Origin of the sequence: uncultured Cetobacterium sp. (assembly GCF_945952365.1) — a bacterium.
Classification (GTDB): Bacteria; Fusobacteriota; Fusobacteriia; order Fusobacteriales; family Fusobacteriaceae; genus Cetobacterium_A.
This window is the reverse complement of the sequence record NZ_CAMFHX010000008.1, coordinates 1-57,671: the sequence shown is the minus strand read 5'-3', so window position 1 is coordinate 57,671 and position 57,671 is coordinate 1. Positions and strand designations below refer to the sequence as shown.

Genomic DNA, 57,671 nt, shown 5'->3' with positions numbered 1-57,671 from the left:
AGATTAAAGGTTCGAATCTAGAAGCGATGAAGGAGTGCCAAGATATTTTAGATACTAGAATGAAGCCACAAAAAAGTTTAGGTATTTTGGAAGAGTTAGCAATTAAAGTAGCTGGTATGACGAGCAAGCCTTTGAACACTTTAGAAAAAGGATGTCATTTTATAGCTTCTGCTGATAATGGTGTGATAGAAGAGGGGGTTTCATCGTGCCCCTTAGAATATACAAGAATTGTTTCTGAGGCAATGTTAAGTTCATTTGCAGCGATAGGTATTTTATGTGAAAGCTTAAATATCTCTTTGAATCTTATTGATGTAGGAATAAAAGGTGATATTCCAAGAGAGTATGGAAATCTATATTTAAAGAAAGTAGCTTATGGAACAAAGAACTTTACTCAAGAGCCAGCTATGAGTTTAGATGAGGTTATTTGTGCAATTGAAGTTGGTATAGAGATGATAAAAGATAAAAAAGAGTATGACTTCTTCTCGAATGGTGAGATGGGAATTGCTAATACTACAACAAGCTCTGCAATTTTATATGCTTTAACAAAAGAGAGTATTGAAAAAGTAGTGGGATGTGGAGCTGGACTTTCTGATGAAGGATTAAAAAGAAAAAAAACCGTAATAAAAAATTCAGTAGAAAAATATGATTTATTTAATAAAGAGCCTTTAGAAGTTTTAAGATGTGTTGGTGGATTAGATATAGCTTGTATGGTGGGATTATATTTAGGAGCAGCATTAGAGAAAAAGCCAATGCTAATAGATGGGTTCATATCAGCAGTTGCAGCTTTAGTAGCTACCCGAATCGAACCAAAAGTAAAAGGTTATATAATAGCAACACATATGAGTGAAGAACCAGGTATGAAAGTTGTTATGAACGCTTTAGAGTTAAAACCATTTTTAGATATGCAGATGCGTTTAGGAGAAGGAACAGGAGCAGTTTTGGCGTACCCAATTTTAAAAGCAGCAATGAATATTCCAAAAGTAATGAAGACAAAAGATGAGGTTTATAATCTATTTCAATAATTTCAATAAGGGGTGGTTATCTTGGAAAAAGAACAGATGCAAGGACACCGAAAGAGATTACGAGAAAAGTATTTGAGAGTTGGATATAAAGGACTAGAAGACTATGAGATACTTGAGCTAATTTTGACATATTCGATTAAATTGAAAGATTGTAAAGGAATAGCTAAAAATCTATTGGCAAAATTTAAAACAATAGATATGGTTATAAAAGCTGAGATTAATGATTTAAAAGAGATTGAAGGAGTAGGAGGAGAAACGGCTCTATATTTAAAGGTAATTGGAGATATAATGTCAAACCACTACTTTAAAAATATAAAATCTGCAGATTTAAAAACTTTAAAAGGAAAAACTGATCTTATAAACTATTTAAAAGATGATGTCGGTTCACTTAAAAGTGAAGAGTTTAAAGTTATATATCTGAGTAGTGATAATAAAATTGTTGCAGATGAGATTTTATTTAAAGGAACAATAGATCGAAGTGTTGTATATCCGAGAAAAATTGTAGAAAGAGCAATACATAATAGAGCTAAGGGAGTTATATTTGCACATAATCATCCAAGTGGAAATTTGACACCATCAAAAAAAGATATTGAACTGACTTTAGAGATGCAAGAGCTATTGGAGAAAGTGGACATAAAATTGCTAGATCATATTATAGTGAGTGATGAATCCTATTTTAGTTTTTATGATAATGGATTAATTGAATATTATTAAATTCGACCCTCTTAAGTTTTTAAGAGGGTTTTTTCAAAGGAGGAATAAATGTTAGATAAGATTATTATAAAAGGTGCTAGAGAACATAATTTGAAAAATTTTGATATAGAGATACCAAAGTATAAGTTTGTTGTTGTGACAGGGGTTAGTGGAAGTGGAAAGTCATCATTAGCTTTTGATACAATTTATTCAGAGGGACAAAGAAGATATGTAGAAAGTTTATCGGCTTATGCAAGACAATTTATAGGACAGATGAAAAAACCAGAGGTAGACAGTATAGAGGGATTAGCTCCTGCAATCTCTATTGAACAAAAAACAACAAATAAAAATCCAAGATCAACAGTGGGGACTGTTACAGAGATATATGATTATATGAGATTGCTATTTGCTCATATAGGAAAAGCTCATTGTCCTGTATGTAATAAATTAGTAGAAAGACAAAGTGTAGATGAAATTGTTGAAAATATCTATGAGAAATTTTCAAATGGTGAAAGATTAATGCTTTTAAGTCCTGTTATAAAGGATAAAAAAGGTACTCATAAAAATATCTTCTTAAATTTAGTCAAAAAAGGATTTGTAAGAGCTAGAGTAAATGGAGAGATTCTTTATATTGAAGAGGAGATAAATTTAGATAAAAATAAAAAACACAATATAGAAGTAGTCGTGGATAGATTAGTCGTAGATAAAGATGATAAAGATTTTAAATCACGTTTGACTGAAAGTATCGAGCAAGCGATAGAGTTATCAGAGGGAAAGATTATTATCAATTGGTCTGAGGGAGAGCAACTTTACAGTGAGAATTTTTCGTGTCCAGATCACGAGGATGTAAGCATACCTGATTTGAATCCTAGATTATTCTCTTTTAATGCTCCATTTGGTGCTTGTCCAGAGTGTAAAGGAATTGGAAAAAAGTTAGAGATAGATGAGAGCAGATTGATAGAAGATGAAAATCTTTCTATTTTAAAAGGTGGAATATATATACCTGGAGCAGCCTCGGCAAAAAAAGGTTATACTTGGACAATTTTTGAGTCAATGGCAAGAAAATATAAAATTGATTTGGAAAAACCAGTAAAAGAGTTATCGAAAGAGGATATAGATATAATATTCTATGGAACTGGTGGAGAGAAATTTAGAGTTGATTACGATTCAAAAGAGTTTAGTTTTCATGGAGAGAAAGATTTTGAAGGGATTGTAAAAAATTTAGAGAGAAGATATAAAGAATCATTTTCTGAAAGCGCAAGAGAAGAGATTGAAAATAGATTTATGATTGATAAGATATGCAAAGTTTGTAATGGTAAAAGATTAAAGCCAGAAGTTTTAGCTGTTACGGTTTATAAAAAAAATATAATAGAGATAACAGAGTTAAGTATAAAAGAGGCTTTGAAATTTTTTGAAACAATTGAGTTAACAGAAAAAGAGAGACAAATTGCAGCGGAAATTTTAAAAGAGATAAAAGAGAGATTGTCATTTATGATAAATGTAGGATTAGATTATTTGAGTTTAGCAAGGGAAACAAAGACATTATCGGGTGGAGAATCTCAAAGAATCAGATTAGCAACTCAGATTGGATCAGGTCTTACAGGGGTTTTATATGTTTTAGATGAACCGAGTATTGGATTACATCAAAGAGATAATGATAAACTTTTAGCTACCCTAAATAGATTGAAAGAACTTGGAAATACATTGATTGTTGTAGAGCATGATGAGGACACAATGTATCAAGCTGACTATATATTAGATATGGGACCAGGAGCTGGAGTTTTTGGCGGAGAGATTGTAGCAGCTGGAACACCAGATGAAGTTATGAATAATGAAAAATCTATGACTGGAAAGTTTTTGAAAGGAGAGATTGGGATTGCTGTTCCTTCAACAAGAAGAGATGGAAAAGAGTTTATAAAGTTAAAGGGTGCAAAGGGAAACAATCTTAAAAATGTAGATGTGGATATTCCTTTAGGAGTTTTAACTGTTGTAACAGGTGTAAGTGGAAGTGGAAAGTCGACATTGATAAACCAAACTTTATATCCAGTGTTATTTAATAAATTGAACAAAGGTAAGCTTTATCCATTAGAATATGATTCTATAGAGGGAATAGAGAAACTTGAAAAAGTTATTGATATAGATCAGAGTCCGATAGGAAGAACTCCACGTTCTAATCCAGCTACATATACAAAAGTTTTTGATGATATAAGAGATATATTCTCTCAAACGAAAGACGCTAAGTCTAAAGGGTATAGCAAGGGACGTTTTTCATTTAATGTGAAAGGTGGAAGGTGTGAAGCTTGTCAAGGTGCAGGAATTATAAAGATAGAGATGAACTTCTTACCAGATGTTTATGTTGAATGTGAAGTGTGTAGAGGAAAAAGATATAACAGAGAAACTTTAGAGGTTTATTATAAAGGGAAAAATATATCTGATGTTTTAGATATGAGTGTTGGGGAAGCAGCAGAGTTTTTCCAAAATATTCCCACATTAGAAAGAAAGTTAAAAGTATTAGTGGATGTAGGTTTAGATTATATAAAATTGGGTCAACCAGCTACAACTTTATCAGGAGGGGAGGCTCAAAGAATAAAGTTAGCAAGTGAGTTGGCAAAAGTATCAAAAGGAAAGACTATCTATATTTTAGATGAGCCAACGACAGGATTACATTTTGAAGATATAAGAAAGTTATTAGAGGTAATAAATAGACTTGTTGAAAGAGGAAACACTGTAATTATAATTGAGCATAACTTAGATGTTATAAAAAATGCAGATTATATAATAGATATAGGTCCTGAAGGTGGAGATGGTGGAGGAAAAGTTATCTTAACGGGAACTCCAGAAAAAGTTGCGACATCAAGAAAAGGATACACAAGTAAATACTTAAAAAAAGCACTAAAGGGAGAGAGATAAAATGTTTGAATACTTAAACGGAATCGTAAAAATAAAAAAACCAGAATATTTAGGAATAGATGTAAATGGAGTTGGATATAGAGTTTATATAACTTTAAAAACATATGATCAAGTTCAAGTTGGAGATAAAAGAGAGTTACATATTTATAATGTTATAAAAGAGGATACATTTAAATTGGTTGGGTTTTTAGAGGAGAGAGAGAGAACTTTATTTGAGATGCTAATTGGAATAAGTGGAATAGGGCTATCACTAGCTCTTTCTATAATGTCTACATTCTCGATAGATAATATAAGAGAGATTGTGTTGACAGAGGATTTTAAAACTTTAAAAAGAGTTCCAAAGTTAGGAGAGAAAAAATCAAAACAGATAATAATAGATTTAAATAATAAAATCAAGACATTAAACTTAATGGCTATGGAAGACCCATCAGGAGCGGTACTGAACAGTGCTATAGAAGAGGAGCTTTATATGGCTTTAGAGTCTTTAGGTTATAGTAAAAAGGAAATAGATTCGCTGGTGAGTAAAGATGAGTTAAATAGCTACTCGACTTTAGAAGATGCAATTAAAGGAGTTCTTAAAAAAATTCAATTAAGGGGATGATTTTATGAGGAAAATCTATATTCTAGACACAAATGTTTTAATACACGACCACAGAAGTATCTATAGTTTTGAAGATAATGAGGTGATTGTACCAATTTTTGTTATTGAAGAGATTGATCATCTGAAAAGAAATACAACAACTGCTATTCAAGCAAGGTTAGCTGCTAGAGAGTTAGATGGTATAAGGAAAAAGGGATGTATAGCAAAGGGTGTCGAATTAGAAAAAGGGATTTTTTTCAAAGTAGAAATTGAAAATGATTTAGAACTACTACCTCCAGCTTTGAAAAGAGATTCAGTAGATAATATGATAATATCTGCAACTTTAGGAATTAAAAAGAAAAATCCAGATATGAAGGTTGTTTTGATAACAAAAGATATAAATATGAGAATCAAAGCTGATTCTTTAGGAATTGAAGTCCAAGATTATGAAAGTGATAAAACTGATTATACAACTTTAGATGATGGGTATGTAGAGATTGAAGTTGATAAAGATATATATAATAAATTTGATAAAGCTGGAAAAATAAATGTATGGGAGTTAGGAAAAGAGTATCACTTCACTGAAAATATGTTTGTAAGATTTAAGTGTGGAGATAATAAAACTTCGGGAAGATATATTGGTGGTAAAATTAGAAGAAACTTAGAAGGACAGATTTCAGCTTGGGGAGCAAGAGCTAGAAATGACGAACAAGAGTACGCTATGGAACTCTTAATGGATGAAAATATAAAAGTTGTAACTCTTGTTGGAAAAGCTGGAACTGGAAAAACTCTTTTGGCTATAGCAGCAGGACTTGAACAAGTGGTTGAAAGAGGTAAGTATAAAAAGTTGTTGATAGCGAGACCTATAATTCCGATGGGGAAAGATTTAGGATATCTTCCTGGAAGTGAAGAGGAAAAATTAAGACCTTGGATGCAACCAATCTATGATAATATCGATTATTTAGCCACTGAAAAAGGAGAAAAAACAGGTGAAAAAGTAATTTTAGGGCTTCAAACTATGGGGCTTTTAAAGATAGAAGCATTAACATATATAAGAGGAAGAAGTATTCCAAACGGATATATAATAATAGATGAAGCTCAGAATTTGACACCGTTAGAAGTGAAAACAATAATTACTAGAGCAGGAGAAAATACAAAAATTGTTTTAACAGGAGATCCTGACCAAATAGATAGTCCTTATTTAGATGCAGATACGAATGGGTTAACATATCTAGCAGATAAACTTAAAAATGAAGGGATTGTAGGACATGTAACTCTAAAAAAAGGTGAACGTTCAGCTCTAGCTGAATTAGCTGCAAAACTTCTATAATTTTTTCTTTTATTTTATGAATATATATATTATAATATTGTATGAGATAGAAGACGAAACTTGGGAGGAGTAAAGTTATGGAAGCAGTTTTAACAATATTTTTATTCATATTTGCTGTAGCTTTAATAGTACTAGTTCTTGTACAGCCAGATAGAAGTCATGGGATGTCAGGAAGCATGGGAATGGGAGGTTCAAATACAGTATTTGGGGTTTCAAAAGACGGAGGACCACTAGCCAGAGCAACTGAAGTAGTCGCATTTTTATTCATACTTTCAGCACTTCTTCTGTATCTAGTAAAATAGTTAAAAGAATTAAAGGCGTGTTGGGGTACACAATACGCTTTTTTATTTTAAAAAATAGGTTGTGATTATATGCAAAGTATATTTGGTGGAAACTTTGAAAAAGCAAAACCTCTATCAGCTCGTTTAAGACCCAAGAAATTGAATGAATTTCAAGGTCAAGAAAAAATATTAGGTCAGAATGGTGTTCTTAGAAAAATAATAGAGGGTAAAAATCTTTCTAATATGATTTTATATGGTCCGTCTGGTTGTGGAAAAAGCTCTTTAGGTGAGATAATCTCAAGAGAGCTAGATTATAATTTCGAAACTTTGAATGCAACGATAGCAAGTTTAAATGACTTGAGAGGAATAGTTGATGTAGCAAAAAGAAATCTAGAGCTATATGGGAAGAGAACGATTCTATTTTTAGATGAGATACATAGATTTAATAAAACTCAGCAGGATGCCTTACTTTCTTATACAGAGTCGGGAATATTAATTTTAGTAGGTGCTACAACAGAAAATCCTTATCATAGTTTGAACAATGCACTACTATCTAGATGCTTATTATTTGAATTTAAACCTTTAACAAGAGAAAATATAAATAATATTTTAATTAAAGGAGAGGAACTTTTAGAAGTTCAACTTCCAAAAGAGATAAGAGAGGTTATTTTAGATATCTCTCAAGGCGATAGTAGAATAGCTTTGAACTATTTAGAGCTTTATAAAAGTAGTTGTTCAGGTTATACTGAAAAAGAGATTATAGATCTTTTTAGAGAGAGAAAAGCTTCTTATCATAAACAGGAAGATAAATATAATCTTATTTCTGCCATGATAAAAAGCATAAGAGGTAGTGATCCAGATTCAGCTGTCTACTGGCTGGCACGACTTCTTCACGGCGGAGAAGATCCAAGATATATTGCAAGAAGAATTTCGATTCATGCAAGTGAAGATATAGGAATGGCTAATCCAGAAGCTATGTTAATAGCAAATAGTGCTATGAATATGAGTGAAAAAATAGGGATGCCAGAAATAAGAATAATTTTATCTCAAGCAGTAATCTATTTAGCTATATCTACAAAAAGTAATAGTAGTTACTTAGCTATAGATAAAGCTTTAAAAGATATTGAAAATGGTGATTTAGAACCAGTGCCTATCCATATAGGAGATAAAGCAGTTGGCTATAAATATCCACATGATTATAGTAATAATTTTGTAGAGCAAAAGTATAGAGAGCAGAAAAAGAGATACTATATTCCAGGAAACAATAGAAATGAAAAGCTAATTGAAGAAAAATTAGAGAAATTATGGAAATTAAAATAATTGAGGTGATAAAATGAAACTGATTAAAGCAGTTAGAGGAACTAAAGATATATATGGAGATAATGGAATAAAGTATGATTATATAACAAGAACAGCTCAGCAATTCTTTGAAAATTATGGGTATTCAATGATAAAAACTCCAATATTTGAAGAGACAGATCTTTTTAAAAGAGGAGTAGGAGAGGGAACTGATATCGTTGAAAAGGAGATGTATACTTTCCAAGATAGAGGAGAAAGAAGTATAACATTAAGACCTGAAGGAACAGCAGCAGTTGTTAGATGTTATTTAGAGAATAAAATCTACGCAAAAGAGGATGTTTCAAGATACTTCTATGCTGGTTCTATGTTTAGATATGAAAGACCACAAGCTGGAAGACAAAGAGAGTTCAACCAAATAGGTGTTGAAGTATTAGGAGAGAGTTCACCAATTTTAGATGCTGAAGTAATAGCAATGGGATACTCATTCTTAAGTAAAATAGGTGTAACTGATTTAGAAGTTACAATAAACTCAGTTGGAGAAAAAGAGAGTAGAGTTAAATATAGAGAAACTTTATTAAACTTCTTAGAGCCGATGAGAGAAGAGTTATGTGACGATTGTAGAATGAGAATGGAAAAAAATCCATTGAGAGTTTTAGATTGCAAAGTGGATAAGTGTAAAGAGTTAACAGCTGATGCACCAATCATAACAGATTCATTAACAGAGGAAGAGAAAAATCACTATGAAACAGTAAAAAAATATTTAACAATTTTTGGTGTTAACTACAAAGAGGATCCAAGATTAGTTAGAGGACTAGATTACTATTCAAGTACAGTTTATGAGATTGTAACAAATAAGTTAGGATCACAAGGAACTGTTTTAGGTGGAGGAAGATACGATAATCTTTTAAAGCAACTTGGAGATAAGGAGATTCCAGCTTTTGGTTTTGCTGCTGGTGTTGAAAGAATAATGATGCTTTTAGGAGAGGATTTCCCAAGAAGAGATTTAGATGTATATATCGCTTGGTTAGGAGAAAGCACGATGGACTGTGCTTTTAAAATAGCTAATGATTTAAGACTTTCTGGAAAATCTGTTGTAATCGATTACAACTCAAAAGGAATGAAAGCTCATATGAAAAAAGCTGATAAAGTAGGAGCAAAAAATGTTATCATAATTGGTGAAGATGAGATGAATAAAGGTGTTGTAATGCTAAAAGATTTCATCAATAGAACTCAAGAGGAAGTTAGCATAGAAAATATAAAAAATATATTAAAATAATAAAAGGAGAAAAAGAGATGACGTATTATAGAACTCATAACTTAGGGGAATTAAGAGCTTCAAATATTGGTGAAACAGTTACTTTATCTGGATGGGTTGATACAAAAAGAGACCTAGGTGGGTTAACTTTTATCGATTTAAGAGATAGAGAGGGAAAAACTCAAATAATATTCCATACAGATGTAGCTGAGGTTGCTGTTGTAGAAAGAGCACAAAAATTGAAAAATGAATCAGTTATAAAAGTAGTTGGAGTTGTAAGAGAGAGACAAAGTAAGAATGCAAATATTCCAACAGGAGATATCGAAGTATTCGTAACAGAATTAGAAGTTTTAAACAACTGTGATGTATTACCGTTCCAAATTTCTGGAGACGATAATTTAAGTGAAAATATAAGATTAAAATATAGATACTTAGATTTAAGAAGAAATCATATGGCTAGAAATTTAAAGATGAGACATAAAATGATTATGTCTATAAGAAACTATATGGATGAAAAAGGATTCTTAGATGTAGATACTCCAATCTTAACTAAGTCAACTCCAGAAGGAGCAAGAGATTTCTTAGTTCCAAGTAGAACAAACCCTGGTGATTTCTATGCATTACCTCAATCACCTCAATTATTCAAGCAATTATTGATGATTTCAGGAGTAGAAAAGTACTTCCAAATAGCTAAATGTTTCAGAGATGAGGATTTAAGAGCTGACAGACAACCTGAATTTACTCAATTAGATATCGAGATGTCATTCATTGAGCAAAAAGATATAATGAATGAGATTGAAGGATTAGCAAAAAGAGTATTCAAAAATGTAACAGGAGAATCAGCTGAGTATGACTTCCCAAGAATGCCTTATGCAGAAGCTATGGAAAGATTTGGTTCAGACAAGCCTGATACAAGATTTGGTGTAGAGTTAAAAGATTTAACGGATATAATGGCAACTTGTGGATTCAAAGGATTCCAAAGTGCAGTAGAAGCTGGAGGAGTAGTTAAAGCTGTAGTAGCTCCAGGTGTAGCTGAGCAATTCTCAAGAAAAATTTTAACTGAGTATGAAGACTATGCAAAAACATACTTTGGTGCAAAAGGAATGGCTTGGATAAAGATAACTGAAGAGGGAGTAAACTCTCCAATCGCTAAGTTCTTCACAGAGGAAGAGATGGCAGCAATTATATCTAGAACTGAAGCAAAAGTTGGAGATGTAATTATGATAGTTGCAGATAGAGCAAAAGTTGTTTACGGAGCTTTAGGTGCAGTTAGATTAAAATTAGGAAAAGAGTTAGGGTTAATTGATAACGATGAATTCAAATTCTTATGGATAGTAGACTTCCCAATGTTCGAATATGATGAGGAAGAGCAAAGATATAAGGCTCAACATCACCCGTTCACGTCAATAAAAGAAGAGGATATGCAACTGTTCTTAGATGGAGAGATGGATGCAGTGAGAACAAACTCTTATGACTTAGTATTAAATGGTTCAGAAATTGGTGGAGGATCAATTAGAATATTCAATCCAGAAATCCAAAGTAAAGTATTTGAGAAGTTAGGATTATCTAAAGAGGAAGCTCAAGATAAATTCGGATTCTTCGTAGATGCATTTAAATATGGAGCACCACCTCATGGAGGATTAGCATTCGGAATTGATAGATGGTTAATGGTTATGTTAAAAGAGCAATCTATAAGAGACGTAATACCATTCCCTAAAACAAATAAAGGTCAATGCTTGATGACTGAAGCACCAAGCAAAGTTGATGACAAACAATTAGAAGAACTTTATTTAGATTCAACATATAATTCAGAAATAGTTTAGGTATAAAAAATATACCATTCAAAAGGATTTTTTAATTGAAAAAATAATATAGAAGTGATATAATTGTCTTAAGAGTAAATATTTCTGGTCTACTCGCTGTTATCTGGAGGTTTTGGGCCTAAGGTCGCTATTGGGATTGGCTCTGTTGCTTATAACTCAGATACGTCACGGAAACCCTTGTTTCACGGACCCTGTATATAGGCATTATCTGGTTACCACGTATATGAAACGGCGACCAAAACCGTAAGGAAGGCGGTAGACTGGAGTTATTCTTTTTTAGGACTTTCGGGTCCTTTTTTTATTTCACAACAAAAGGAGTAAATTATGTTAACTATTGAAAAACAAATAGAGTTAATTTTATTAGATACAGTAAAAAATTTATATTCAGATAAAGAGCTAAAACCAGTAGAGATAACTGTTGCAACAAATGAAAAGTTTGGAGATTTTCAATCAAACTTTGCTATGATGAACTCTAAAATAATTGGAGGGAATCCAAGAGCAATTGCTGAAAATGTAGTAAATAACTTAGTTGTAAATGATGTTATTGAAAAAATTGAGATTGCGGGACCAGGATTCTTAAATATATTTTTAAAAGATTCATACTTAGCAGATTTAGTAAAAAAAATATCTAAAGAAAATTATGAGTTTAAGGGATTGAATACAGAGGGAGATGTAATAATTGATTACTCTTCACCAAACATAGCTAAGAGAATGCATATAGGTCATTTAAGATCAACTATAATAGGTGATTCTATAAAAAGAATGTATAAGTATTTAGGATTTAATGTTGTTGCAGACAATCACATTGGAGATTGGGGAACACAGTTTGGAAAATTAATTATAGGATATAGAAACTGGTTAAATGCAGAAGCTTATAAAGAAAATGCAATTGAAGAGCTAGAAAGAGTATATGTTGAATTCACTAGACAAAGTGAGGAGCATCCAGAACTTGAAGATCAAGCTAGAGAAGAGTTAAAGAAACTTCAAGATGGAGATGAAGAGAACTACAGATTATGGCAAGAGTTTATAAAGGTATCTTTAGATGAGTATGGAAAGTTATACACTAGAATGGGAATTAATTTTGATACTTACTATGGAGAGTCATTCTATCACGATTTAATGCCTGGTGTTGTTAAAGAGTTAGAAGAGAAAGAGATTGCAGTAGAAGATCAAGGTGCAAAAGTTGTATTCTTCGCAGAAGAGGAGAAGTTACACCCTTGTATTATCCAAAAAAGAGATGGAGCTTTCCTATATGCAACTTCAGATATAGCTACAGTAAAGTTTAGATTAGCTAACTATAATGTAAATAAGTTAATATATGTAACTGATGAGAGACAACAAGATCACTTCAGACAATTTTTCAGAATAACTGATATGTTAGGATGGAATGTAGAAAAGCAGCATGTATGGTTTGGAATTATGAGATTTGCTGATGGTGTTTTCTCTACAAGAAAAGGAAATGTAATCAGATTAGAAGAGCTTTTAGATGAAGGGAAAAGAAGAGCTTTAGAGATTGTAAATGAAAAAAATCCTGAACTATCAGATGAGGAAAAAGATAATATAGCAGAAGTTGTTGGAACTGGAGCTATAAAATATGCTGATTTATCTCAAAATAGACAGACAGCTGTTATATTTGAATGGGATAAAATTCTGAGTTTCGAAGGAAATACAGCACCTTATTTACAATATTCTTATGCTAGAATAAAATCTATTTTAAGAAGAGCAGTAGAGAACGGAAAAGATTTAAGAGAGGATGTAGCAGTTACATTTACTGATAAAACAGAAAGAACATTAGCACATCACTTAACTCAATTCCCAGCAGTTATATTAAAAGCAGCAGATAGCTGTAGACCAAATCTAGTTGCAGATTACTTATTTGAGTTATCAAAGAAGTTCAATGGATTCTACAACGCTTGTCCAATATTAAATCAAGAAGAAGATGTTCTTTATTCAAGACTATTATTAGCTGAAAGAACAGCTGCAGTTTTAAAAGAGGGATTAAACCTTTTAGGAATTGGAACTTTAGAAAGAATGTAATAAATATTAGAGCCAGCACTTTGTGCTGGTTTTTTTATTGAAAGAATTAATAAAAAAAATAGTATAAAGATAAAGAGAGAAAATATTTATACGAGGTGATAAAATGGAATTGTTTCATATAATTTACTCGGCTGGAGTAGATGCCTTTTTTAAAGTTGGAGTTTTTGTATCGTTATCTATTTTGATTATGGGGATTATAGATTACAAATTTAATGGAGTTGTAATAAAATTATTGGAGAAAAATAGAAAAAATGGGGTGTATTTATCTGCTCTTTTGGGATTAATTCCTGGATGTGGCGGAGCTATAGTTGTAGTACCACTTTTTATTTTAGGTAAGATTACTTTTGGAGCTCTAGTTGCAGCTTTTATAACAACAATGGGTGATGCTGCTTTTGTTTTAATTGTTGGAAATATCTCAGCATACTTTAAAATATTATTGATAAGTGGAGTTGTTGGAGTAGTTTCGGGATTGTTGATAGATAGATTTAGGATTGGTGAAAATATAGTTATGAATAAAGATTTTAATCAGTCTTCTGAGAGTGGCTTTGTAAACGAAGAAAGTGGACATAAAATTCATAATCATATAGCTCACAAAAAGGGGGATATAGTAGATAAAGTTTTGCATAGAAAATCTGATATAAAAGAGATATATTTATTGACACACACAGTTTGGTATAAAATATTTTGGATTTTAGTTATAATTTCAACTCCTTTTGCAATTGAGCATCTTCTAGAAGGACACTCTCATGTAGAGCATGAAGGTAATTTAAATCTAATTGAAATTTTAGCTTTTTTAGGAACTGTTCTTTGTATACTTTATACAGTTTTGAGTAGGAAACTTGTAAAAGGAAGTGATTTTGATAAAACAGAAAGTAAATTGGGATCTTTAAAAGAGACTTTAATCCATACAGCAGAGGAAGTAGCTTTTTTAGTAAGTTGGGTTTTTGTAGCTTTTTTTAGTTATGAAATATTTTTGAGTTATATAGGTGGAGAGATTGTATTGAAAAATATTTTAGATAGTGGTGGTTTTTTAGTTGTTATTATGGCAATTTTTATAGGCTTGATTCCCGGGTGTGGTCCTCAAATTCTTTTAGCAGCACTTTATATATCAGGAGCGATACCATTTTCAGCTTTAGCAGCCAATGCAATCTGTAATGATGGAGATGCACTGTTTCCACTTCTGGCATTGAGTAAAAAATCAGCAGCTATGGTCACTATTTATAATATTATTCCAGCTCTATTAGTTGGAGGCGTTTTATATCTTTTAGAAATATAGAATAAAAAAGACGGAAAATAAAATCCGTCTTTTTTATTTGTTTATTTTTTAAAATAGTCTTGAAGTAGATTATCTAAAAGGGGTTTAACTCCTAAAAATTGGATATATCTATTATATTCCTCTCTTTTTTGAGCTAATTTCTCTTCTGTTGGATTACCTTTAATAGCTTTAATAAGGATATTTTTAGGTGTGTGTTCCATATCTATAAACTCCATAACTTTTGTATTGAATCCACAAAGTTCTAAAGATAAAGCTCTTAATGCATCTGTAGCTAGAGAACTAAATCTTTCTTGTAAGATTCCGTGATTTCCGAAAGGTGAAAGCACACCTTTTATCTCTGTAGTAGAAGATTTATCAATTTTTTGATTTATTTCAGATTGGCAACATGGAACAGCAAGAATAGCTTTTGCCCCAAGTTCTAATCCTTTTAAAATAGAGTAATCAGTTGCATTGTTACAAGCATGTAAAGAGAATATCATATCAACATTATCGAACTCATGGAACTCTTTGATATCTCCTTTTAAAAATTTTAGATTGTTAAACTCTAACTCTTGAGCAATCGAGTTACAGTGAGTGATTACATCCTCTTTTAAATCTAAACCAATTACTTCAATATCTAAATTTTTAACATTTTTTAAATAGTGGTAAAGAGCAAAAGTTAAATATGATTTTCCACAACCAAAATCAACAATCTTCATACTATTTTGAATTAGATTTTTTTCTTGTAACTCTTTTAAAGTATCTTCGATAAACTCTAAATATCTATTGATCTGTCTAAATTTATTAAATCTCTCTTTAGTAACTTTACCTGACTCAGACATAACACCTAATTTTATTAAAAATGGAATTGGTGTATTATCTTGAAGAATATAGTTTTTTTGTTTGTTATGAGACAATTCAACTTTCTTACCAGTAATTGTTTTTCTTTTTAAAGAGAATCCTTTTTTATTTTGTAGAACTTGAATCTCTTCGTTAGATGTAGATATAAGGATTTGTTTAAAATCTTTTATAATATCCTTTAAAGAGTTAAAGCACTCATCTAACGAAAAGTTTTTATGAAAAGCTTTATTATCTTTAAAACTTTCAACTTGGACAAAAAGCTCACCTTTTATTTCAACAGGTTTTAAGTTTATTTTTTTATAAGGGTTTTCTTTTGTCGGATTTGAAAAGACACCTCTAATAAAATTATTAGTATTGATATTTTCGACAAAGATATTTTGAATATCATCAATATTATATTTCATGGTAGACTCCTTTTTTTCAATAATTTATATTATACTATTTAAGTTAGAAATATTCAAAAAAATTTTGACAAAAGAGATAAATTATGATATTTTTAAAGTATATATATAGGGGGTATGGGTATATACCTAAAAAAGGAGATGGAATATGAAAAGAGAGTATGAGATTGTAAACCTTCATTGTGGAGGGTGTGCTTCAAAGATTCAATATGAATTAGATAAAGTAAAAGAAATAAAAGATGTCAATGTAGATTTTTACACTAAGAAAGTGAAATTTACTTTACTTGAAGAAACGAATGAAAAAGATCTTTTTAAAAAAATAAATGAGATTGCAGATAAAGTTGAGCCAGGAACATATTTAAAAGAGGAGGATTTGGATGAGCACGAAAATGAGCATTCACATAATCATACTCATTCAGGTTCAACAGATATTTCATCAAAAATAGATTTAATTATTCTTACAGTTGGAATAACTTTATTTATAGTTGGATTGACTTTACCTAAAAGTTTACAAAAAGATATAATATTAGTTATAGCTTATGGATTATCAGGTTATGATATTCTATTGAATGCTTTTAAAAATATTAAAAGAGGAAAATTTTTAGATGAGAATTTCTTGATGAGTATTGCAACTATTGGTGCACTTGCATTAGGAGAGTTTGGAGAAGCAGCAGGAGTTATGATATTTTATAAAATAGGAGAATATTTCCAAGAAATGGCTGTAAATAACTCTAAAAAATCTATTGAAAAACTGATGAGTATAAAGCCAGAATTTGCAAACTTAAAAAATAAAAATGGTACAGTAGAAGTTGTTGATCCTTCAAAAGTTAATGTTGGAGATATTTTAATTGTTAAACCAGGAGAGAGAGTTCCTTTAGATGGTGTTATCACTTTAGGAAATACGACACTGGATAAATCTGCATTAACAGGGGAATCAGTTCCTGTAATAGGGGAGATTGGAAGTGAAGTTTTAAGTGGATCGATAAATATAAATGGAACAATAGAGTTTAAAGTAACTAAGTTATATTCTCAATCAACTGTAAGTAGAATAATTGAGATGGTAGAGAGTGCGGGAAGTAAAAAAGCACATGCAGAAAAGTTTATAACAAAGTTTGCTAGATATTATACACCGATTGTAGTTACACTATCTATTTTAATCGCAGTTTTAGTTCCTGTGATATATGATGGTAATTTTAAATTATGGTTTAGTAGAGCGTTGATATTTTTAGTTATATCTTGTCCTTGTGCTCTTGTACTTTCAGTTCCTTTAACATTTTTTAGTTCTATAGGTAAAGGATCGAAAGAGGGAATTCTGATTAAAGGTGGAAACTACCTAGAAAGATTAAAAAATATTGATACTGTTGTATTTGATAAAACTGGAACTTTAACAAAAGGAAGATTTAAGGTAACGGCAGTTGAAGTTTTCAAAGGAACAGAGAGTGAATTGTTAGAGTATGCTAAGGCTGGAGAGTTTTATTCAAATCATCCTATAGGAAAAGCTATATTAAATTATGGTAGTGTTGAAGTTTCTGAATGGGATATTCAAGGGCATAATGAAAAAGCAGGTTACGGAGTAAATGCTCTTTATTGTGGAAAAGAGATATTAGTAGGAAGTAGAAAGTTTTTAGAGAGCCATAATATAGCGATTGATTCAGCAGAAGATTTTGGAACAGTTGTGTATATAGCAGTGGATTCTGAACTTCTTGGAAGAGTAATTGTTGAGGATGAGATAAAAGAAACATCAAGAAAAACAATTGATGAGTTAAATGCTCAAGGAATAAATGTATATATGTTAACAGGGGATAATCAAAAAACAGGAAGACATATAGGGAAAGCTTTGGGAATAGATGAGGATAAAATATGTACAAATCTATTGCCGCAGGATAAAGTTTCAAAACTTGAAGAGATAAAATCAAAAAGTAAAAAAGGAACTATATTTGTTGGAGATGGAATAAATGATGCACCTGTTTTAGCAATGGCAGATATAGGAATATCTATGGGAAAAATAGGTAGTGATATAGCTATTGAAAGTTCGGATATAGTTTTAATGAATGATGATCCTTATAAAGTTTTAGAAGCTTTAAATTTAGGAAGAAAAAATCATCAAGTTGTTCTTGAAAATGTTGGATTCGCTTTGGGAGTGAAAATAGTTGTTATGGTACTAGGGGTTTTAGGGATTGCAAACTTATGGTTAGCAATTTTTGCTGATGTAGGAGTATCAGTTTTAGCAGTTTTAAATGCATCAAAAATTTTAACAAAGAAAGACTAAGAGTTTTAATGAAATAAAAGAGAGCTAGCCTCTCTTTTATTTTTTATGTTATAATATATAAAAAATTAAAAGGTGGTAGAGATGTTTTATTTTATTTATGGTGATACCCCACTTCCATTAAAATATGAAGAGTTAGTGGAAAAAATAAAGAAATCAAATCCTCATATTCCAACTAAAACTTATGATGCCTCTCAAGGTGAAGAGGAACAATTTTTAGAGAGTATATCAATTAACTCTATGTTTGTACCAAAAGAGCTGATTGTTTTAAAAAGAGCTGATAAGTCTAAAAAGTTAGATAATCTTCTTAAAATTGTTGGGGATTATGATTTGAGTAAAAAAGAGGTTGTAGTTGTTTATGAAGAGGAGTTAAATGACTATGGAAAAGCAACAAATGAGGTTGGAAAAAGAGTTATTACAAATGCAGAAAAGCTTGGTCAAACAATAGTTGCAAGAAAGGCTTTGGAAAAAAAAGGTATACACTTCTATATAGAGAAAGAGTTACAGATATCAGAGTATGAATCGGAAAAGTTAGCAGAGGTTTTAGGTGACGACTTTTTTAAAGTAAAAAATGAAGTTGAAAAGATAAAAAGTTTCTTAAATGGGAAAAATTTTATTTTAGAGGAAGTTTTACCTATATTATCGGTTAGTGATGAGTATAATTTGAAAAAATTAGTTGAAGATTTTATGATAACTGATAATATTATCATACTTATAGAGTATTTAAAGAAAACAAAAGAGTACATGCTATTTTTATACTTGATGACAGAGGAGCTTAATTTAGCATTAAAGTTAGTTGGATTAAAAAAATCAGGTGAGTTAAGGGCTAATATATCATATAATGAGTTTAAAGCATCAAACTATGAAAAAATTAAAAAGTATTTTAAAACATCAAGAGGAATGATGAGAGAATATCCTATATTTTTAAAATTGAAGTATATGTCTTTATTTAATGAAGAGTTTTTACTTAGCTCTATAGAAAATATACTAAAAATGGAGCACTCAGTAAAAAATGGTGGAATAGAAGAAAGTATTGGAATAGAGAAGTTTATAATTGAATTTAGGAGAGGGTAATTACTACCCTCTTTTTATATTGAAAAAATTTGAATCTATATTATCTATAAAAGGAGAGGAAGCAGAGAAAAGTCCGTATGAGTTATAAAAACTTAAAGGATAAGTAAGTATAAGCTCTTTTTTTGCTCTGGTAATAGCAACATAAAATAATCGTTTTTCCTCTTCTATATTAATATCTGTTCCAATAGAAGTTGGAATGATTCCATCTAAAAGAAGAGGAATAAATACATAGTCCCATTCCAATCCTTTTGAACTATGTATTGTAGATAGAGTTATTTGACTACTTTCATTTAAATCTAAATTTTTAAAAATATTTTCAAGAAAAGGATTTTGAGTGATATTAAAAATAAGATTATTTTTCTTGAAAAGCTTGATGCTGTTTTCCATATAAATATAGTTTCGAAAAAGAATGACTATATTTGCACTAGAATCTGAGGATAAAATATTTTTTATTCTAGAGATTATAAAATTTATCTCTTCAGTATGGGTTTTAAAAATATTGAGTATAGGAAAAGAGTTAGAGATATTTTGGGTTGTTAGTGTTTTTCTAAATGAGTAACGTAAACATTTTGAAAATTCGTTAGAAAGATTCAAAATATTTTTAGAGCATCTATAGTTTTCTTTTAGAATAAAAGTTTTACTGTCTTTAAAATCATTAGAAAAATTTAGAATATTTGCAGTGGAGCTTCCTTTAAAACTATATATACTTTGATAATCATCTCCTACAGCCATAATAAAGCTATTTTTTGAAAGTATCTTTAAAATTTCGATTTGTATATTATCAGTATCTTGATATTCATCAATCATAATATATTTAAAGTCTGTAGGTATTATATTTAAATGAAGATATTTATAGAATTCGTTTAGTAGGTCATCAAAAGTGTAGAAATTTGTTTGTTTTTTTCGAAGGTTTATATCATTAAAAAAATTTAATAAAATATTTTTAGAAGTTTTATTTAAGTTTTTGAAAAAAATAGATTTGGTATACCTATCTTTTATAGAAGTAGTACATTTTATAATTTCATCTTTAGTTAAAAATTTTGAAATCTGAGCATAATAAGTAGAGGAGTTAGCAAATTCGAGTGCGTTATCAGAATTTAAAATCTGAAAATTTTTATTTTGAGTATATTTTTTTAGTGATCTATAGGCTAATGAATGAAAAGTTTCAATGTTTATATTTGAATCAGGAATAAAAGCTTGGATTCTCTCTTTAATTTCATTGATAGCTTTTCTTGTAAATGTTAGAATTAAAATATTTTTGGGTGGAATTTGTAATTTAAGTAACAAAAGTGCTCTGTAAATAATAACTCTAGTTTTACCAGAACCTGCACCAGCAAGGACTAAAAAATTCCCATTTAAATTTTTTACGGCAATTAATTGCTCAAAATTTAGATTAGAAATTAGAAGATTTTCAAAATTATCAGAAAGATTCAATTCTTTTAAACATACATTTTTTAAATAGTTTTCTTTCATTTTAGATATACTCCTTCCTAGAAAAATCAAAGCTTAATATAATATACTCCAAAAAAATAAAAAAAGCTAATATAAATAAAAAAAAGTTGAATCATGGTTTGACAATTGCAAAATGGTTAAAAAATGATGGTTAAAAATTTGAAAAGTAGGCAAAAAAATATTTTTAAAAACACTAAAACACAAGTATACTAGCATTATAAAATAAAAATTCACAAAGGAGTGATGGTTTATGACACTAATAAATACAATAGAAAAAGTAAGATTAGCTCAAAAAGAGTATGCGAAATTCACACAAGAAAAAGTAGATGAAATTTTTAGAGAAGCTTCATTAGCTGCAAACAACGCTAGAATAAAATTAGCTAAAATGGCAGTAGAAGAAACTGGAATGGGAATTGTTGAAGATAAAGTTATAAAGAACCATTTTGCTTCTGAATATATATATAATGCATATAAAGATGTTAGAACTTGTGGAGTAGTAGAAGAGGATTTATCTTATGGAATCCAAAAAATTGCAGAGCCAATTGGAGTTATTGCAGGAATCGTTCCAACAACTAACCCAACATCAACAGCAATATTCAAAGCTTTATTAGCTTTAAAAACAAGAAATGCAATCATTTTTTCTCCACACCCAAGAGCAAAAAATGCAACTATAGAAGCTGCTAGAATAGTTTTAGAAGCAGCGGTAAAAGCTGGAGCTCCAAAAGATATAATTGGATGGATAGCTGAGCCTTCAGTTCAAGCTTCAAATGATTTAATGAAGATGGCAGATCTGATCTTAGCAACTGGAGGACCAGGAATGGTTAAAGCTGCTTACTCGTCAGGAACACCTGCAATTGGAGTAGGAGCTGGAAATACACCAGTAATTATCGATGAAACTGCTCATATAAAAATGGCAGTAAACTCAATCTTATTATCTAAGACATTTGATAACGGAGTTATCTGTGCGTCTGAGCAAGCAGTAATCATCCCAGCATCAATCTATGATAAAGTAAAAGAGGAGTTCGCAGCAAGAAACGCTTACATCTTAAAAGGTGAAGAAGTAGATAAAGTAAGAAAAACAATAGTTATCGATGGACACTTAAATGGAGATATCGTAGGACAATCAGCATATAAAATAGCTAAAATGGCAGGAGTTAACGTTCCTGAAAATACAAAAATAATAATCGGAGAAGTTGAATCAGTAGAGTTAGAAGAATCATTCTCTCACGAAAAGTTATCTCCAGTATTAGCAATGTATAAAGCTACTAACTTCGAAGATGCTTTAAAGAAAGCTGACAGATTAATCGAGTTAGGAGGAATGGGACATACTTCAGTTCTATACGCAGATGAATTAGTTGCTAAAGATAAAATCGATTTATTCGGACAAACAATGAAAACTGGTAGAACATTAATCAACATGCCAGCAGCTCAAGGAGCAATCGGAGATGTATTTAACTTCAAATTAGCACCTTCATTAACATTAGGATGTGGATCGTGGGGAGGAAACGCTGTTTCTGAAAACGTTGGAGTTAAGCATTTAATCAATATAAAGACTGTTGCTAAAAGGAGAGAAAATATGCTTTGGTTCAGAATCCCTGAGAGAGTTTACTTCAAATTCGGATCTCTTCCAGTAGCTTTAGAAGAGTTAAAAGGAAAGAAGAAAGCTGTTATCGTAACAGATAATCAATTAGCAAAATTAGGATATACAGATCACATAACATCTGTTTTAGATTGTATCGGAGTAGACTACAGAGTGTTCTCTGATGTTGAAGCGGATCCAACTTTAAGTGTAGTAGAAAAAGGTGCAGAGTTAATGAGAAGTTATAATCCAGATGTAGTTATAGCTCTTGGTGGAGGATCAGCAATGGACGCTGCTAAAATCATGTGGGTTATGTATGAGCATCCAACTGTAAACTTCAAAGATTTAGCTATGACATTCATGGATATTAGAAAGAGAATAGTTAAATTCCCTAAGATGGGAGAAAAAGCTGAGTTCTGGGCAGTAGCAACTTCAGCAGGAACAGGATCAGAAGTAACTCCATTCGCAGTTATAACTGATGATGCTACAGGAGTTAAATATCCTTTAGCTGACTACGAAATTACACCAAACGTAGCAATAGTAGATCCACAATTAATGTTATCAATGCCAGCTGGATTAACAGCAGCATCAGGAATAGACGTTGTAACACATGCTGTAGAAGCATATGTATCAGTATTAGCATCAGAGTTTACTAATCCATTAGCATTAGAAGCTACAAGATTAACACTTAAATACCTTCCAGAGTCTGTAAAAGGAGGAGCGACAGCAGTAAAAGCTAAAGAGAAGATGGCAAATGCATCTTGTATGGCTGGAATGGCATTCTCGAATGCATTCTTAGGAATATGTCACTCAATGGCTCATAAATTAGGAGCAGCTTTCCACTTACCACATGGAACAGCAAATGCATTATTACTTGATGAAGTAATAAGATTCAATGCAACTGATAAGCCTTTCAAAATGGCAGGATTTGCTCAATACAAGTATCCAAATGCAAAAGAGCGTTATGCTAAATTAGCAGATTACTTAGAGCTAACAAAAGGAAATGAAACTCCTGAAGAAAAAGTAAAATTATTCAGAAAGAAAATATCTGAGTTAAAAGCTGAGATTGGAATAAAAGCTACTATAGCTGAGTACGGAATTTCTGAGCAAGAGTTCTTATCTAAATTAGATACAATGGTAGACGATGCGTTTGATGACCAATGTACTGGTGCGAACCCAAGATATCCATTAATGAGCGATTTAAGAGAGATGTACTTAAGAGCTTACTACGGAGCAGAAAAGTATGTAGCTATGCAAAAAAAATCTGTAGAAAAAACTGAAAAAAAAGCCAAATAAAAATTAGCCACCTTAATTAAATTTAGTCGTATAAAAAGTAAAAACCTCCTAAGAAATTAGGAGGTTTTACTTATAATAAAGTTTATTTAAGTTTTGTCCAAGTTTGTTTTGATCCGATTAGACCAGATTTGTCTAAACTTCCTTTAACAATAATAGTATTAGCATCTTTAAATGAAATTGAGCAGTAGTATGTTTTTCCATTTTCAGGGTTGTAAATGAACCCGTTTTCAAACCTATCTTTTTCAGAGTTATATGTGAATTCACTAACAAAGTTTATACCAACTAAAGGTCTTGATTTTAAGTTTTCATCTGAATTGGCTAAATCTACTTTTATTTGTCCTTCTAATTTATGACCTTTCTCATATGTAGGGATAGTTAGCTCATTAATTTTTCCAAAGTACTTATTTTCTACCTTATAGAATTCAACGATTATCTGGTTTCCATTTTTAGCTTTCTCAGTAATCCATCTTCCAGAGATATCCTCTTCTTTTGAGAAAGATAAAGAGCTAAAAACTAAAGTTAATAGTAAAAATAATTTTTTCATTATAAATCCTCCAAAATATTTTTTTATATTATAACAGGTGTAATTAAATAAATCAATACTGAAAAAAAGAACAAAATAAAAATATTTTTTCTTTTTTTAGTAATATTGAAAAAATTTATTTTTTCAATGGAAGTCATTCATTAAATAAATTTGATTTGTACGATATAAAAGGTTATATTTTATTAAGAATATTAAAAAATAAAATCTTGAAAATAAACAAAAAAAACTATAGGGGGATAAAAATGAAGAAAAAAATACTTTTATTAAGTGCTTTAGCAATCTTTTTAGGAAATAGTTTAAATGCAGTAGCAAACAAAGACGTTTTAATTATTGCAAATGGAGCAGATGCAAAAACATTGGATATTCATGCAACAAATGATGCACCATCAGCAAAGGTTTCAGGGCAGATTTATGATACTTTAGTGAAGCAAGATATGAATATGAACATAGTTCCAGGTTTAGCTGAAAGTTGGACTCAAATAGATGATACAACAACAGAGTTTAAATTAAGAAAAGGTGTAAAGTTTCATAATGGAAATGAGTTTACAGCAAATGATGTAAAGTTCTCTCTAGATAGAATGAAATCATCACCTCAAGTAGCTCATATAATTAAAGCGGTTTCATCTGTAGAAGTTGTGGATGATTATACTGTAAGAGTAAAAACAGAGACACCATTTGGACCATTATTAAGTCACTTAGCTCATAATGCGGCGGGAATTTTAAATAAAGAAGCTGTTGAAAAAGGTGGATCAGGTTATGGTCAAAGTCCAGTAGGAACAGGACCTTATAAGTTTGTTAACTGGCAAGCAGGGGATAGAATAACTTTAACAGTTAATCCAGAATATTATTTAGGTAAGGCTCCAACTGAGAAAGTTATTTTTAGAAGTATTGTTGAAGGAACAAATAGAACTATAGGACTTGAAACAGGAGAAGTAGATATAGCATATGATATCGATCCAGTAGATAAGAATATGGTTAAAGATAACTCAGGTCTTGAATTAATAGAAGAACCATCACTATCAACAACATATATAGGATTTAATGTAGAGAAAGAATCATTAAAAGATAAAAGAGTAAGACAAGCTATAGCTTATGCAATTAATACTCAAGATATGGTAGATGCAGTGTATCAAGGTGCTGCAGAAAGAGCAAATTCATCTATCGGACCAAAAGTATTTGGATATAACCCTAACGCTAAATCTTATGATTACAATCCTGAGAAGGCTAAAGAGTTATTAAAAGAAGCTGGTTATGAAAAAGGATTAAAATTAAAGTTATGGACAAATGATAACCCAGTGAGAAGAGATATTGCTGTAATTGCTCAAGATCAACTGAAGCAAGTTGGAATAGATGTGACGATAGAGACTCTAGAATGGGGAGCATATTTAGATGGAACTGCAAGAGGAGATCATGATTTATATATATTAGGCTGGGTTTCTGTAACTGGAGATGCTGACTATGGTTTAGATCCACTATTTAACTCTGCAAATAGAGGTGGAGCAGGAAATAGATCGTTCTATTCAAATCCAAAAGTGGATGAGTTATTAGTAAAAGGAAGAAGCAGTGTTAATCCAGAAGAGAGAAAAGCTTATTACTATGAAATTCAAGATATCGTACAAGAAGATGTCCCAGTATTAACATTAGTTTATCCTACACAAAATGTAGGAGAGCAAAAAACTGTAAAAGGATTCCAAATGCATCCAGCAGGACATCATAAAGTTTATGGAACTTATAAGACAAAATAAAATATAAATAAATTTAGAAAGGAAACCAAAAGGTTTCCTTTCTAGTATAAAGCAAATAAAGGGGGACACACATGCACAAGTACATATTAAAAAGAATACTGTTGCTAATACCGGTATTGTTAGGAGTATCGTTTCTAGTATTTACAATAATGTCATTTACACCAGGAGATCCAGCGCAACTTATCTTAGGGGAAAGTGCTCCTAGAGAAGCTGTAGCTCAATTGAGAGCAGAGATGGGATTAAATGATCCATTTATAGTTCAATATATCAGATTTGTTAAAAATGCAGTAGTAGGAAACTTTGGACAGTCTTATACTACAGGAAGAGAGGTGTTTGGAGAGATATTCTCGAGATTCCCAAATACACTAATATTAGCAGTTTTAGGAATAATTATAGCTGTCTGCATTGGGATTCCTTTAGGGATAATTTCAGCAACAAGACAGTATACATTAATAGATAGCGTGAGTATGATAGGAGCCCTTTTAGGGGTTTCAATGCCAGTATTCTGGTTAGGATTAATGTTAATCTTAACATTCTCTGTAAATTTAAGATGGTTACCTTCGGGTGGATTTGATGGATTGAAGAGTTTGATTTTACCATCATTGACATTAGGAGTTGGATCAGCAGCCATAATTACTCGTATGACTCGTTCTTCTATGTTAGAAGTTATAAGACAAGATTATATTAGAACAGCAAGAGCTAAAGGAGTAGCAGAAAAAGTTGTAGTAAATAAGCATGCTTTAAAAAATGCTTTAATACCAGTTATAACAGTAGTTGGATTACAATTTGGAGGTCTTTTAGGGGGAGCTGTATTAACAGAATCAGTTTATTCATGGCCTGGTGTAGGAAGAATGATGGTTGATGCCATCAGACAAAAAGATACACCGACAGTTTTAGCATCGGTAATATTCTTGGCAGTAACATTTAGTATAGTAAACTTAGCCGTTGATATACTTTATGCTTATGTAGACCCAAGAATAAAATCGCAATACAAATAGAGGGGTGAATAAAGTGGATACTACTACAAAAAATGAAAATGTTGGGAAAAAAAGAAGTCAATGGGCTGAGTTATGGAAAAATTTAAAAAGAAATAAAATGGCTTTATTTGGTTTAGTTATATTAGTTATAATAGTTTTATTAGCACTGTTTGCAGATCAAATAGCAAATTACGATCAGGTTGTTATAAAACAAAATTTAAGAATGAGATTGAAACCACCTTCATCAGCTCACTGGCTAGGAACGGATGAGTTTGGTAGAGATATTTTTGCTAGATTAGTTCATGGTGCAAGAGTATCGCTGAAAGTTGGAATATTAGCAGTTGGAATAGCAATAGTTATTGGAGGTTTCTTAGGAGCTATTGCAGGATACTACGGTGGAAAATTAGATAATATTATAATGAGAGTAATGGATATCTTCTTAGCTGTGCCAAGTATACTTTTAGCAATTGCGATTGTATCAGCGTTAGGACCAAATTTATTAAATTTAATGATAGCTGTAAGTATCTCTTCGATACCAAGATATGCTAGAATAGTAAGAGCATCTGTTTTATCAATAAGAGATCAGGAGTTTATCGAAGCAGCAAGAGCTATTGGAGCGAGTGACGCAAGAATAATATTTAGACATATTATTCCAAACTCTTTAGCACCTGTAATTGTACAAGGAACTTTAGGGGTTGCTAATGCAATATTATCAACAGCAGGATTGAGCTTTATAGGATTAGGAATCCAACCGCCAGCACCAGAGTGGGGTTCTATGTTATCAGGAGGTAGACAATACCTAAGATATGCATGGTGGGTAACTACATTCCCAGGAGTATCAATAATGATAACAATCCTATCTCTAAACCTTTTAGGAGATGGACTGAGAGATGCATTAGATCCAAGATTAAAACAATAATTACAGTGGGGGAGATGAACGTAATGGAAAAATTACTAAATATAAAAAATTTATCTATAAACTATGAAACAAATGACGAGAAAGTTTTAGCGGTTACAGATTTAGAGATTGAATTAAACGAAGGAGAAACATTAGGATTAGTTGGAGAAACTGGAGCTGGAAAAAGTACAACAGCACTAGGAATAATGAGACTGGTTCCAAATCCACCTGGAAAAATTTTATCAGGAGAGATTTTCTTCCAAGGAAGAAATCTACTTACAGTTTCTGAAGAGGATATGAGAGCTATCAGAGGAAGACAGATAAGTATGATTTTCCAAGATCCAATGACATCTTTAAATCCAGTTTTAACTGTTGGAGATCAGATAGCTGAGGTTATTCAAATACATGAAAAATTATCGTTAAAAGATGCAATGGAAAAAGCAAGTGAAATGTTAGAATTAGTTGGAATTCCAGGGAATAGATTGAATGATTATCCACACCAATTTTCTGGTGGAATGAAGCAAAGGGTTGTAATCGCGATTGCGTTAGCATGTAATCCAAAACTTTTAATAGCGGATGAGCCGACTACTGCTTTAGATGTTACAATCCAAGCTCAAGTGTTAGACCTGATGAATGATTTAAAAGAGAAATTGAAAACTTCAATGATTCTAATAACTCATGATTTAGGGGTAGTTGCTCAAGTGTGTGATAAAGTAGCGATAATGTATGCCGGAGAGATTGTAGAATCTGGAACTTTATATGAGATATTTGAAAACCCAAAACATCCATATACTCATGGGTTATTTGATTCAATACCTAATTTAGATGAAGAGGTAACTAGATTAAGACCAATAAAAGGATTGATGCCTGATCCAACGAATTTACCAACAGGATGTAGATTCCATCCAAGATGTCCTCATGCACAAGATGAGTGCTCGAAGAGAAGTCCTAGAACTTCAGATGACAATGGACATAAAGTTAGATGTTTAGCTTACGAAGGTGTGATAAATGTACCTGAGCTACAAGGGGGAAGAAATGGCAGATAAAATACTAGAGGTAAAAAATCTAAAAAAATATTTTAATACACCAAAGGGTTTACTTCATGCTGTTGATGGAGTGACATTTTCTATCGAAAGAGGAAAAACTTTAGGAGTTGTTGGAGAGTCTGGATGTGGAAAGTCAACTACAGGAAGAGTTGTATTGAGATTACTTGAAGCTACAGATGGAGAGATTCTATTTGAAGGTAAAAATATAAGAGAGTATGGAAAAGAACAAATGGTAAAGCTAAGAGAAGAGATGCAAATAATCTTCCAAGACCCATATGCTTCGTTAAATCCAAGAATGACTGTAAGTGAAATAATAGCTGAGCCACTAATAATACATAAAAAATGTAAAAGTAAAAAAGAGTTACAAGAGAAAGTATCTGAACTTATGGAAACGGTAGGTTTAAGTGAAAGATTGACAAATACTTACCCTCATGAATTGGATGGAGGGAGAAGACAGAGAATAGGAATAGCGAGAGCACTAGCTTTAAATCCAAAATTTATAGTTTGTGATGAACCTGTTTCAGCTCTAGATGTGTCTATCCAAGCTCAAGTATTAAACTTGATGAAGGATTTACAAGAGGAGTTTGGGCTTACATATATGTTTATAACTCATGATTTATCAGTTGTAAAACATTTCTCGGATGATATAGCTGTAATGTATCTAGGAGAGCTAGTGGAAAAAGCACCAGCTAAGGAGCTATTTAAAAATCCAGTACATCCATATACAAAAGCTTTACTGTCAGCAATACCTGTTCCAAGTTTAAAACATAAGATGAATAGAGAAAGATTGAAAGGGGAGATAACATCACCAATTAATCCAGGTGTAGGGTGTAGATTTAGAAAAAGATGTCCTATGGCTGTTCCAGAGTGTGGAAACTCAACACCAATGTTAAGAGAGATTTCACCAGGGCATTTCTATGCTTGTCATTTGATTGAAAAAAATTAAAAATATAAAAAGGATAACTCTAGATTTAGTTAAATACTAATTTAGAGTTATTTTTATTTTAATAGGGTTAGAAGGAGGGAGTTATGCAGAGATTTGAAAGTAGAAAGTACCATTTAACGTCTAAACTGGTGTTGTTAAAAGCTATAAATGATATTTATCCTGAAGATGAATTAACTTTTAGAAACTCTTTAAATAATGGAGTATATATAACTATTAATGGAAAAGAGCATGTTTCAGAGGAGAAATTAAAAAAAATTGAAGATAGAATGAATGAGATTGTATTAGAAGGGAAAGAGATAAAAAAATCACACTTTACTTCAGAATATATAAATAAAAAAAACTTAGAAAATGTACGATCAGATTTAAGAGAGTTGTTAGAAACAACTGGGATAATTTCGTTTTTTATGTACGAATTGGATGGATATAAAAGTTACTTTATAGAAGAGCTGTATGATAATACATATTATGTAGATTTATTTGAACTATATTCATATGATGAAGGATTTATATTTAAAACTCCAAAAGAGATAAATGGAATTATACAAATACCACCAATGATTGATGATAGAAAACTTGCTAAAGTATATAAAGAGAGTTCTAAGTGGAATGATATAATGGAGGTTTCGTGTGTTGGAAGTTTAAATCGAATAAATTTAGAGGGAGATATAGTAGGTTTGATTAGAGTGAATGAAACTTTGCATGATACCAAGATTACAAAAATTGCTCAAAGAATATTAGAAGAGCGAGATATAAAAGTTATCACAATCGCAGGTCCGAGCTCTTCAGGAAAAACTACTTTTAGTAATAGATTGAAGTTACATCTTATGGCTTGTGAAGTTAAGCCACTTATGATATCTCTAGATGACTATTATGTGGATAGAGATTTCATTCCAATTGATGAAAATGGGAAAAAAGATTTTGAGACAATAAAATCATTAGATATAGAGTTGTTGAATAGAAATTTGAAAGATTTAATGTTGGGTAGAGAAGTAGAGATTCCTAAATACGATTTTAGTAGTGGAAAGAGAAAGGCGGAAGGGGAGATTGTAAAACTATCTAAGGAGAATATGATTATTTTAGAGGGGATACATGGCTTAAATGATAGTTTAATTGAAGGAATAGCTCAAAATCATATTTTTAAAATATATATAAGTTGTTTAACTCAATTAAATATAGATTCACACAATAGAATAAAAACAAGTGTTGTTAGAAAAATGAGAAGAATTGTTAGAGATAGTATTTCGAGAAACTTTGATGCAGAGGAAACTTTAGAGATGTGGGATAGAGTTCGTAAAGGAGAGAGTAAAAATATATTTCCATATCAAGAGAATGCAGATGTGATATTTGATACAAGTTTAGCATATGAGATAGGAGTTTTAAAGCCTGCTGTTGAAAGGGAGTTAATTAAAATAAAAATATCGAGTCCTCATTATGAGGAAGCGAGAAGGCTTCTTAGAATGTTGAGTTATTTTACAACTATCTCTGAGAGATATGTTCCTGATGAATCTATATTGAAGGAGTTTATAGGAGGAAGTTATTTTTATAATTATTGATAAAGAATGAGAGTAAAAATGGGAGGAAAAATCTCCCATTTTTAATTGATAAAATTATTTGGATAGATAATTTTATCAAGGATAGACAAAGCTTTATGATGCTCCAAAACATTGTGAACTCTAATGATTTTAGCTCCTTTGGTAATCCCAAGTGTATTGACTGCTATTGTTCCTTCAACTCTTTCATCAGGAGAGAGATTTAAATCTTTTCCAATAAATCCTTTTTTAGAAACACCTAATAAAATCGGAGCAATAAAAGAGATTTCGTCTAGTCGATTTAATACAATAATATTTTCGTTGTAACCTTTTCCAAAACCAATTCCAGGATCAATAATAATTTTATTTCTATCTAAGCCATTTTCCTCTGCAATTTTAAAGGTTTTTGCAAAAAATCTTTTCATAGAAAGTATTATATCACTCTCGTAAATTTTTGAATCTTGGTTGTGCATAGCAACTACAACACAATTATATTTTGCAGCAACTTTTGCCATCTCTCCGTTATCTTTTTGTAAGCCCCAAACGTCATTTATTATATGAGCTCCAGCTTTAATAGCAGCTTCCGCAACTTCGTGCCTATAAGTATCAATTGAGATAATACAATCAAGTTCTTTTGAAATCTTTTCAATGATAGGGACTATTCTGCTGATTTCAGTTTCAGAATCAACTTCGATGTGGCCTGGTCTTGTTGATTGTCCACCAATGTCTATTATATCAGCACCATCAGCTATTAGTTTTTTAGCTTGCTCGAATGCTGTGTTGATAGAATCAAACTTTCCGCCATCTGAGAATGAATCGGGAGTTACATTTAAAATACCCATAATTAATGTTTTATTTTCTAAAGAAAAAGTTTTACCTAATGATGAAAATTTCATAAAATCCTCCTATTTAGATTTATCTAAATCTCTTTTAAGTGTTGATATATATTTTCTTTCTAAAGGGTGGATGACATTAGGTGCAATTTCAGATAAAGGATCCAAAACAAAAGAACGTTCACACATCCAAGGATGAGGGATAGCTAAATTTTCATCTTGTATAACCATATCATTGAAAAGTAAGATATCTAAATCGATAACTCTAGGCCCCCACTTAATTTCTCTGACTCTACCTAATTCCAATTCTATATTTAATAATGCTTTTAAAAGTTCTTGTGGTGTAAATAGAGTTTGAACTTCTAAACAAGCGTTTAAAAAGTTATCCTGAATAACATCTCCAAAAGGTTCTGTTTCTAAAAGAGAGCTTACTTTAGTAACAGATGTATGCTCTAATTTATTGATTAGCTCTATAGCATTTTCTAAATTTTCTTTTAAGTTACCTATGTTTGTTCCAATTGAAAGGTAAGCTTTATTTCTAGAACGAGTTATCTCTACTGCAACAAAATCAAAATGTTTTTTTATAGGTGCCCAAGGCTTTTTGACAGTTACTTTAACAGTTTTGATTAAGTTGTATTTTACTAAAATCTCCTTTGCAATTGCTTCAGCAAGAGCTTCAATCAGATCAAAAGATTTAGAAAAAAATACTCTTTCAATATCCTCTGAAACAAAACCGTAGTGAGTAGAATAGTTTAAATCGTCACCTACTCCAGCTTTTCTAGTGCAAGTTTCCATTTGAACAGAAACTATGAATTTTTGTTGAAGAAATTTTTCTTCGGGAAAAACGCCGTGATTACCTATAAATTCTAAATTTTCAATATGTATTTTATCCATACTTCACTCCTGTTATTTTATTAGATTAAGAAATTCGTTTTTAAGATTGTTGTTTTCATTAAAAACTCCTTTAGATGAAGTGGTGATTGCCTTAGCTCCTAAAGCTTTTACACCTCTCATAGTCATACAAGTATGCTCTGCTTCTATAAAAACATAAACACCTTGACATTTTATTCCTGTATAGATTGTTTCAGCAATCTCTTCACAAAGTCTTTCTTGAAGTTGAGGTCTCTTAGCATAGGCTTCGATAACTTTTATAATATCTCCAAATCCTACAATCTCTCCATTTGGAATATATCCCACAGATATTTTTCCGAAAAAAGGAAGGAAGTGATGCTCGCACATAGAGTAGAAAGTGATATCTTTTTCTATAACTAAATCATTATTTTTTACAGGAAATGTTCTTTCTAAAAAATTATACGGATTAATAGAAAGCCCTGAGAAAATCTCTTTATAAAAGAGCTCTATTCTTTCAGGCGTGTTTTGAATAACCTCTTCAGAGATAACTCCTTTTCCATTATCTATATCTAAAATTATATTTTTAATATGATTTTTTAAAACCATTAAATCACCTCATAAACTTTATATTTGCTTAAATTATAGCATAGAGGGAAGTGTAAAAAAACTTAAACTTTTGTAAAGAAAAAATGCTTGACAAAAAATATAAGAATAGATATAATATGTTGGTGATATTATGGAATTGAATGAGATGTTAGAAGTCTCTATTCTGCTTGACTATTATAGTGAACTTTTAAGCGATAGACAAAAAGAATATTTGTTAGAGCACTTCGAAGGAGACCTTTCTCTTAGTGAGATTGGAAAGAAGTATAATGTAACTAGACAAGCTGTCTATGATAACATAAGAAGAGGAATAAAAATTTTAAGAGATTATGAAGAGAAGATAGGGTTTCATAAAAGAGATTTAGAACTACTATCACAGCTAAAAGAGTTGAAAAAAGATTTTAAACTTGAAAAGCTAGAAGAAATAATCGAAAAAAACTTTTAGTAGGGGTGGCCATGTTAGAAAATTTAGGAAATAGATTCCAAGACATAATGAAAAAAGTAAGAGGTCATGGAAAACTAAGCGAAAGTAATATAAAAGAGGCTTTACGTGAAGTTAGAATGTCTTTACTAGAGGCCGATGTAAACTACAAAGTTGTTAAAGAATTTGTTGCAAAAATTCAAGAGAAAGCTGTTGGAGCTGAAGTTTTAACAGGGATTAATCCTGGACAACAATTTATTAAAATAGTAAACGATGAGTTAATAGAACTTTTAGGAGGAACTAACTCAAGACTTACAAAAAGTGCTAAGAATCCAACTGTAGTTATGTTAGCTGGTCTTCAAGGAGCAGGTAAAACAACGTTTGCAGGTAAATTGGCGAAGTACTTAAAAAAACAAGGCGAAAAACCTTTCTTAATAGGAGCAGATATATATAGACCTGCAGCTATGAAGCAATTAGAGGTTTTAGCTCAACAAATAGGAGCAGATGTTTACTTTGAAATTGGAAGTAACGATGCAGTAGGTATTTGTGAAAGAGGATTAGAAAAAGCTAAAGAGTCTGGAGCAACGTATTTAATAATAGATACTGCTGGTAGATTACATATAGATGAGAAGCTGATGGAAGAGTTAAAAGAGGTTAAGAAAGTTGTTAGACCTCAAGAGATTCTTTTAGTAGTGGATGCAATGATAGGACAAGATGCAGTAAATCTTGCACAATCATTTAACAATGCACTTAGCATTGATGGAGTAGTACTTACAAAGTTTGATGGAGATACAAGAGGTGGAGCTGCGCTGTCAGTGAAATCAGTAGTTGGAAAGCCTATTAAATTTGTTGGAACTGGAGAGAAGATAGATGATTTAGAACTGTTCCATCCTGAAAGATTGGCATCAAGAATTTTAGGAATGGGAGATGTGGTTTCTTTAGTTGAAAAAGCTCAAGAAGCTATTGGAGAAGAGGATGCAAAATCTCTTGAAGAGAAAATCAGAACTCAAAAGTTTGACTTAGATGATTTTTTAAAACAACTGCAAAATATTAAAAAGCTAGGATCGCTAGGTAGTATTCTAAAGATGATACCAGGTATGGGTCAAATCGGAGATTTAGCACCAGCTGAAAAAGAGATGAAAAAAGTTGAAGCCATTATTCAATCGATGACTAAAGAGGAAAGAAAAAAGCCAGAGATATTAAAAGCTAGTCGTAAGCAAAGAATAGCTAAGGGTAGTGGAACGGATGTAGCAGATGTAAATAAATTACTGAAGCAGTTCGAACAGATGAGAGAGATGATGAAGATGTTCTCAACTGGAAAGTTCCCACAACTTCCTGGAATGGGTGGAAGAAAAGGTGGAATGAAGTTTCCATTTTAAATAGAGAAGTAGAAGTAATACCAAAAATAAAAAAAATAGAAATATAAGAAGGAGAAGTGATTTTAGATGTTAAAATTAAGATTAACTAGAATGGGAAGCAAAAAGAGACCTGTATACAGAATAGCTGCAATGGAAGCTTTATCAAGAAGAGATGGAAAGGCAGTAGCTTACTTAGGAAACTACTATCCATTAGAAGAAGGAAAAGTAACTCTTAAAGAAGAGGAGATCGTAAAGTTCCTTATGAACGGAGCACAACCTACAAGAACAGTTAAGTCTTTATTAGACAAATCTGGTGTTTGGGCAAAGTTCGAAGCTGCAAAGAAAAACTAATTGCATAAATTTAGGTGCCTGAAAAGGCACCTTTTTTTTCTGTTTGTGTTAGACATTGATTATCAAAATATGGTATAATACAAGGTAAATTCAACTATGAAAAGGAGATGGATTAATGGATACACTCTTTAATAGAATTGCAAAAGAAACAGGATTGACTGTTGAGCAAGTTACTAATACGGTAAAACTTTTAGATGAAGGAGCAACGGTTCCGTTTATTGCAAGATATAGAAAAGAAGTTACTGGAAATTTAGATGAAACAAACATTTTGAAAATATCTGAGTCAATAACTTATCTTAGAAACTTAGAAGTAAGAAAAGAAGAGGTTATCAGATTAATTGATGAGCAAGGAAAGCTGACTGATGAAATAAAATCACAGATTATATCAGCACAAAAGCTTCAAACAGTAGAGGATATTTATTTCCCTTACAAGAAGAAAAGAAAAACAAAAGCTGACGTAGCAAAAGAGCAAGGATTAGAGCCTTTATCTGAAAAGCTTTATACATTGAAATCATTAAGTGAACTAGAACAAGAGAGTCAACTTTTTATAACAGAAGAGGTTGAAAATGTAGAAAAAGCTATTGAAGGTGCAAAATTAATTGTAGCTCAAAATTTATCTGAAACTTTAGAGTACAGAGAGAGATTGAGAGAAGACATGTTAAAAAAAGCTTCTATAGTTGCTAAAAAAACTAAAAAAGCTGAAGAGTTAGATGTAAAACAGATATACAAAGATTATTATGAGTATACAGAACCTGTAACAAAGGCCTTATCTCACAGAGTTTTAGCTTTAAATAGAGGAGAAAATGAGGGTATATTGACAATATCTTTAAATTTTGAAGAGAAAGATAGAGAGAGTGTTGAAAGATACCTATTAAAAGATTTTAAAAATAAAGAGTTAAACAATCTTCATAAAGAGATTGTAATAGATGCTCTTGATAGATTAATTTTACCTTCTATTGAAAGAGAAGTTAGAAATATATTAACTGAAAAGGCAGAGGATGAAGCGATATTAGTATTTAAAGAAAATTTAAAAAACCTTTTAATGCAGCCACCTCTACATGAGAAAAATATATTAGCTTTAGATCCTGGGTATAGAACGGGATGTAAAGTAGCTATTATAGATAAGGATGGATTCTTTAGAGAAAATACAGTATTCTATCTTGTAAAAGCGATGCATCATGAGAATCAACTAAAAGATGCTGAAAGAAAAATGAAGGATTTTATTAAAAGATATAATATCGATATAATTGTTATAGGAAACGGAACAGCCTCAAGAGAAACAGAAAGTTTTGTTGCAGGTGTTCTTAAAAATATCGACTCTGATGTTAAATATTTAATTGGAAATGAAGCGGGAGCTTCTATATATTCAGCTTCAAAAATTGCAGTTGAAGAGTTTCCAGATTTAGATGTAACAGTAAGAGGAGCTATATCTATAGGAAGAAGAATTCAAGATCCATTAGCTGAACTGGTTAAGATTGATCCTAAATCTATCGGAGTAGGAATGTATCAGCATGATGTTAATCAAAAAAGATTAGATTTATCATTAGAAGAGATTATTCAGCTTGTTGTAAACAATGTTGGGGTAAATGTAAATACTGCTTCTTGGGCACTTTTATCATTTGTATCTGGAGTAAAAAAGAGTGTTGCTAAAAGTATAGTTGAGTATAGAAAGGATAATGGAAACTTTAAGAATAGAAAACAACTTTTAAAAGTTAAAGGATTGGGAGCTAAAGCTTACGAGCAGATGGCGGGATTCTTAGTTATTCTTGACGGGGAAAATCCTTTGGACAACACGATAATCCATCCAGAGTCTTATAAGATAGCTGAACAGATATTAAAATGTGTGGGCTTATCACTAGATGAATATGAAAAGGATTTAGCAAAAGCTAAAGAGATTTTATTAGGATTTGATTATGGTAAATTTGCAAAAGAGAATGAGTATGGTCATGAAACAGTAAAAGATATTTTTGAGGCTCTGATTAAAGAGAGAAGAGACCCAAGAGATAGTATTCAAAAACCTATTTTAAAATCAGATATCTTAAATATAGATAACCTTCAACCAGGAATGGAATTAGAAGGAACTGTTAGAAATGTTATTAAATTTGGTGCCTTTATAGATATAGGTTTAAAAAACGATGCTTTACTTCATATTTCTGAAATATCGGATAAATTTATAGATGATCCAAGCAAAGTTCTTGCTGTTGGGCAGATTATAAAAGTTAAGATAAAAGATATTGATAGAGAGAGGGAAAGAGTAGGACTTACTAAAAAGGGGATTTAGAGGATGAGAATAAAAAAAAATTCATTGTTGATAAAAATAATTTTTTACAATGATATAGCAATATTTTTAACCTCAATTTTAATTGCTGTAGTTGTAATATTAACATCCTTTCAAGACATGGAGCAAAGGGTAGAAGATACAACTAAAAATAAAATGAATCTTCTTATGGGAAACTATAAATCATATTTTGGAGAGATTCGAAATGATGTTTATAAAGAGATTGCAAAATATAGAATAAATGAAGGTAACCAAAAAGTTGCTGAAATGTTAAAATATAATCTTTTAAAAGAGGATTTTAGAAACTATTATAACTCTGTAATAACTATAATCTCTTCTGATGGAGAGCTTTTAGCGGAATATGGAAATAAGGGGAATCTAGGAACTCTAACTGAGGATAATATTCATATTTTACTTGAAACCTCTACTAAAAAAGAGTTTGAAGAGTTAGGATATTATCTAGCAGAAGTTCAAGGTAAAATCTATGGAAGAGTAGTAATTCCTTATGGAACTGAAGATATTACATACTACTTGGTGGTTTCAATACCAATCAATAAAGATTTTTTAACTTCATTGACAGAAGGACTAGAATTAAGCTCGAAAGATAAGGTTTATTTTGTAACCAATAGTTCTGACAAATCTGAGCTTCAAGCAAAATTCTTTTTCTCACATAGAACCTATAGAGAGATATTAAGAAAAGATTATAAAAATTATTATTTGAACAAAAAGATTAATGGTTTATCATATTATGTAGGAATTTACAATTTAATAGGTTATAATGATAGTTATTTAGGAAGTTTTGTAATATCTCTTTCAAAAGAAAAGGTGACTGAGGAAAAACTGATGACAGCTATCTATATAGGAATATTAGTTTTACTAATAATGATAATAAGTTCTACAGTTTCAAGTAAGGTATTTAGAAAATTACTGCTACCTCTTAGTCAGATAGCGGATTTAGCTGATAAAATTTCTAATGGAGAAAAGGTTGAGGATATTAAAGTCGTTGGTCAAGGTGAGATTAGAACTTTATCGATTTCGTTTAAAGAGATGATTGAGAAATTAAATGTAGCTCAAGAGGATTTAACTATTCAAAATAAAGAGTTAGTTAGAAATATTGAAAAAATAGAAGCTATAGATAAACTATTAATGGGAATGAATATAGAACAGGATACTTTCAAAACTATTAAAAAATTAGTTAATGGATTTACATCTGAAGTGGGGCTCGGTTATAGTAGAGCTATGTATTTCAGATATAGTAGAGAAAATGACTATTTAATTGGAGAGGAAATATCTATCAATAGAACTCTAAAAGAGGAGAGTAGAAAAGGATTTAAATTCCAATTGAAAAATTTAAAAGAGTTAATCCTATTTACAAAAGTTCCAATAAATAATGAAAGTTTATTGGCGAAATCGTTTAGAGAACAAAAGATTATATATAAAAACGACGATGGATATAAGTATGATTTAGGTAATGATGTTTTAAAAGCTGTTGGTTTAAAGAACTTCTTTATATTCCCTATCCACGGAGCGGGTAAGTTTTCAGGAGTTGTCCTTGTGGATAACTATACAAAAGATGTTCGTATAAATCAAGAGGAGCTAGAATTACTAAATCTGCTTTCGATGAACTTCTCGATAGGAATTAATAATAAAGAGATTGTGCTAGATACTTTAGAAAGTCAAAGAGTGATGACGATAGAGAAGTTAGCCACAAGATTTTTAAAATTGAGAGGAGAAGTTGTTGACAAACTTCTAAAGTGTGTTGACTCTGAAAATCCAGGTGAAAAGATAATAGAGGAATTAACAACAATAAAGCCATATTTAGCTAGAATTAAAGAGGATAATGAATCTTTAAAATTCTATTCTGAAGAAAAAGAAGAGAAGTATGAGCGAGTTTGTTTAGATAAAATTATAAATGAAGCTATAGAAAAATATAGTAAAAGATTTAAAAGTGAAAATATTTCTGTTTCGTTTTTCAATGCTACAAGTGGTAGTGTACTAGGAAGCAGAAAGCAACTTGAAAAGGTTATTAAGGAGCTTATAGAAAATGCCTGTAATGCTCTTTTAAATAAAAAGAATAACAGAAGAATAGATATTATTCTATCTAAAAGAAGAATTAATGAAAAAATAGAGCTGAAAATTATTGATAATGGAGAGGGAATATCAGCTAAGCAGTTAGAGGATATTTATGAACCGTTTGTAAGTTATTCTCCTCAAACATTAGGATTAGGATTATTCTTTGTTCATAAGATAATTAAAGATCATGGTGGAGTAATTAAACACTTCTCTGAAGAGGGGAATAGTACAGAAGTAAAAATAACATTAAATGCATATAAGGAGGAAGTCTAATGGAAGAAAGAGATTACGGTAAAACGTTAAACCTTCCGAAAACAAGTTTCCAAATGAGGGCGAACTTACCAACGAAGGAACCAAACATCTTAAAAAAATGGGATGATCAAAAAATTTATGAAAAGGGATTACAAAAGGGGAGTAAAACATTTATACTTCACGATGGACCTCCATACGCTAATGGTGGAATCCATATAGGACATGCTTTAAACAAAATCTTAAAAGATATTATCTTAAAGTATAAGAGATTATCTGGATATTCAGTACCTTACGTACCTGGATGGGATACTCATGGATTACCAATCGAGTTAAAAGTGAGTGAAGAGTTAGGTGCTAAAATGAAAGAGATGTCACCTCTTGAAATTAGAGAGAAGTGTACAGAGTATGCTAAGAAATGGGTAGAAGTTCAAAAAGAAGGATTCCAAAGATTAGGAATTTTAGGAGAGTGGGATAATCCATACCTAACTTTAAACCCAGAGTATGAAGCAAAGCAATTAGAAGTATTCGGAGAACTTTATGAAAATGGATATATATTCAAAGGATTAAAGCCAATTTACTGGTCTCCAGTAACAGAAACAGCTTTAGCAGAAGCAGAAATAGAGTATAAAAACCACGTTTCTCCATCAATCTACGTAAAGATGGAAGCTAACGAAGAGATTATGGAAAAGTTAGGAATGACTGAATCACTTTATTTAGTTATCTGGACAACAACTCCATGGACTTTACCAGCAAACACTGGAATAGCATTAAACGGAGAGTTTGAGTACGGAATATACAAAACAGAAAAAGGAAACTTAATCTTAGCAAAAGTTTTAGCAGATAAAGCGTTCCTTGATATGGGAGTAAAAGAAGTAGAGTTAGTAAAAGAGTTCGTAGGAGCAGACTTAGAAAACTTAACTTATAAGCACCCATTCTTAGATAGAACTGGAAAAGTTGTTTTAGGAACTCACGTAACTGCAGAAGCAGGTACAGGAGTAGTTCATACAGCACCAGGACACGGTCAAGATGACTATGTTGTAGGAGTTAGATACGGATTACCAATTATCTCTCCAATCAACAATAAAGGAGTTTTAACTGAAGAGGCTGGACAATTTGCTGGATTATTCTATAAAAAAGCAAACAAAGTTATAGCTGAGCATTTAACAGAAACAGGACATCTATTAAGTTACAAAGAGTTTGAGCACTCTTATCCACATGATTGGAGATCAAAAACTCCAGTAATCTTTAGAGCAACTGAGCAATGGTTCATTAGATGTGAAGGGTCTGATTTAAGAGAGAAGGCTTTAAGAGCATTAGATGACGTTAAGTTTGTTCCTGAGTGGGGAAGAAATAGAATTGGTTCAATGTTAGAGACAAGACCTGACTGGTGTATCTCAAGACAAAGAACTTGGGGAGTGCCAATTCCTGTATTCTATAATGAAGTAACTGGAAAAGAGATCTTCGAAAGAGAGATTTTAGATAGAGTTATTGGAATAGTAAAAACTGAAGGATCTGCAGCTTGGGTTAAATACTCAGCAGAAGAGTTAATCGGAGAAGAGCTTTTAGTAAAATATAACTTAAAAGGTTTAGAGTTAAGAAAAGAAACAAACATAATGGACGTTTGGTTCGATTCAGGTGTTTCTCATAGATCTGTATTAGAAACTAGAGAGGGACTTCATAGACCAGCTGATTTATACTTAGAGGGATCAGATCAACATAGAGGATGGTTCCAAACATCTCTATTAACATCTGTTGGATCAACAGGAGATGCTCCATTCAAGATGTTACTAACTCACGGATTCGTAAATGATGGTGAGGGTAAAAAGATGTCTAAATCTGTAGGAAACGTTGTTGCACCTCAAGATGTAATCAAAGTTTACGGAGCAGATATATTAAGATTATGGTGTGCTTCAGTAGATTACAGCGAAGATGTAAAAATCTCTGATAACATCTTAAAGCAAATGGCAGAAGCTTACAGAAGAGTAAGAAATACAGCTAGATATATCTTAGGAAACTCAGCAGATTTCAATCCAGCAACAGATGCAGTAGCATATGAGGATTTAATGGAAATCGATAAGTGGGCATTAAATAAGTTAGAGAGATTAAAGAGAACAGTAACAGAGTCATATGAAAAGTATGAGTTCTACAACCTATTCCAAGAGATTCACTACTTCTCAGGAATTGATATGTCAGCATTCTATCTTGATATAATCAAAGATAGATTATATACAGAGAAAGCGGATTCAAAAGAGAGAAGAGCAGCTCAAACAGTAATGTCAGAAGTTTTAGTAACTTTAACTAAAATGGTTGCACCAATTCTATCATTCACTGCAGAAGAGATCTGGGAAACATTACCAGAGTCATTAAAAGATTCTGAGTCAGTACTATTAACTGACTGGTATGCAAACAACGATCAATACTTAAATGATGAGTTAGATACGAAGTGGGAAGAGATTGCTAAACTTAGAAAAGATGTAAACAAAACTTTAGAGTTAGCAAGACAAGGTGAAAATAAAATAATAGGAAACTCTTTAGATGCAAAAGTTATATTAAATGCAGCAGATGCAGATTTAGAGAGATTCTTACAAGAGAATAAAGAGATTTTAGAAGAGGTGTTCATAGTTTCTCAATTAGTAATTACTAATGAAAAAGATGATTCATTCGTAAAAGGTGAGGAGCAAGAAGCTTTATTTGTAAAAGTAGAGCATGCAGACGGAGAAAAATGTGAAAGATGTTGGAAGTACTCGACAGAGTTAGGAACTAACCCTGAGCATGAAACAATCTGTCCAAGATGTACATCGGCACTAGTTGATTAATTATTCAAAGAGGTGAGCTGTGTTATATATAGGGATAATATTTGTATTAGTTTTTCTAGATCAAATCTCAAAATATGAAATAGACACCTGGTTAATAGAAGGAGAAACGTTCCCCGTAATTGGGGACTTTTTCCATCTAACATATGTGAAAAATAGAGGTATAGCTTTCGGAATGTTTCAAGGGAAGTTAGATATAATCTCTATACTTACAGTTGTTGTGATATTTGGACTAGGGTTTTATTTTTACAAAAATAGAGAGAAGTTTTCGGTTGTTGAAAAGTTAGGATACTCGTTCATTTTAGGTGGAGCAATTGGTAATATAATCGATAGAATCTATAGAGGTTTTGTTATTGATATGATCGACTTTAGAGGGATATGGGTATTTGTATTCAATTTAGCTGATGTTTGGATAAATATAGGAGTTATTCTAATAATAATAGATAGCTTATTAGAAAGTAAAAGCAAAAAGAGAAATTAGGAGGAAGTGAAATGACATTTCAAGAGATGATATTTGCTCTTCAGCAGTATTGGAGTTCAAAAGGGTGTATCATTGGAAATCCATACGATATAGAAACAGGAGCTGGAACATTTAACCCAAATACATTTTTAATGTCTTTAGGACCAGAGCCTTGGAATATAGCATATGTTGAGCCATCAAGAAGACCAAAGGATGGAAGATATGGGGAGAACCCAAACAGGGTTTATCAACATCATCAATTCCAAGTTATAATGAAACCATCACCAGATAATATTCAAGAGTTATACTTAGAATCGTTAAAAGTTTTAGGAATTGATCCTTTAAAGCATGATATACGTTTTGTAGAAGACGATTGGGAATCACCAACTTTAGGAGCTTGGGGATTAGGATGGGAAGTATGGCTAGATGGAATGGAAGTAACTCAGTTCACATATTTCCAACAAGTTGGAGGATTAGAGCTAGATGTTGTTCCTGTTGAGATAACATATGGACTAGAAAGATTAGCACTTTACATTCAAAATAAAGAGAATGTTTATGATTTAGAGTGGGCTCCAGGAATTAAATATGGAGATATGAGATACCAATATGAGTATGAAAACTCTAAATATTCATTTGAAGTAGCAGATTTAGAAAATCATTTTAAATGGTTTGATGACTATGAGAAGGAAGCTGATAGAGCACTAAATGAAAACTTAGTAATGCCAGCATATGACTATGTTTTAAAATGTTCTCACACATTCAACGTTCTTGACTCAAGAGGAGCAATCTCTACAACTGAGAGAATGGCTTATATTTTAAGAGTTAGAAACCTAGCTAAAAGATGTGCAGAGGTATTTGTACAAAATAGAAAAGAACTAGGATATCCTTTACTAAAGAAGAAGTAAAAGGAAAAAAGAGGAGGAATAGAAAGTGAGATTACTTTTTGAAATAGGGATGGAAGAACTACCTGCAAGATTCCTTGTTCAAACTCTAAAAGAGATGAAAGAGAATTTAGAAGGTAAATTAAATGATAAAAGAGTAAAGTTTGATGAGATAAAAACTTTTGGAACACCAAGAAGACTTGTTGTTTTAGTTGAAGGTTTAGCTGAAACTCAAGAGGATTTAGATATTTTAAATATGGGTCCTGCAAAGCAAGTTGCATTTGGTGAAAATGGAGAGATTTCAAGAGCTGGATTAGGATTTGCTAAATCTCAAGGAGTAGAAGCAACTGATTTAGAGATTATTGAAACTCCAAAAGGTGAATACATAGCTGTAAGAAAATTCTTAAAAGGAGAATCTACAAAGACACTTCTTTCAGAACTTTTAAAAGAGTTAGTATTAGAGATTAATTTCCCAAAATCAATGAAATGGGGAGAGAAAAAATTAAAGTTTGCTAGACCAATTCAATGGTTCTTAGCTTTAGTAAATGAAGAGATAGTAAACTTTGAAATAGAGGGAATTAAAAGTGGAAATGCTTCAAGAGGTCATAGATTCTTTGGAAGTAACTTTGAGGTTTCAACTATTGATGAGTATTTCGAAAAAATTAAAGAGAACAATGTTATTATAGATATCGAAGAGAGAAAAGATTTAATTAAAAAACTTATAAAAGAGAATTGTGAAGAAACAGGAGAACAAGTTTTAGTAGATGAAGAGCTATTAAAAGAGGTTACAAACCTAGTTGAATACCCATTCCCTATAGTTGGAACATTTAATTCAGACTTCTTAGAAGTTCCTCAAGATGTTTTAATAATATCTATGCAAGTTCACCAAAGATATTTCCCAATCTTAGACTTAGATGGAAAACTATTACCAAAGTTCGTTGTTGTTAGAAATGGTATAGAGGATTCTGAGCATGTAAGAAAAGGAAATGAAAAAGTTTTATCAGCAAGACTTGCTGATGCAAGATTCTTCTACCATGAAGATTTAAAGAAACCTTTAGTTGAAAATGTAGAGAAATTAAAGCAAGTTGTATTCCAAAAAGATTTAGGAACAATTTATAATAAAATTGAAAGATCAATCAAGATTGCAGATTACTTAATCGAAGCTATCGGAATGGAAACAAGAAGAGAAACTGTTGAAAGAACAATTCTTTTAGCAAAAGCAGATTTAGTATCTAATATGATTGGAGAAAAAGAGTTCACAAAACTTCAAGGATTTATGGGAGCAGATTATGCACTTAAATCTGGAGAATCTGAATTAGTAGCTAAAGGAATTGAAGAACACTACTACCCAAGATATCAAGGTGATTTATTACCAAAAGGTGTTGAAGGAATTGTAGCTGGAATATCTGATAGAGTGGATACACTTTGTGGATGTTTCGGAGTTGGAATTATTCCAAGTGGTTCTAAAGATCCATTCGCTTTAAGAAGAGCAGCGTTAGGAATTGTAAATATAATTTTAGATTCTAACTTAAATATATCTTTAAAAGCTTTAGTTGAAAGAGCAGTAGATACTCTAGAAGCAGCAGCAGTTTTAAAAAGAGATAAAGCTGAAGTTATAAACGAAATTATGGAGTTCTTCAAGCAAAGAGCACTTAATGTATTTACTGAGATGGGATATTCAAAAGATATCGTATCAGCAGTAGTAGATAAGAGTTATGATAACTTAGTGGATACTCTATTAAGAATAAAAGCTGTAGATGAGTTCACAAAAATGGATAGTTTCAACAACTTAGTTTCATTAATGAAAAGAGTTGGAAATATCTCTAAAGGATTTGAAGGAGTAATCGTAAATTCTGATCTTTTAGTTGAAGAGATAGAGAAGGAACTGTTCCAAAAATCACAAGAGGTTGCAAGAGATGCTGAAGAGATGTTAGTAGCTAAGAACTACATAGGATACTTAAATGTAATCTTATCAACAGAGGATATTATCAATAGATACTTCGAATCTATAATGGTTATGGATAAAGATGAAGCTATAAAAAATAATAGACTTTCTCAACTTAATTACATTGCAACAATCTTCAATAAAATGGTTAACTTAACATTAATTGAAGAAAAAAAATAAAAAAGTATTGACTAAAAGATACAAATACGATATAATTTAGCAGTAAAAAACAAAAACAAAAAAATCATCAAGAGAGACTGAGGGACTGGCCCTATGACGTTTCAGCAACCTACCTTAGAGGTGTGGTGCTAATTCCAGAAAGATGACCTATAAAGAGCATTTAGCCTTTTATCTTTCTGGAGAGATAAAAGGCTTTTTTTATCTCTTTTGATTAATTCTTAGGAGGAACAAATGAAAAATTTAACTTACTTTACTTCAGAATGTGTATCACCAGGACATCCAGATAAGATCGCGGATCAAATATCGGATGCAGTATTAGATGCATGTATAAAAAATGACCCAGCAGCAAGAGTAGCTTGTGAGGTATTCTGTACTACAGGTCAAGTAATCGTAGGTGGAGAGATCACAACTACAACATATATCGATATTCAAGATATCGTAAGAAATAAAATAGATGAAATTGGTTACAAGCAAGGTATGGGATTTGACTCTGACTGTGGTGTTTTAAATGCGATTCACTCACAATCACCTGATATCGCTATGGGAGTAGATGTTGGAGGAGCAGGAGACCAAGGTATAATGTTCGGAGGAGCAGTAAAAGAAACTCCAGAGTTAATGCCATTAGCTTTAGTTTTAGCAAGAGAGATTATCGTAAAATTAACAAGATTAACAAGATCAAAAGATTTAGCTTGGGCTAGACCAGATGCAAAATCTCAAGTAACTTTAGCATATGATGAAAATGGTGCGGTTGTAGGAGTAGATACTGTAGTAGTTTCAGTTCAACATAATCCAGAAGTAACTCAAGAGCAAATTCACCACGATGTAAAAGAGTTAGTAATAAAGCCAGTATTAGAAGCTTACAATTTAAATGCTGAAGAGGTTAAGCATTACCATATCAACCCAACAGGAAGATTCGTAATAGGAGGACCACACGGAGATACTGGATTAACAGGAAGAAAGATAATCGTAGATACTTACGGTGGATTCTTTAGACACGGTGGAGGAGCGTTCTCTGGAAAAGATCCTTCAAAAGTTGATAGATCAGCAGCTTACGCAGCTAGATGGGTTGCAAAAAATATCGTAGCAGCAGATTTAGCTGACAAATGTGAAGTTCAACTTTCTTATGCAATAGGAGTAGTAGAACCTACATCTGTAAAAGTTGAAACTTTTGGAACTGGAAAAGTTGAAGAGATAAAATTAGCAGAAGCAGTTCAAAATGTCTTTGACTTAACACCTAGAGGAATCGAAAGAGATCTAGAGTTAAGAAGTGGAAACTTTAATTATCAAGATTTAGCAGCTTTCGGACATATCGGAAGAACTGATTTAGATTTACCTTGGGAAAGAGTAAATAAAGTTGAAGAGTTAAAAGCTCTTTTAGCTAGATAATAGTATACAAAAAAAGGGAAGAATACTCTTCCCTTTTTTCTTTTTTAATGTTAAGCTATATAAAAAAGTATAGGAGAGGATAGTATGAAATATTTATTTTTAAATTACCCTAAATGCTCAACTTGTGTTAAGGCTAGAAAATGGTTAGAGGAAAATGAAGTAGAGTTTGATGCTAGACATATTGTAGAAAACAATCCAACAAAAGATGAGTTAAAAAAATGGTTGGAATTAAGTGGATTACCTGTAAAAAAATTCTTTAATACAAGTGGGATTCTTTATAGAGAGATGAATTTAAAAGAGAAAGTTGCTGAAAATAATGAAGATGAATTATTAGAGATACTTTCAACAAACGGAATGTTAGTAAAGAGACCTTTAGTTATTGGAGATAATAAGGTTTTAATTGGATTTAAAGAAAAAGAGTGGGAAATTTTAAAAAAATAAAAAACATGTTGACATTTTTTAAAAAAGATGGTACTATTATTATGTAGCAACAACGCGAAAGCGAAAGTTGCCCCGTTCGTTCAACGGTTAGGACAATAGATTTTCACTCTATAAACAGGGGTTCGATTCCCCTACGGGGTACCATTTGGAAGCATAGCTCAGTTGGGAGAGCACCTGCCTTACAAGCAGGGGGTCACTGGTTCAAGTCCAGTTGTTTCCACCATATATGAACTTTAAAGCACATAGGTGCTTTTTTTTTTTATTCTTTAAAAAGTTTCTTTGAAAGAATAAAAAAATAAAAAAAAGGATATTGTATATCCTTTTTAGAGTTGTTTTTTTAAAAGATTAGTTGTATCTAATTTATATGATTCTTTATTATTTAAAAAATTAATAACCTCTTCTGTTAAATCTACTCCACCGTAAATTGTAGCACTTTTCTCAATAACCATTTCTAAATTCTTTTGTTTTCCGATCAATATGGAAACAGAGTCAATCTCAAATTTAATATCATATATAAAACTTTGTTGCTCTTCTTGGAAATCTCTTTCAGAAATCTCTATCTTATCTTGAAATTGTTTTTTTAAGTCTAATAATTTTTTCTTATCATTTTCAGTAATTTTTGATTTTGATTTTATAATTTTTTCCTGTTCTAGTAAACTTTGTCTTAGACCTTCAATTTCTGAATTTAATTCTAATCTTTTATTTTCAAGTTTCTCTTCCATCTCATAACGCTTGTTGTATTGGCTAAAAATATATTCAGAGTCGATAACTCCGATATTAAGTGCAAAGGCTGAAGTGGTCATAAAAAGCAATAGAAATAAAACATTCATACAATTACTCCTTTTTGTGGAATTTTATTCTTATTATACCTTATTTTGCCAATATTTGATATAATATTTAAAAGAAAAATAAAAAGAGGATGGGTACATGAATAAGAAACTAAAAATATTTTTACTTTTGATACAAATATTAGGAATCGGACTTTCTTTATACTATAAAAAATTCTTATTAACTGTAGCAGTTTTATTGATGCTAGCTTTTAATTTATATGTGTTTTTTAAATGGAAAAAAATAAAAATGAAAAATAATTTTATTTTGAGATCTTTTATAGTTTCAGATGTTATATTATTTTGTTTTTTTATATTGATGTTTAGAATGGTTCAAATTCAATTATTTGACTCTGAAAATTATAAAGAAGCGATAAATAAACAAGTGAATGTTGAAAGAAAAGAGGGGGGAGAGAGAGGTAATATATACGATTCAAAAGGTAAGGGGTTAGCTTATAGCATAAATATGTATGAGTTATCTGTTGATCCTAAAAGATTTGTAAAGTCAGCAGAAGCACCAGAAGCTTTAAAAGAACTTATAAATAAAAAATATATAAGAGAAAATTATAAACCTCTTTTAAGTACGATAAATAAGTTGGGGAAAGAGGATAGAGTTTATAAAAGGTTGAATAGAAACATAGATGATGTAGAGAAAAAAGAGATAGAGAATATTTTAGAGAAGTATAAAATTAAAGGAAAAAATATAATATTTTTAACAGGAAGAAAAGAGAGACGTTATTATAAAGCTGATCAATATTTCTTTTTAGTTGGAAATATAGGATTTAAAAAGGGTACAGAAAAAGAGGGGATATTCGGAATCGAACTTTTTTATGAAAACTATTTAAAAGGTGATAGAAGCTCAAGAGTAATTCCAAGTATAAGAAGCTTAGGAGTTGGATTGCCAACTGCAGAAGCAAGAACGAAGGTTAATTTGAATGGTATGGATTTACATTTAACAATAGATAACGATTTGCAATATATTCTTGATGATGAGATGGAAAAGCAATTCAAAAAAACGAATTCAGAAGAGGCGTATGCAATTATGATGGATCCTAATACAGGAAAAGTATTAGCAACTTCGTTTTTTAGAAAAAATAAAAAAGCAGTAACAAATCCAATTTTTCAATCTCAACTAGAACCTGGTTCGATTTTTAAGCCTCTGATTATAGCTGCGGCTTTAGAGGAGAAAAAAATAAAAAAGACTACAAAGTTTGATATAGGTGATGGAACTTTTAGGAGATACAATCATACAATTAAAGAGAGTAGTAGAAGTGTAAAAGGAGTACTGACGACAGAAGAGGTATTGAAAAAATCAAGTAATATTGGAATGGTTTTAATGGGGGATATGTTTACAAATGAGGAGTTTGATAACTATTTAGAAAGATTTGGATTGTATAGTAAAACTGGAGTGGATTATCCTTATGAGCAAACTCCGAGAAGAGAGCCTGTTAAACGTTGGAATGGATTGAAGAAGAGTACCATGACATTCGGGCAAGGAATAGCAGTTACACCGATTCAGATGATAACAGCATTCTCCGCTGTTGTAAACGGCGGAACAATGTATCAACCATATATAGTTGAAAAGATAACAGATAAAGATGGTCTTGTTGTTAGAAGAAATCTACCAGTAAATAAAGGGAAGATAATCAGTGAAGCAGTATCTAAAGAGATGAGATTTATGATGGAGTCAGCTGTAGAAGATGGTACGGTAAAAAAGGGTGGTGTAGATGGTTATAGAATTGGTGGAAAAACAGGAACAGCTCAGTTTAGTGAAAGAGGAAGGTATGTAAAAAATGAGTATCTTTCATCGGTTATAGGATTCTTTCCAGTTGAAAAGCCACAATATATAATGTTAGCTATGTTCTTTAAACCACAAGGGAATATTTTATACGATAAATTTGGAGGAACGGCAGCAGCTCCAGTATTAGGTGAAATTATAAAAAAGATAACAAAATTAAAAAGTATATCTCCAATAAATATAGATAAAATTAAAGTTGCGGGAAGAAGTAGTTTAAAGAGTGTAACGAATCATGAGGAGTTAATTTTGATGCCAGATTTAAAAGGTCTTAGTGGTAGAGATGTCATTGAAATATTTAAAGGTAGCAATATTGAAGTTGAGTTGATAGGTGCTGGTGTAGTTATAGAGCAGAGTATTCAAGCACAAAAAGAGTTGACGAATGTAAAAAAAATAAAAATAAAATTAAACTAGGAGAAAGTAATGAGATATTTTAGTATCTATATAGAAAAAACTAACGATTTCTATACTTATGCCAGTGAAGATAAAGATATAAAAATTGGAGACAGAGTATTAGTATCTTTTAGAAATAAAGATAAGGTTGGACTTGTTGTAAAAGAGGAGGCTGATAAAGAGTATTCTTTTAAAGTTTTAAAGATAAAAAGAATACTTTATGAAGAGTTAAGTTTTTCAAAGGAATTTATAGAACTTTTGTTATGGATAAAAGATTATTATATGAGTTCTTTTGAACAGGTTTTTTCAACGGCTGTACCAGCGGGAGTAAAAATAAAATATGAAGATATTTATAGAGTTAATATGGAAAAAGAGAGTTTGTTTATAGATGAGCTCTTACAATATTTTTACGATAAATTAAAAATTAGAAAAAAACCTTTGGTAGATAAATTTTCAAAAGAGAAGCTTCAGCAATTTGTTGATGAGAATCAGTTGAAGGTAGTTGATGGTTGGTATATTTTAAATAGAGATTTAGAAAACAGAAATGAAGAGCTTTATAAGTATTTTCAAAAGAAAGAAACAGTAGGGAAACTTACTTTGGAAAAAAAGTTTGAGAAAAAACTAATCGAAAAACATCTAAAAGAGAGTAATATTTTTTTTGAGAGAAAAATAAAAAGTTTTGATGAAGAGAGATTAAAAAAAGAGTTAGTTGAAAAAGTTTTTAAAGAGGATACTGAATTAAATGAAGAGCAAGAGAAAATAAAAAGTGGAATTGAAAATTCAAATAAAAGACATTTTCTTATTAGAGGAGTAACAGGTTCAGGAAAAACAGAGATATATATCCATCTTATAAAAAGAGCGTTAGAAAAAAATAAAGGTTCTATATTTTTAGTTCCAGAAATTTCTTTGACTCCACAGATGGTTAAAAGATTTAAAATTGAATTTGGAGAGGGAGTTGCAATCTTACATAGTAGATTATCACCTACAGATAGAGCAAAAGAGTGGTATAGTATTTATACTGGAGATAAAAAAGTAGTTTTAGGTGTTAGGTCAGCTATATTTGCACCTGTACAAAACTTGGAGTATATAATAGTTGATGAAGAGCATGAAAATAGTTATAAGCAAGATAGTTCACCGAGATATAACGCTAAGTTTGTAGCTATAAAAAAAGCTGAGCTAGAGGATGCCAAAGTGGTTTTAGGCTCGGCAACACCCTCGATTGAAAGTTACTACTATGGCAAAAAGGGTATCTTTCAACTGTTTGAGATAGAGCACCGTTATAAAGATGCAAAGTTACCAGAGATAGATATAGTAGATATGAAACAAGAGCAGGACAGTTTTTTTAGTGAGAAACTATTAGAGGAGATGAGAACCGCACTTTTAAGAAAAGAGCAGATTATTTTACTTCTGAATAGGAAAGGCTATTCAACTTTAGTTCAGTGTGAGGATTGTGGGCACATGGAAGAGTGTGAACATTGCTCTATAAAACTCAACTATTATGCAAGTAACGGTAGTTTGAAATGTAATTACTGTGGCATATCAAAAAAGTATACTGGAAGATGTTCAAAGTGTAATAGTAAGAATATGAGCTTTAGTGGGCGTGGAGTTGAAAGAGTTGAAGAGGAACTAAGAAAAAGATTTCCAGTAAACATAATAAGGGTAGATGGCGAAGTTTCGAAAGAAAAGGATTTCTATGAAAATATGTACAATGATTTTTTAGCAGGAAAGTATGATATTATGATTGGAACTCAAATGATATCAAGAGGGCTTCACTTTCCAAATGTAACATTAGTTGGAGTTATAAATGCTGATACGATTATGACTATTCCAGACTTCAGATCAGGAGAGAGAACATATCAAATGATAACTCAAGTTGCAGGAAGAGCCGGAAGAGGCGAGAAGAATGGAAAGGTAATAATTCAAACATATCAACCTGAAAATTATATAATAGAAAAAATTCAAGAAAATAGTTATGTTAATTTTTATGAAAAAGAGATAGAGAAAAGAGAGATACTTTCATATCCACCATTTTCAAAGGTTATCAATATAGGGATATCCTCATCAGAAGAAAATGGATTAGAGGAGTATTGTCACGCTGTTTTTAAAGAGATTCAAGATGAAACAGTTGAATTATATGGCCCAATGAGATCCTTAGTTTATAAAGTTAAAGGTAGATATAGATGTAATATTTTTATAAAGGGAAGTAGAGAAAATATAAATTTATTTAAACTAAAACTAGAGGAAAAATTAAAAAAAGTTGAGAATAAAAAATATAGAGTGGTTGTTGATGTAGACCCGATTAATCTAATATGATATAATATGTACTAGGAAAAAAGAGAATTGGAGGAAAAGTAAGTATGGTATATGATATAAAAATATATGGGAATGATTCTTTAAGAACTGTTGCAGAGCCTGTAGAGGCTATCACACCAGAGATTTTAGAGATTTTAGATAATATGGTTGAGACTATGCATGAAGCAAATGGTGTTGGATTAGCAGCTCCACAAGTTGGAATAGCAAAAAGAATAGTTGTAATTGATGTTGGGGATGGAGTTATAAGAAAAATTATAAATCCAGAACTAATAGAGCTATCTGACGTAGTTGAAAATGAAGATGAAGGATGTTTAAGTGTTCCAGGCGTTTATAAACCTGTAAAAAGATCGGTAACTGTAAAAATAAAGTATACGAATGAAAAAGGTGAAGAGGTTGTTGAAGAGGGAACAGGCTTATTAGGAAGAGCTTTCCAACATGAATATGATCATTTAGAAGCAATTTTATTCGTAGATAAAATATCACCAGTTGCAAAAAGGATGGTTTCTAAAAAGTTACAACTTTTAAAGAAAGAATCAGGTAAAAACTAATGAAAAATCTACTTTGGATAATCCCATTGGTTATACATTTTGCATTTTTAGGACAAAATATATTTAGATCATTTATAAAAATCGATAAGTTAAAAATAGAGCAAGAGATAAAGATTAAAAAGAGAAAAGAGATTGAAAGCTTGATTGTTAAGTATGATGAAATGATTGAGGATATAAATAATCCCTTTTACAGAGAAAGAGTAGCTAGGAATCAACTCCAAATGGTTTTACCTGGAGAAAAAATTTATAGATTAATTGAAACAAAGTAGGAGGAAAAATGAAAAGAGAGTTAGCTTTAGAGTTTGCTAGAGTTACAGAAGCAGCAGCCTTAGCCGCTTATAAATGGGTAGGAAGAGGAGATAAGGAGGCAGCAGATCAAGCAGCGGTAGACGCTATGAGAACTGTGCTAAATGGGATAAAAATTCAAGGGGAGATTGTAATAGGAGAGGGAGAGATTGATGAAGCTCCTATGCTTTACATCGGAGAAAAGGTAGGAATTGATTCTCCAGATAAAGATAGATTCTCAGCAGTAGACATCGCAGTTGATCCTGTAGAAGGAACAAGAATGACTGCTCAAGGTCAAGCTAATGCGATTGCAGTATTAGCTGTAGGAAATAAAGGAAGTTTCTTAAAAGCTCCAGATATGTATATGGAGAAATTAATAGTTGGGCCAGAAGCAAAAGGTGTAATTGATTTATCTAAGCCTTTAATGGAAAATATCGATAATATCTGTAAAGCGTTAAAAAAACCTTTAGAGGAATTAACAGTAGTAATATTAGATAAGCCAAGACATAAAGAGATAATAAAAGATTTACAAGCTTTAAATATTAAGGTTTATGCACTTCCAGATGGAGACGTTGCAGGATCAATTTTAACATCAGTTGTAGATTCTGATGTAGATGTTCTTTATGGAATTGGAGGAGCTCCTGAAGGAGTTATATCAGCAGCAGTTATTAAAGCTTTAGGTGGAGATATGCAAGCTAGATTAAAATTAAGAAGTGAAGTTAAGGGAGTTTCTTTAGAGAACGATAAAATTTCAGCTTATGAAAAATCAAGATGTGAAGAGATGGGACTTAGAGTTGGAGATGTTCTTAAGATGGACGATCTAGTAAAAGATGACGAAGTTATATTCTCAGCAACAGGAATAACAAGTGGAGATCTTTTAGAGGGTGTAAAAAGAAAAGGAAATATAGCTAGAACTCAAACTTTAGTAATTAGAGGAAAAAGTAAAACAGTTAGATATATAAATGCGGTTCATAACTTAGATTATAAACCAGAAGATATCATGGAATTAGTAAAATAATAAATAATTGAATAGAAAAGTAGAGATGAGTCTCTACTTTTCTTCTTTAATAGGAGGAATAATGTTTTTTTATGATGATTTTATAAAGAAAATAGCAAAAACAAAGATAGAATATAAGGCGATGAGAAAATATAGTTTAGAAGCAAAAAAGCTAGTGATGTGGCTAGGAACAGGATTGCCATTGATACTAATTGGTTTACTTCAAGGGTATATAGGCTATACAAAAGGTTTCAGTATCCCCTATTTAGCTATTGCAGGACTACTTTTATTCTTAGGATTAAAGCACTTGAAAAATATATTTTCATATAAAATTGTTTTAGATTGCGAAAAGAAAAAAGTTTTAGGTCAAGGTTTAGATTTAGCATTTGAAGAGATAGAATCATGTACTTTGAAAGAGGGAGTAGTAGGAAAGGCTAGTAGATTACAAGTTATTATTAGAATAGTTACTAAAGATAAAAGAGAGATAATTGTACCACTTATAATGGGAAATAAAATTGATTTTATATGTGCTTTAAGAGATGAGTTAGGAGAAAAATTTTCAATCATAAAGGGATAAAAGGAGAATTTATGAAGAGAGTAGCTTATACATTTTGTTTATTTCTAATAACTTTATCAGTTGTATTTGCAAAAGATGGTGATAGAGAGTTTAGAGGAGTTTGGATTGCTACAGTGGATAATATAAACTGGCCGTCTAAACAAGGTTTATCTATAGAGGAGCAGAAAAAAGAGTTTATAGATATATTGGATGAGATAAAATCATTGAATATGAATGCAGTAATTATGCAAGTTCGACCGACAGCTGATAGGTTTTATGGGAAAGTAACAAAGGAACCTTGGTCAAAATATATAACGGGAGAGATTGGAAAAAATCCTGGGTACGATCCTTTGGAATTTTTTATAGAGGAAGCCCATAAAAGAAACTTAGAGTTTCATGCTTGGTTTAACCCATATAGAATAACATTGAAAAAAAATGAAGAGATAGCAAAAGATCATATAGCAAGAAAGAATCCTGAGTGGGTTATTCAATATGATGGAAAACTTTATTATGATCCTGGAAATCCAGCAGCTAGAGAATTTACAGAAAATGTAATAGTTGATGTTGTTAAAAATTACAATATAGATGGAGTTCATATGGATGATTATTTCTATCCCTATCCAGTACTTGATAAAAACAAAAAAGTAGTTCCTTTTGGAGATGATAAAACGTATAAATTATATGGAAAAGAGTTAACAAGAGAGGATTGGAGAAGAAAAAATACAGATACATTTGTAAGAGAGTTATCAAAAAAAATAAAAAAAGCAAAACCATATGTTAAATTTGGAATAAGTCCTTTTGGTGTTTGGAGAAATAATGATAAAGATATAACTGGATCAGCAACAAGAGCAGGTGCTGAAAATTATGATACATTATATGCAGATACAAGAACTTGGATAAAAAATGAATGGATTGATTATATAGTTCCACAAATATATTGGGATTTTAATTTAAAAGTTGCTCAGTATGATATTTTAGTTGATTGGTGGATTAATGAGGTAAAAGATAGTAATGTAAATCTATATGTTGGTCATGCTGCTTATAAAATAGATACAACGAAAGCTTGGAAGAACGAGAAAGAGTTGATTGAGCAGATTAAATATAATAGAAAATCAAAAGGTGTTGCTGGAAGTGTTTTCTTTGGATTTGATAAAATTCAAAAGAACAGCTTGAATATAAAAGATAATTTGAAAAAAGAGGTATATCAGAACCAAATTTTACCTTCAAGAACTCCTTGGATAGATGAGGTTCCACCGAAGCCGGTTACAAATTTAGCAGGGAAAATAACTAAGGATGGCGTTCTTTTAACTTGGGATGATCCAGCAAATAATTATACTGATTACTATGCTATATATAGAAGTAGGAATAAAGATTTTGATGGCGTTTCATCAAAATATCTTTTAGGTACTGTAAAAAGAAAATATGGATTGAAATATTTAGATAAAACAGCTCAGAAAGGTGAAAATTATTACTATAAGGTTTCTCCAGTAGATAAGGTTCATAATGAAGGGGCAGTAAAAGAAAAAGTTTTTTTAAAAAAATAAAAAACTTTGTTGACAAAGTTTGAAAGTTGTGGTACTATATCTTTGTAAGTGATGCGGGAGTAGCTCAGTTGGTAGAGCGTCAGCCTTCCAAGCTGAATGTCGCGAGTTCGACCCTCGTCTCCCGCTCCATACAAAGATGCGTCATTAGCTCAGATGGTAGAGCACACGACTTTTAATCGTGTTGTCA

The 57,671-nt window shown here is 31.3% G+C and carries 45 protein-coding genes, 3 tRNA genes and 1 riboswitch (1 of these 49 running past the window's edge); of the genes, 41 read left to right on the top strand and 7 right to left on the bottom strand.

The window, feature by feature from the left end; all coding sequences use genetic code 11:
- From cobT to Q0O83_RS04095, 11 genes are all read left to right on the top strand, one after another.
- Nucleotides 1-1,022: the 3' portion of a nicotinate-nucleotide--dimethylbenzimidazole phosphoribosyltransferase gene (gene cobT / locus Q0O83_RS04145; protein WP_294094426.1), read on the top strand. The gene continues 28 nt to the left of window position 1, outside the view; 1,022 of the gene's 1,050 nt are visible here — the last part of the coding sequence; its start codon lies off the left edge, out of view; the stop codon is at nt 1,020-1,022.
- 21 nt (nt 1,023-1,043) lie between these two features.
- Nucleotides 1,044-1,736 (top strand): DNA repair protein RadC, encoded by a 693-nt coding sequence (gene radC, locus Q0O83_RS04140; RefSeq protein ID WP_294094424.1) that lies wholly within the window; start codon nt 1,044-1,046, stop codon nt 1,734-1,736.
- Between the two features lie 48 nt (nt 1,737-1,784).
- Entirely contained in the window at nt 1,785-4,625 is a 2,841-nt protein-coding gene (uvrA, locus tag Q0O83_RS04135) for an excinuclease ABC subunit UvrA (RefSeq protein ID WP_294094423.1), read from the top strand.
- Nucleotide 4,626: 1 nt separating this feature from the next.
- A complete protein-coding gene (gene ruvA, locus Q0O83_RS04130) occupies nt 4,627-5,226 on the top strand; it encodes a Holliday junction branch migration protein RuvA (protein ID WP_294094421.1) in 600 nt (199 codons plus the stop codon).
- Nucleotides 5,227-5,230: 4 nt separating this feature from the next.
- Nucleotides 5,231-6,535 (top strand): PhoH family protein, encoded by a 1,305-nt coding sequence (locus Q0O83_RS04125; protein ID WP_294094419.1) that lies wholly within the window; start codon nt 5,231-5,233, stop codon nt 6,533-6,535.
- A 77-nt stretch (nt 6,536-6,612) separates the two neighbouring features.
- Nucleotides 6,613-6,837, top strand: a complete 225-nt coding sequence (gene secG / locus Q0O83_RS04120; RefSeq protein WP_047382446.1) for a preprotein translocase subunit SecG — start codon at nt 6,613-6,615, stop codon at nt 6,835-6,837.
- Nucleotides 6,838-6,906: 69 nt separating this feature from the next.
- Nucleotides 6,907-8,136, top strand: coding sequence for a replication-associated recombination protein A (locus Q0O83_RS04115; RefSeq protein WP_294094417.1), 1,230 nt, complete (start codon nt 6,907-6,909; stop codon nt 8,134-8,136).
- A 13-nt stretch (nt 8,137-8,149) separates the two neighbouring features.
- On the top strand, nt 8,150-9,391 hold the full coding sequence (hisS, locus tag Q0O83_RS04110) for a histidine--tRNA ligase (protein WP_294094415.1): 1,242 nt from the start codon (nt 8,150-8,152) through the stop codon (nt 9,389-9,391).
- Nucleotides 9,392-9,408: 17 nt separating this feature from the next.
- On the top strand, nt 9,409-11,193 hold the full coding sequence (gene aspS, locus Q0O83_RS04105) for an aspartate--tRNA ligase (RefSeq protein ID WP_294094413.1): 1,785 nt from the start codon (nt 9,409-9,411) through the stop codon (nt 11,191-11,193).
- A 324-nt stretch (nt 11,194-11,517) separates the two neighbouring features.
- The gene (argS, locus tag Q0O83_RS04100; protein ID WP_294094411.1) at nt 11,518-13,230 is read left to right on the top strand and encodes an arginine--tRNA ligase; all 1,713 of its coding nucleotides are present in this window, start codon (nt 11,518-11,520) and stop codon (nt 13,228-13,230) included.
- 103 nt (nt 13,231-13,333) lie between these two features.
- Nucleotides 13,334-14,506 carry a putative manganese transporter gene (locus tag Q0O83_RS04095; protein WP_294094410.1) on the top strand — a complete coding sequence of 391 codons (1,173 nt, stop codon included), beginning with the start codon at nt 13,334-13,336 and terminating at the stop codon, nt 14,504-14,506.
- 41 nt (nt 14,507-14,547) lie between these two features.
- On the opposite strand, the gene Q0O83_RS04090 is transcribed toward Q0O83_RS04095, so the two are convergent.
- Complete coding sequence (locus Q0O83_RS04090; protein ID WP_294094409.1) at nt 14,548-15,750, bottom strand: SAM-dependent methyltransferase; 1,203 nt, start codon at nt 15,748-15,750, stop codon at nt 14,548-14,550.
- A gap of 145 nt (nt 15,751-15,895) precedes the next feature.
- Here Q0O83_RS04090 and Q0O83_RS04085 point away from each other — a divergent pair, with 145 nt between their 5' ends.
- Complete coding sequence (locus Q0O83_RS04085; RefSeq protein ID WP_294094407.1) at nt 15,896-18,016, top strand: heavy metal translocating P-type ATPase; 2,121 nt, start codon at nt 15,896-15,898, stop codon at nt 18,014-18,016.
- A gap of 81 nt (nt 18,017-18,097) precedes the next feature.
- Nucleotides 18,098-19,087 (top strand): hypothetical protein, encoded by a 990-nt coding sequence (locus tag Q0O83_RS04080; protein WP_294094406.1) that lies wholly within the window; start codon nt 18,098-18,100, stop codon nt 19,085-19,087.
- A gap of 3 nt (nt 19,088-19,090) precedes the next feature.
- Here Q0O83_RS04080 and Q0O83_RS04075 read toward each other — a convergent pair whose 3' ends face one another.
- Nucleotides 19,091-20,560, bottom strand: a complete 1,470-nt coding sequence (locus Q0O83_RS04075) for an ATP-dependent helicase (RefSeq protein WP_294094404.1) — start codon at nt 20,558-20,560, stop codon at nt 19,091-19,093.
- A gap of 229 nt (nt 20,561-20,789) precedes the next feature.
- On the opposite strand from Q0O83_RS04075, the gene adhE reads away from it, so the two are divergent.
- Nucleotides 20,790-23,414, top strand: a complete 2,625-nt coding sequence (gene adhE / locus Q0O83_RS04070) for a bifunctional acetaldehyde-CoA/alcohol dehydrogenase (RefSeq protein WP_294094402.1) — start codon at nt 20,790-20,792, stop codon at nt 23,412-23,414.
- 82 nt (nt 23,415-23,496) lie between these two features.
- Here adhE and Q0O83_RS04065 read toward each other — a convergent pair whose 3' ends face one another.
- Nucleotides 23,497-23,958, bottom strand: coding sequence for a DUF2147 domain-containing protein (locus Q0O83_RS04065; protein ID WP_294094400.1), 462 nt, complete (start codon nt 23,956-23,958; stop codon nt 23,497-23,499).
- 242 nt (nt 23,959-24,200) lie between these two features.
- On the opposite strand from Q0O83_RS04065, the gene Q0O83_RS04060 reads away from it, so the two are divergent.
- The 6 genes from Q0O83_RS04060 (at nt 24,201) to Q0O83_RS04035 (ending at nt 31,123) form a co-directional block, all read left to right on the top strand.
- Nucleotides 24,201-25,703, top strand: coding sequence for a glutathione ABC transporter substrate-binding protein (locus tag Q0O83_RS04060; protein ID WP_294094398.1), 1,503 nt, complete (start codon nt 24,201-24,203; stop codon nt 25,701-25,703).
- Nucleotides 25,704-25,774: 71 nt separating this feature from the next.
- Complete coding sequence (gene nikB, locus Q0O83_RS04055) at nt 25,775-26,701, top strand: nickel ABC transporter permease (RefSeq protein ID WP_294094397.1); 927 nt, start codon at nt 25,775-25,777, stop codon at nt 26,699-26,701.
- Between the two features lie 13 nt (nt 26,702-26,714).
- Entirely contained in the window at nt 26,715-27,599 is an 885-nt protein-coding gene (gene nikC / locus Q0O83_RS04050) for a nickel transporter permease (RefSeq protein WP_294094395.1), read from the top strand.
- 23 nt (nt 27,600-27,622) lie between these two features.
- On the top strand, nt 27,623-28,624 hold the full coding sequence (locus Q0O83_RS04045) for an ABC transporter ATP-binding protein (RefSeq protein WP_294094394.1): 1,002 nt from the start codon (nt 27,623-27,625) through the stop codon (nt 28,622-28,624).
- The gene (locus tag Q0O83_RS04040) at nt 28,614-29,570 is read left to right on the top strand and encodes an oligopeptide/dipeptide ABC transporter ATP-binding protein (protein WP_294094392.1); all 957 of its coding nucleotides are present in this window, start codon (nt 28,614-28,616) and stop codon (nt 29,568-29,570) included. The genes Q0O83_RS04045 and Q0O83_RS04040 overlap by 11 nt, the downstream gene beginning before the upstream one ends.
- A gap of 83 nt (nt 29,571-29,653) precedes the next feature.
- A complete protein-coding gene (locus Q0O83_RS04035; protein WP_294094391.1) occupies nt 29,654-31,123 on the top strand; it encodes a nucleoside kinase in 1,470 nt (489 codons plus the stop codon).
- Nucleotides 31,124-31,164: 41 nt separating this feature from the next.
- On the opposite strand, the gene folP is transcribed toward Q0O83_RS04035, so the two are convergent.
- Genes folP through folE form a run of 3 tightly spaced genes read right to left on the bottom strand, consistent with a single transcriptional unit; the run spans nt 31,165 to nt 33,390 of the window.
- The gene (folP, locus tag Q0O83_RS04030) at nt 31,165-31,995 is read right to left on the bottom strand and encodes a dihydropteroate synthase (RefSeq protein WP_294094389.1); all 831 of its coding nucleotides are present in this window, start codon (nt 31,993-31,995) and stop codon (nt 31,165-31,167) included.
- 9 nt (nt 31,996-32,004) lie between these two features.
- On the bottom strand, nt 32,005-32,826 hold the full coding sequence (gene folK / locus Q0O83_RS04025; protein ID WP_294094387.1) for a 2-amino-4-hydroxy-6-hydroxymethyldihydropteridine diphosphokinase: 822 nt from the start codon (nt 32,824-32,826) through the stop codon (nt 32,005-32,007).
- A 12-nt stretch (nt 32,827-32,838) separates the two neighbouring features.
- Nucleotides 32,839-33,390 carry a GTP cyclohydrolase I FolE gene (gene folE, locus Q0O83_RS04020; RefSeq protein WP_294094385.1) on the bottom strand — a complete coding sequence of 184 codons (552 nt, stop codon included), beginning with the start codon at nt 33,388-33,390 and terminating at the stop codon, nt 32,839-32,841.
- Between the two features lie 130 nt (nt 33,391-33,520).
- Between folE and ylxM the strand changes: the two genes are divergently transcribed.
- The 13 genes from ylxM to Q0O83_RS03955 all read left to right on the top strand — a co-directional run bounded on the left by ylxM (nt 33,521) and on the right by Q0O83_RS03955 (nt 48,449).
- Nucleotides 33,521-33,832: a YlxM family DNA-binding protein gene (gene ylxM / locus Q0O83_RS04015; RefSeq protein WP_294094383.1), complete on the top strand. Its 312-nt coding sequence runs from the start codon at nt 33,521-33,523 to the stop codon at nt 33,830-33,832.
- Nucleotides 33,833-33,843: 11 nt separating this feature from the next.
- Entirely contained in the window at nt 33,844-35,187 is a 1,344-nt protein-coding gene (gene ffh, locus Q0O83_RS04010; protein ID WP_294094381.1) for a signal recognition particle protein, read from the top strand.
- 66 nt (nt 35,188-35,253) lie between these two features.
- Nucleotides 35,254-35,517 (top strand): 30S ribosomal protein S16, encoded by a 264-nt coding sequence (rpsP, locus tag Q0O83_RS04005; protein ID WP_185875745.1) that lies wholly within the window; start codon nt 35,254-35,256, stop codon nt 35,515-35,517.
- Between the two features lie 115 nt (nt 35,518-35,632).
- Complete coding sequence (locus Q0O83_RS04000; RefSeq protein ID WP_294094376.1) at nt 35,633-37,798, top strand: Tex family protein; 2,166 nt, start codon at nt 35,633-35,635, stop codon at nt 37,796-37,798.
- Nucleotides 37,799-37,801: 3 nt separating this feature from the next.
- On the top strand, nt 37,802-40,141 hold the full coding sequence (locus tag Q0O83_RS03995; protein ID WP_294094375.1) for an ATP-binding protein: 2,340 nt from the start codon (nt 37,802-37,804) through the stop codon (nt 40,139-40,141).
- Nucleotides 40,141-42,936: an isoleucine--tRNA ligase gene (gene ileS, locus Q0O83_RS03990; RefSeq protein WP_294094374.1), complete on the top strand. Its 2,796-nt coding sequence runs from the start codon at nt 40,141-40,143 to the stop codon at nt 42,934-42,936. Before Q0O83_RS03995 ends, ileS begins: the two co-directional genes overlap by 1 nt.
- Before the next feature lie 19 nt (nt 42,937-42,955).
- On the top strand, nt 42,956-43,414 hold the full coding sequence (lspA, locus tag Q0O83_RS03985; RefSeq protein WP_294094372.1) for a signal peptidase II: 459 nt from the start codon (nt 42,956-42,958) through the stop codon (nt 43,412-43,414).
- 11 nt (nt 43,415-43,425) lie between these two features.
- Nucleotides 43,426-44,298 (top strand): glycine--tRNA ligase subunit alpha, encoded by an 873-nt coding sequence (gene glyQ / locus Q0O83_RS03980; protein WP_047382395.1) that lies wholly within the window; start codon nt 43,426-43,428, stop codon nt 44,296-44,298.
- A gap of 25 nt (nt 44,299-44,323) precedes the next feature.
- A complete protein-coding gene (gene glyS / locus Q0O83_RS03975) occupies nt 44,324-46,399 on the top strand; it encodes a glycine--tRNA ligase subunit beta (RefSeq protein WP_294094370.1) in 2,076 nt (691 codons plus the stop codon).
- A gap of 61 nt (nt 46,400-46,460) precedes the next feature.
- Nucleotides 46,461-46,548, top strand: a riboswitch (SAM riboswitch).
- 82 nt (nt 46,549-46,630) lie between these two features.
- Nucleotides 46,631-47,785 (top strand): methionine adenosyltransferase, encoded by a 1,155-nt coding sequence (gene metK, locus Q0O83_RS03970; protein WP_294094368.1) that lies wholly within the window; start codon nt 46,631-46,633, stop codon nt 47,783-47,785.
- An 84-nt stretch (nt 47,786-47,869) separates the two neighbouring features.
- The gene (locus Q0O83_RS03965) at nt 47,870-48,226 is read left to right on the top strand and encodes an arsenate reductase family protein (protein WP_294094366.1); all 357 of its coding nucleotides are present in this window, start codon (nt 47,870-47,872) and stop codon (nt 48,224-48,226) included.
- A 69-nt stretch (nt 48,227-48,295) separates the two neighbouring features.
- Nucleotides 48,296-48,370: transfer RNA gene (locus Q0O83_RS03960), tRNA-Glu, on the top strand.
- Between the two features lie 3 nt (nt 48,371-48,373).
- Nucleotides 48,374-48,449: transfer RNA gene (locus Q0O83_RS03955), tRNA-Val, on the top strand.
- Nucleotides 48,450-48,549: 100 nt separating this feature from the next.
- On the opposite strand, the gene Q0O83_RS03950 is transcribed toward Q0O83_RS03955, so the two are convergent.
- Nucleotides 48,550-49,056 (bottom strand): OmpH family outer membrane protein, encoded by a 507-nt coding sequence (locus tag Q0O83_RS03950; protein ID WP_294094365.1) that lies wholly within the window; start codon nt 49,054-49,056, stop codon nt 48,550-48,552.
- A gap of 97 nt (nt 49,057-49,153) precedes the next feature.
- Between Q0O83_RS03950 and Q0O83_RS03945 the strand changes: the two genes are divergently transcribed.
- The 8 genes from Q0O83_RS03945 (at nt 49,154) to Q0O83_RS03910 (ending at nt 57,613) form a co-directional block, all read left to right on the top strand.
- Complete coding sequence (locus Q0O83_RS03945; protein WP_294094363.1) at nt 49,154-51,262, top strand: penicillin-binding protein; 2,109 nt, start codon at nt 49,154-49,156, stop codon at nt 51,260-51,262.
- A 9-nt stretch (nt 51,263-51,271) separates the two neighbouring features.
- Entirely contained in the window at nt 51,272-53,554 is a 2,283-nt protein-coding gene (gene priA, locus Q0O83_RS03940; protein WP_294094362.1) for a primosomal protein N', read from the top strand.
- A gap of 44 nt (nt 53,555-53,598) precedes the next feature.
- Complete coding sequence (gene def, locus Q0O83_RS03935; RefSeq protein WP_294094361.1) at nt 53,599-54,102, top strand: peptide deformylase; 504 nt, start codon at nt 53,599-53,601, stop codon at nt 54,100-54,102.
- Complete coding sequence (locus Q0O83_RS03930; protein WP_294094359.1) at nt 54,102-54,371, top strand: septum formation initiator family protein; 270 nt, start codon at nt 54,102-54,104, stop codon at nt 54,369-54,371. The genes def and Q0O83_RS03930 overlap by 1 nt, the downstream gene beginning before the upstream one ends.
- Before the next feature lie 8 nt (nt 54,372-54,379).
- Nucleotides 54,380-55,405 carry a class II fructose-bisphosphatase gene (gene glpX / locus Q0O83_RS03925; RefSeq protein ID WP_294094358.1) on the top strand — a complete coding sequence of 342 codons (1,026 nt, stop codon included), beginning with the start codon at nt 54,380-54,382 and terminating at the stop codon, nt 55,403-55,405.
- A gap of 61 nt (nt 55,406-55,466) precedes the next feature.
- Nucleotides 55,467-55,961 (top strand): hypothetical protein, encoded by a 495-nt coding sequence (locus Q0O83_RS03920; RefSeq protein WP_294094356.1) that lies wholly within the window; start codon nt 55,467-55,469, stop codon nt 55,959-55,961.
- Nucleotides 55,962-55,972: 11 nt separating this feature from the next.
- Nucleotides 55,973-57,484, top strand: a complete 1,512-nt coding sequence (locus Q0O83_RS03915; protein ID WP_294094354.1) for a family 10 glycosylhydrolase — start codon at nt 55,973-55,975, stop codon at nt 57,482-57,484.
- Nucleotides 57,485-57,537: 53 nt separating this feature from the next.
- Nucleotides 57,538-57,613, top strand: a tRNA-Gly gene (locus Q0O83_RS03910).
- Nucleotides 57,614-57,671: the final 58 nt, after the last annotated feature.

Bases quoted from the DNA above. Each gene is read 5' to 3' on its own strand.
- Q0O83_RS04040 (WP_294094392.1), top strand. From the start codon at position 28,614: ATGGCAGATAAAATACTAGAGGTAAAAAATCTAAAAAAATATTTTAAT.
- folP (WP_294094389.1), bottom strand. From the start codon at position 31,995: ATGAAATTTTCATCATTAGGTAAAACTTTTTCTTTAGAAAATAAAACA.
- hisS (WP_294094415.1), top strand. From the start codon at position 8,150: ATGAAACTGATTAAAGCAGTTAGAGGAACTAAAGATATATATGGAGAT.
- Q0O83_RS04060 (WP_294094398.1), top strand. From the start codon at position 24,201: ATGAAGAAAAAAATACTTTTATTAAGTGCTTTAGCAATCTTTTTAGGA.
- Q0O83_RS03930 (WP_294094359.1), top strand. From the start codon at position 54,102: ATGAAAAATCTACTTTGGATAATCCCATTGGTTATACATTTTGCATTT.
- def (WP_294094361.1), top strand. From the start codon at position 53,599: ATGGTATATGATATAAAAATATATGGGAATGATTCTTTAAGAACTGTT.
- adhE (WP_294094402.1), top strand. From the start codon at position 20,790: ATGACACTAATAAATACAATAGAAAAAGTAAGATTAGCTCAAAAAGAG.
- Q0O83_RS03945 (WP_294094363.1), top strand. From the start codon at position 49,154: ATGAATAAGAAACTAAAAATATTTTTACTTTTGATACAAATATTAGGA.
- Q0O83_RS04080 (WP_294094406.1), top strand. From the start codon at position 18,098: ATGTTTTATTTTATTTATGGTGATACCCCACTTCCATTAAAATATGAA.
- ylxM (WP_294094383.1), top strand. From the start codon at position 33,521: ATGGAATTGAATGAGATGTTAGAAGTCTCTATTCTGCTTGACTATTAT.
- uvrA (WP_294094423.1), top strand. From the start codon at position 1,785: ATGTTAGATAAGATTATTATAAAAGGTGCTAGAGAACATAATTTGAAA.
- Q0O83_RS04085 (WP_294094407.1), top strand. From the start codon at position 15,896: ATGAAAAGAGAGTATGAGATTGTAAACCTTCATTGTGGAGGGTGTGCT.
- Q0O83_RS04075 (WP_294094404.1), bottom strand. From the start codon at position 20,560: ATGAAAGAAAACTATTTAAAAAATGTATGTTTAAAAGAATTGAATCTT.
- ileS (WP_294094374.1), top strand. From the start codon at position 40,141: ATGGAAGAAAGAGATTACGGTAAAACGTTAAACCTTCCGAAAACAAGT.
- ffh (WP_294094381.1), top strand. From the start codon at position 33,844: ATGTTAGAAAATTTAGGAAATAGATTCCAAGACATAATGAAAAAAGTA.
- Q0O83_RS03950 (WP_294094365.1), bottom strand. From the start codon at position 49,056: ATGAATGTTTTATTTCTATTGCTTTTTATGACCACTTCAGCCTTTGCA.
- glpX (WP_294094358.1), top strand. From the start codon at position 54,380: ATGAAAAGAGAGTTAGCTTTAGAGTTTGCTAGAGTTACAGAAGCAGCA.
- ruvA (WP_294094421.1), top strand. From the start codon at position 4,627: ATGTTTGAATACTTAAACGGAATCGTAAAAATAAAAAAACCAGAATAT.
- priA (WP_294094362.1), top strand. From the start codon at position 51,272: ATGAGATATTTTAGTATCTATATAGAAAAAACTAACGATTTCTATACT.
- folE (WP_294094385.1), bottom strand. From the start codon at position 33,390: ATGGTTTTAAAAAATCATATTAAAAATATAATTTTAGATATAGATAAT.
- rpsP (WP_185875745.1), top strand. From the start codon at position 35,254: ATGTTAAAATTAAGATTAACTAGAATGGGAAGCAAAAAGAGACCTGTA.
- Q0O83_RS04115 (WP_294094417.1), top strand. From the start codon at position 6,907: ATGCAAAGTATATTTGGTGGAAACTTTGAAAAAGCAAAACCTCTATCA.
- Q0O83_RS03965 (WP_294094366.1), top strand. From the start codon at position 47,870: ATGAAATATTTATTTTTAAATTACCCTAAATGCTCAACTTGTGTTAAG.
- Q0O83_RS03920 (WP_294094356.1), top strand. From the start codon at position 55,467: ATGTTTTTTTATGATGATTTTATAAAGAAAATAGCAAAAACAAAGATA.
- Q0O83_RS04065 (WP_294094400.1), bottom strand. From the start codon at position 23,958: ATGAAAAAATTATTTTTACTATTAACTTTAGTTTTTAGCTCTTTATCT.
- argS (WP_294094411.1), top strand. From the start codon at position 11,518: ATGTTAACTATTGAAAAACAAATAGAGTTAATTTTATTAGATACAGTA.
- Q0O83_RS03915 (WP_294094354.1), top strand. From the start codon at position 55,973: ATGAAGAGAGTAGCTTATACATTTTGTTTATTTCTAATAACTTTATCA.
- Q0O83_RS04090 (WP_294094409.1), bottom strand. From the start codon at position 15,750: ATGAAATATAATATTGATGATATTCAAAATATCTTTGTCGAAAATATC.
- glyQ (WP_047382395.1), top strand. From the start codon at position 43,426: ATGACATTTCAAGAGATGATATTTGCTCTTCAGCAGTATTGGAGTTCA.
- Q0O83_RS03995 (WP_294094375.1), top strand. From the start codon at position 37,802: ATGAGAATAAAAAAAAATTCATTGTTGATAAAAATAATTTTTTACAAT.
- secG (WP_047382446.1), top strand. From the start codon at position 6,613: ATGGAAGCAGTTTTAACAATATTTTTATTCATATTTGCTGTAGCTTTA.
- Q0O83_RS04035 (WP_294094391.1), top strand. From the start codon at position 29,654: ATGCAGAGATTTGAAAGTAGAAAGTACCATTTAACGTCTAAACTGGTG.
- nikB (WP_294094397.1), top strand. From the start codon at position 25,775: ATGCACAAGTACATATTAAAAAGAATACTGTTGCTAATACCGGTATTG.
- Q0O83_RS04000 (WP_294094376.1), top strand. From the start codon at position 35,633: ATGGATACACTCTTTAATAGAATTGCAAAAGAAACAGGATTGACTGTT.
- Q0O83_RS04095 (WP_294094410.1), top strand. From the start codon at position 13,334: ATGGAATTGTTTCATATAATTTACTCGGCTGGAGTAGATGCCTTTTTT.
- folK (WP_294094387.1), bottom strand. From the start codon at position 32,826: ATGGATAAAATACATATTGAAAATTTAGAATTTATAGGTAATCACGGC.
- Q0O83_RS04045 (WP_294094394.1), top strand. From the start codon at position 27,623: ATGGAAAAATTACTAAATATAAAAAATTTATCTATAAACTATGAAACA.
- aspS (WP_294094413.1), top strand. From the start codon at position 9,409: ATGACGTATTATAGAACTCATAACTTAGGGGAATTAAGAGCTTCAAAT.
- Q0O83_RS04125 (WP_294094419.1), top strand. From the start codon at position 5,231: ATGAGGAAAATCTATATTCTAGACACAAATGTTTTAATACACGACCAC.
- metK (WP_294094368.1), top strand. From the start codon at position 46,631: ATGAAAAATTTAACTTACTTTACTTCAGAATGTGTATCACCAGGACAT.